Genomic DNA, 56,636 nt, shown 5'->3' with positions numbered 1-56,636 from the left:
TCTCGGACCCGGTCTTCCAGCAGGAGTGCTGGCTGACGGGGCGCGAGGGGTACGGAGACGTGACCGACGCCGTCTACCGCCTGGTCGAGGACACCTGGCTGGACAACTGGTCGGCCGAGAAGTACGTCGGCACGGTCTTCAGGGACTCCGGTGAGGCCGCGCTCGTCGACGTCGCGGTCCTGCGCGTGCTGCGGATCATGCACCAGGTCGGTGCGGACGCCCCGGTCTCGGCCTACCTCGAGCACCACGGCTGGCCGGAGGCGGTCCGGGCCGCGCGCGAGGCGCACGTGCACCTGGCGGCGGGCGACGGGGACGACCCGGACGCGCCGCCGCGCTCCCTGGCCGTGCTGGAGCTGGCCACCAGGGTCTGAGGCGAGCGCGGAGCAGGGCCGGTCCGGAGGGGGCCGCGGATATGCGACGCTATTGGGCTATGACCACCGAACAGCCTCAGCAGTACGTCCTCACCCTCTCCTGCCCGGACAAGCAGGGCATCGTGCACGCGGTGTCCAGCTATCTCTTCATGACCGGCTGCAACATCGAGGACAGCCAGCAGTTCGGTGACCGCGACACGGGTCTGTTCTTCATGCGCGTGCACTTCAGCGCCGAGGCGCCGGTGACGGTGGACAAGCTGCGGGCCAGCTTCGCGGCGATCGGCGACTCCTTCCACATGGACTGGCAGATCCACCGGTCCGACGAGAAGATGCGCATCGTCCTGATGGTGTCCAAGTTCGGGCACTGCCTCAACGACCTGCTCTTCCGCTCCCGCATCGGCGCCCTCCCGGTGGAGATCGCGGCGGTCGTCTCCAACCACACGGACTTCGCCGAGCTCGTCGGCTCCTACGGCGTGCCCTTCCACCACATCCCGGTGACGAAGGAGAACAAGCCGGAGGCCGAGGCGCGGCTGCTGGAGCTCGTCCAGGCCGAGAACGTCGAGCTGGTCGTGCTCGCCCGCTACATGCAGGTCCTCTCCGACGACCTGTGCAAGGCGCTCTCCGGGCGGATCATCAACATCCACCACTCCTTCCTGCCGAGCTTCAAGGGCGCGAAGCCGTACCACCAGGCGCACGCGCGCGGTGTGAAGCTGATCGGTGCCACCGCGCACTATGTGACGGCCGACCTCGACGAGGGCCCGATCATCGAGCAGGAGGTCGAGCGCGTCGGTCACGACGTCACGCCCGAGCAGCTCGTGGCCGTGGGCCGCGACGTGGAGTGCCAGGCGCTGGCGCGGGCCGTGAAGTGGCACAGCGAGCACCGCGTGCTGCTCAACGGCTCCCGCACGGTCGTCTTCGCCTAGCGGCCCGCTCCCGCCCGCGAGCCCGGCCCCGGCGGCGCCCGCCGCCTCAGGGGGCCGGGCCTTCGCCCTGCCCGGGCACGCGGCGGCTCAGGGGTGCCTCACAGCCGTGACAGCGACGCCGTCGCGTACAGCACGTCCCGCACGGCTTCCGCGTCGCCGAGCGACCCGGCGGCCGCCTCCTCCGGGGAGACGTGACCCGCGGCCAGCCGGCAGAACTCCACGCCATCCAGCGCCACATGCGCCACCTCGCCCTCCGGGGTGCCGAGCGCGCCGGGGGAGTCCAGGGCGATGTACCAGTGGCCGCCGCCCCTGCCCTCGATCTCCAGGTGCAGCGCGCGGCCGGGCGTGCCCGCCGCGACCAGGGTGCGGGCCGGCGGTGCCAGGCCCGCGCGGCGGCGCCCGGCGATGGAGGCCGGCAGCATCCGGGCGGCCAGGTCGATCATGCGGTTCAGGTGCGGCGAGGACGGCGGCTCGTACGGATAGTCGACCGCGTCGGCGATGTCCTCCGCGTGCACCCAGCACTCGAAGGCCCGGTCCAGGAAGGCGTCGCGCAGCGGCAGGCTGAACGGCCCGTACGGCACGGTCAGGTCGGCCACGTCGCCGTCGGCGAACGAGGCGGTCCTTATCAGCGAGCGCCCCTGGTCGCGCCAGGCGGCCCGCACCTGCCTGGGGGCCCGGTCGGCGACCCCGGATGCCCAGCATGCCTCCGTGCGCTCGTCCGGCGAGCCGGGGCCGACCGGGTCGGGGAGGCCGAGGGTGCCCGCCACCAGGCCGTCCACGGCCGTGAGGTGGCCGATGACGCCGGCCACGGTCGCGTCCCGCCCGGCGGCGCGCCGCCCGTCGAACCAGGTGAGCCGGACCGGGGTGCGCCAGTCCGCCTCCCCGATGTCGCGCAGCAGCGCGTCCAGCCGGGCGGCCTCCGCCTCGTAGGGCGCGGCCCAGTCGGGGACGGGGATGCGGGCGGGCCGGCGGGTCAGCGCCCCGGCCAGGACGCGCGAGCGCAGCGTGGGGTCGAGGTCGAGGCTGTCCTCGGGGTGCAGCAGCGCGACCGCGTCGCGCAGCCGGACGGCCTCGTCCGCGCAGCCGGCGCAGTCGGTCAGGTGCTCCTCGACGGCGGCGGTCTCCTCGGCCGAGCAGGCGGCCAGCGCCCACGCGCCGAGCAGCGACTTGAGCACGGGGTGGGACCACGTACGGGGCGGGGCCGCGGCACCGGGGGCGGGCGGCCGTGCGGGCTCCCCGGCGCCCGCCCGCTGCCGCGGCACGTGCGTCGGCGGGCCCGCGGCGCGGTCCGTGCCGGGCCTGGGTTCCGTGCTCATCGCAGCGCCGCCCCGCCGCCGGGAGGCGAGACGGCCCGGGGCCCCTCATGGGCCGTGGACAGCAGCTGTAAGCCCAGGCGCAGCCGTCGCCGGGCCTCGTCCTCGGTGACCCCCAGCCGGGCGGCCGCCTGGCGGTAGTCGAGCCGCCGGAAGTAGGCGAGGTCCAGGGCGGCGCGCAGGGGTGCGGGCATGGAGGTGACGATGTAGTCCGCGCGGGCGGCGGCGCTCGCCGCGCGCACCTTCGCGTCGATCTCGGCCGCGGGCCGCTCCCCGTCGTCCTCCGTGCGCCGCAGCCGGCTGACGGCGTGGCGGTGCGCGAGGGAGGCGATCCACGAGCGCAGGGAGCCGTCCTTGGGGTCGTAGGCCTCGGGGTGCTCCCAGACGTAGCCGAAGACGTCGCGCGTGACGCGGTCGGCGCCCCGCTCGTCGCCGAGGACCCGGTGGGCGAGGCCGTGGACGAGGGAGGCGAAGCGGTCGTAGAGCTCGCCGAGGGCGGCGGCCTCGCCGTGCGCGAGCCGCTGCTGCATCTTGCGGTCCCACCGGGGTGGTGCGTCGTTCGTCATCCCGCTGCCCCCTCCGTACCGTACTGCTGTACGCCCTGGTGCCGAATGTATCGGCCCGGTACGACAGCGCACGAGCGTTTGACCCCAAACCCGGAAAGGGTGACTTCCGGTTGTACTGCGCATGGTATGGGGACCGTGACTGTGGGTTGATGCCCCGTCAAAGGTAGCGACCGGTCCCGACCGTACCTGCCCGAATGTGCCGATGTGTTATGCGGGTGTGACCGGATCTATGGGGATTAGGGGCTCGGGCTGGGCATAGGCTCAACAGCGGTCGGCTTATGCCAGGCGGTGATTCACACGGTGATTCATACGGTGTTTCACATGGCGTCCCACGGGGGAAGCGCCAGGCAGCCATACCGCGGAAGGGTCCATTCCAAAGGAAACGACAGACCGAGTGAAGGGGCTCGAGCGCGTGACGTTGAAGGTGTTGGAGCGCGAGCAGGGGGACTGGGCCGTGCTCCAGGTCTGCGGCGAACTTGATCTGGTGACCTCCCCATCGGTCCGGCAGCATGTGCACGACGCTGTGGCGGACGGGCGGCGGAGTCTGGTGCTCGACCTCGGGGAAGTGCGGTTCTGCGACTCCAGCGGGGTGGGGGTGCTGATCGCCGCCCGCCGGCTGATGCGCTCCTGTCAGGGCAGACTGAGGCTGATCCTCCCCGCCCAGGGCGCCGTGGAGGACTCGCACGTCAACAGGGTGCTGGCGGCGCTGGGGGTCCGCCGGCTGTTCGAGGTCTACCCGGACCTGGACAGCGCGACCGCGGAGCCGACCACGAACCCGCTCTCGGCCTGAAGCCCGGCCGGGTCCCGGGCCGCCGCTAGCGCTCCTCGCGGGGGAAGCGGGCCCGTACGACGAACCCGCCCTCCCCGGTGGCCGTCGCCTCCAGCGTCCCACCGAGGCTCTGCGCCCGCTCGCGCAGCCCGACCAGACCGTGGCCCCCGCCGGGCAGTTCCGGCGCCGGCACGGCCGCGTCCGCCGGACCGTTGCGGATCTCCACCAGCAGCCCCGAGCGCTCGTCCTCGGCGACCCGCACCACCACCTTCGACCCCGGCGCGTGCTTGCGGACGTTGGTCAGCGCCTCCTGCACCGTGCGGAACGCGGCCCGCTCGACGGCCTCCGAGCGCTCGGCCCGGGGGTCGGAGCCGTCCTCGAAGGTGACGTCCAGGGCGCTCAGGTCGATCAGCCGGGGCAGGTCCGACAGCCGCGGCTGGGGGGTGAGTTCCTCGGTGTCGGCACCGGCCGCCCGCAGGATGCCGACCATGTGCCGCAGCTCGTCCAGGGTCCGCACGGACAGCTCGCGGATCGTACGGGCCCCGTCGCGCGCCTGGACGTCGTCGGTGCTGATCTGCACGGCGCCCGCCTGCAGGCTGATGAGGCTGACCTGGTGGGCGACGACGTCGTGCATCTCGCGGGCGAGCCGGGCGCGTTCGGTGGCCAGGACGCGGTCGGCCAGCAGCCGGTCCTCGCGGGCCCGGGTGCGGGTCAGCTCGTCGAGGCGGGCGGCGAGCTCGCGGCGGGTGCGGGTCAGCAGGCCCAGCGCGATGGGCGTGGCCGCCACGACGAAGGCGTCGACCAGATTGACGGCCGTCTCGCGCCGGTCGGCGAGCATCAGGTCCGAGGCGGGGTACGGCACGAACTGCGCGGCGGCCATCAGCAGCCCGGTGACGGCGAGCAGCCAGCGGGCCGGGCGCCGGGCGGCCACCGTGTACAGGGCGATCATGGGCGCGAGCCAGATGTAGGTCAGATACATGCCCGGCAGGGTGAGCAGAAAGACCGTCGCGGGCAGCCGCTGCCGCCACAGCAGCACCACCGCCGCCAGCAGGGACCACCCGAGGTCGGCGCCGAGGTGGGCGCCGTTGATCAGCAGGGCGTCCCCGGCGGCGAGCAGCGCGGGCCCGGCGATCGGTGTCCAGGTGGGCAGCCAGGGGGGCAGGGAGGCACGCCACAGGCTCATCGGCCGGCGCCTTCCCGGCCCGAGGCCACCAGGCCCGCCCGGTCGGCGACGATCGCGGCCTGGACCCGGTTGACGCCGCCCAGCTTGCCCAGGACGGCGCGCACATGGTCCTTGACGGTGCTGGGCGCCAGCCCCATCCGCTCGGCGATCTGCGGGTTGGCCAGGCCCGCGCCCAGGTGGGCCAGCACCTCGCGCTCGCGCGGGGTGAGCGTCCGTACGGCCGCGGCGGCCGTCGACTCGGCCTCGGCGGCGAGGTAGCCGCCGATCACGGCGCGGGTCACGCCCGGGTCGAGGACGGAGCCGCCGCCGGCGAGGGTGCGCACGGAGCGCACCAGCTGGTCGGGGTCGGTGTCCTTGAGGAGGAACCCCGCGGCCCCGGCGCGCAGGGCCGCGGCCAGGTACTCGTCGGCGTCGAAGGTGGTGAGCATGGCGACGGCGGGCGGCCGCGGGTGGGCGCGCAGGGCGCGCAGCACGGTCAGGCCGTCGACGTCCGGCATCCGGATGTCCAGGAGCACGACGTCGGGGGCGTGCCGCAGCACGGTGGCCACGGCCTCGCCACCCCCGCAGTCGGCGACCACGTCGATGTCCGGGGCCGTGCCCAGGATCATGCGCAGCCCGGACCGGACGAGCTGTTCGTCGTCCACCACCGCAACACGGATCACCGCCCGCTACCTCTTCTTCCCTTGTCCATGGGGCTCCCGACGGATCCCACCGGCCGGTGCTCCGGCCCCCTCCAGCCTGCCGCACGGGAGGGGAAAAGCGGAGCCCGGCACTCCCCCCGGGGCCGGGGACACCCCCGCCGACCGGCGGGGGTGGGCCGGGACCCACGGCGGATTCCGTCCGGGCGCGCGGACGGGCAGAGTGCTGTCCATGCTGCACCATGCGGGGGCCGGCCCCCGGATTCCGGCCACCGTGTGGCGCGCCCGCGCGCTCGTCGTGGCCGGTGTCTGTACCGCCGCCCTCGCCACCGCGTGCGGACCACGGTCGCAGGCCGCCGCGCCCCCCACAGGCGGCGGCCTGTCCGTGTCCTACCAGGCGGGCGGCGCGGACGAGCGGGCCTTCCTGCGTGAGCGCCGGCTGCCGGAGAAGGTCGCCGAGGACCTGAACAAGTTCGTCCGCCTGCCGGCGCGGGTCGAGATCGTCGGCCGCGTCTGCAAAAAGGACGACACCTCCGAGTACGACCCGGAGACCAGCCGAATAGCGCTCTGCTACGGCTTCGTCCGCGAGGTCCGCTCGATGTTCGAGGCGGACCGGGGATCCGGTCCCGACCGCGACCCCGCGGAGCGGACGGCCGGCGTCATCACCGAGACGCTCTACCACGAGGCCGCCCACGCGCTCATCGACAAGCTGAACCTGCCGTTCACCGGCCACGAGGAGGACGTCGCCGACCAGTTCGCGGCGTACCGCCTGCTGGACCAGGGCAAGGCGGGCCGCGCCGCGCTGCTGGCCGCCGCCGACAACTACGCGCAGTACGCGAGCGGGGCCGACCCCTCCGACGTCGACCCCTCGGACGAACACCCTCCGGACGCGGCCCGCAGCGCCGGCTACCGCTGCTACCTGTACGGCTCGGCGCCGCAGCGCGAACGGGAGGCGCAGTACCGCGCCCTGGTCGACGGCAAGCGCCTGAGCACGCAGCGGGCCGCGCTGTGCGAGGAGGAGTACGACGACTTGCGGCGTGGCTGGAGGCGACTCCTCGCGCCGCACACGACCGACCGCTGACCGGCCCGGGTGAGGGGAGGGCCGGTCGGCGGCGCGGTACCCGGCGGCGTCAGGGGCGCGGCCAGTGGGGCGGGGAAGTGGGCGCCGGGCCCAGCGTCGTCGTGCCGGGCGCGGCCCGGTGCCCCAGACCGGTGCGGTAGGCGTCCAGGGCGGCCTCCGTACGGCCCGTACGCCGCAGTAGATCGCCCAGCAGGCGGCACAGGTCGGCGAGGTCGCCGGCGGCGCCCGTGCGCTCCAGCAGGGACAGCGCGGCGCAGTAGTGTTCCTCGGCGGCCTCGGTATCGGCGCGCTCCTCGGCGATGAGCCCCAGCAGCCGGTGCGCGCCGCCCGCGTGGACGGCGCCGCGCTCGGCCCCCAGCGCCGTGGGCGACAGCAGCGGGCGCAGCAGCTCCTCGGCCTCGGCGGCCTTGCCCCTGCGCCGCAGCACGTCGGCCAGCTCCACCTCGACCTGCACGGTGAACAGGGCGGCGCGCTTGGACGCCAGCATGTCGCGGGCGGTGCGCAGCTCGCTCTCGGCCTTGCGCAGATTGCCGTCCTGGGCGTGGACGTAGCCGCGCATCCAGTGGCAGTGGGCGAGCTCGGTGCGTATGTGCAGCTGCTGGTAGAGCTCCTGGGCCTTGGCGAGGGAGGCGTCGGCGTCGGCGATCCGGCCCTCGGCGATGAGGGTGCGGGCCACGCCCCGGTGCATGCCCGCCACCAGCGCGGGGTTGTCCACCTGGGGCGCGAGGGCCAGTGCGAGCTCCGCGGCGTGCGCGGCACGTGCGTGCGCCCCCATGTCCATGTAGGGCGCGATGGACGCGGTGTACAGGAGCAGCAGGGCGTCGGGGTCGTGCATCCCGGAGGCGTTGAGCTCGTCGACGGCCGTCTCCAGCAGATAGCAGGAGTAGCGCAGTTCGCCCGCCAGCAGGTGGGCGGTGGCCCGCCCGCGCAGGGCGGGCACGCGGCGCGGCAGCGGCTGGCCGGCGAGCAGGGCCTCGGCCTCGGCGAAGTGGTCGCGGGCGTCGGTGAGATCGCCGGTCTCCAGCGCGCAGTCGCCGAGCCCGAGCAGGGCGGTGAAGTGCTCCTGCACGAGCTCCAGGCCCGCGGCCTCGTCGCGCAGGGCGCGGAAGAGCGCGGCGGCGTCCTCGGCGTCGCCCGTGGCCAGTGCGCGCCGGGCGTCGGTCAGCCGCATGCGCAGCTCGGTCGCCAGGTGCGGGGGGCGCCCGGTGGCGAGCTCCTCGACGGTGGTGCCCAGCCGCCGCGCGAGGTGGCGCAGGGCGGTCTCGGAGGGGCGGACCTTGCCGGCCTCCAGGGTGGAGACGTACGCGGCGGTGTAGGCGGGTTCGGCCAGTTGCTTCTGGGTGAGTCCCTTTTCGGTGCGCATCCGCAGGACGCGCCGCCCGATGTCGGAGGGTTCGTCCGCCCGTATGCCGTGGGTGCTGTTCTCGGCCACTTCCGCCCCTCGGTACATTGCGCCGTGATCCAAGCCGTGCGTTAAATCTGCTTACGTGAGGATGTAACCGTGCCGAAGACCACCGGGACACGGGGTGCCGGAAATATCACCGTCCGGCAGCCCGGACTGGCCCTCACCGACCACTTCTTCGACGTGCCGCTCGACCATACGTCCCCCGGCGGAGAACACATCCGCCTCTACGCCCGCGAGGTCGTCGCCGCGGGCCGCGCGCACGAGGACCTGCCGTGGCTGGTCTACCTGCAGGGCGGCCCCGGCTTTCCCGCGGGACGGCCCGTGGGCCGCGAGAACTGGCTCGACCGCGCGCTGGAGGACTACCGCGTCCTGCTGCTCGACCAGCGCGGCACCGGTCGCTCCACCCCGGCCGGCCGGCAGACCCTCCCGCTGCGCGGCACCCCGCAGCAGCAGGCCGACTACCTCGCCCACTTCCGGGCCGACGCGATCGTGCGCGACTGCGAGTACATCCGCCCGCGGCTGACCGGCGGCCGGCCGTGGACCGTGCTGGGGCAGAGCTTCGGCGGCTTCTGCGCCGTCACCTACCTCTCGCTCGCCCCGGAGGGGCTCGCGCAGGTGATCGTCACCGGTGGCCTGCCGTCCCTCGACGCCGACGCGGACGCCGTCTACCGCGCCGCCTATCCGCGCATGGAGCGCAAGGTCCTCGCGCACTACGCCCGCTACCCGCGGGACGAGGAGGCGGCACTGCGCATAGCCGAGCACCTCGCCGGCACCGAAGAGGTGCTGCCGGACGGCACGCTGCTGACCGTCCAGGCGTTCCAGCAGCTCGGCATCATGCTCGGCACCGGCGACGGCTCGCACCGGCTGCACTACCTGCTGGAGGACGCGTTCGTGCCGACCGTCGACGGGCCGCGCCTGTCCGACGCGTTCACGGAACAGGTCGCGGCGGTGCTCTCGCGCGCCGGGAGCCCTCTGTACACGCTCCTCCATGAGGCCATTTATGCCCAGGACGAGCGCGCGACGCACTGGTCCGCCGAGCGGATACGCGGGGAATTCCCGCAGTTCGAACAGCACTTCGAGCCCGGCGGCCGTTTCCTCTTCACCGGCGAGACCGTCCACCCCTGGATGCTGCACACCCACGCCGCCCTCCGCCCGCTGCAGCAGACTGCCGAACTGCTCGCGGAGCGCAAGGGATGGGCCCCGCTGTACGACGCCGGCCGGCTCGCGCGCAATACGGTCCCGGTCGCCGCCGCGATCTACCACGACGACCTCTACGTCGACACCGCCCACTCGCTGCGCACGGCCCGGGCCATCGCCGGGCTGCGCACCTGGGTCACCGACGAGTACGAGCACGACGGCCTGCGGGCGAGCGGGCGCGTGGTCCTGGACCGGCTGCTCAGGCTCGTAAGGGATGAGATCTGAGCGTCCGATCCATTGTCATGAACCTCCCGAACCCCTACGTTGAGCCGCACCTTAACGCGACTTAACTCGCCGCTTAATCGGCGGGTTTCGGTTCGGGAGGAACCCCCCATGCACAGACGAATATCCATCGCGGCCACTGCCGCCGCCCTGGCCGTCCTCGCCGCCGGGACGAACGCGGCCGCAGTTGGCGACACTCCCCGCCCCAAACCCAACCAACGAGTGGAGTACTTCACTGAACCGGGCGGCCACCCGCACCACACCACCGTCCCCGCGCCCCGTACCCCGCCGCGCCCGCTGCTCCCCTCCGTCAAGGGCGACGGCGACGTGACGCCGGTCGTCGAGAACGGCCCGGTCGGCAGCAAGCTCGACATCGTCTTCGTCGGCGACGGCTACACCGCCTCCGAGCAGGACGCCTTCCACGCGGCTGTGCGGGCCAAGTGGGAGCGGATGTCCGCCGTGGAGCCCTACGCCTCCTACCGCAAGCTCTTCAACGTCTGGGCGGTGGACGCCGTCTCGCGCGACTCGGGCGTCTCCGGGGACCCGGCGCAGGGCGTGGTGAAGAACACCGCCCTCGGTTCGGGCTTCTACTGCGACGGCATCGAGCGGCTGTTGTGCGTGGACACCGCCAAGGTCGAGTCGTACGCCGCCAAAGCGCCCGCCGCCGACCTGGTGGTGGTGCTCTCCCACTCCACCAAGTACGGCGGCGCCGGCTACAACGACGTCGTCTCCAAGGTCGGCTACGACGGCATCGCCACCGCCTCGTCCGACAACGACCGCTCCGACCAGATCCTCGTCCACGAGAGCGGCCATTCCCTCGGCAAGCTCGCCGACGAGTACCAGTACGACGAGTACGGCACCTACACCGGGCCCGAGCCGGCGGACGTCAACACCTCCACGCTCACCGCGGAGCGCATGACCGCCCAGCGCGCGAAGTGGTACCGCTGGATCGGCCGCACCTCACCCGACGGCGGCACCGTGGGAGCGTACGAGGGTGGCGGCTACTACCCCAAGGGCCTGTTCCGTCCCACCGCGGACTCGCTCATGCGGTCGCTGGGCCGCGAGTTCAACCTCCCCGGCCGCGAGGCGATGATCGCGGGCTTCTACCGGCACGCCACCCCCCTGAGCGCGGTGCCCGGCCAGGGCACGAGCGTCGGGCGCGGGGAGCGGGTGGGCGTCCGGCCGGGATCGGCGACGACCGAGGTGCGCTGGTACGTGGACGGCCGCGAGGCCGTCGCGGCCCGGGGCAGGACGAGCGTCGTCCCGCGCTCGCTGGGCGTCCCCGCCGACGGCCGGCAGCACGTGCTGTCGGCGCGGGGGACCGACCGCACGGACGCGGTGCGCGATCCGGAGCTCGCCCGGCGGCTGATCGCCGAGGTGGCGTGGAGGGTCGTGCGCTGACGCCCCCGCGCGGCGCTTACGAGGGCTCGGCGTCCAGCGGGGCCGAGCCCTCGTAGGCCAGGGCGAGCCGGGCGAACCCCCGGTCGACGGCCTCGGCGGCGGCCGCCCGTACCCGCTCGGTCGGCTCGTCCGCCGCCAAGGTGGTGCGCACCGCCGCATAGGCGGTCTCCCCGACGGCGATGGCCAGCGCCGCGAACAGCCGGACTTCGGCGTCCGCCAGCCGCGGGGCCCGCGCGGCGAGGAGCCCGGCGAGCAGCCGCTGCCGTTCCGCGACGATCGCGTGGTAGCTCTTCCTGAGCGCCGGGCTCTCCAGCAGGACGCGGGAGAAGACCCGGCTGTGGGCGAAGTGCTCCTCGGAGAAGACCAGTTCGCACCGCCCGGCGTAGAAGGCGCGCAGGCCGTCGAGGAGTTCCCCCCAGGTCCGGGACGACTCGACGGTCTGCGGCATGCCCGCCCAGAACTCCTCGCGCCGGCTGAAGAAGATGTCCTCCTTCGACGCGAAGTGCGTGAAGACCGTCGCCGGCGCCACATCCGCCTCCGCGGCGATGCGGGCGAGCGTGACGGCGTCGAACCCCTGCTCGGCGAAGAGGCGGAAGGCCGCGTCGGAGATCGCCGCGCGGGTGCGCTCCCGCTTGCGTCCGCGCATGCCGGAGGCCGGGGCGGGCTCGGAGGACGAAGTGGCGGCCGGTAGCGGAGTCATGGGCTCAGGATAACGGCCTTGGGGCACGGAAATAGAGATGCTATATTTTTAGAGCCGATCTAATTCGATCTTCATGCTCCACGGCCTTCGCACGTGAGGACGCCCGCATGTCCACCGCCACATCACCCCTGCGGCCCGCGGCCGAGGACGGCCCCGCCGCCTTACCCCGCAACGCCGCCGCGATCCTGGCCATCGCCTGCGCGGCACAGTTCATGGTCATCCTCGATGTGTCGATCGTGAACGTGGCGCTCCCGTCCGTGCGCTCCGAGCTCCACCTCAGCGCCGCCGGCCAGCAGTGGATCGTCAACGCCTACACCCTCGGCTTCGCCGGCCTGCTGCTGCTCGGCGGCCGCGCGGCCGACCTCGTCGGCACCAAGCGGGCCTTCCTCACCGGACTCGTGGCCTTCACCCTCGCCTCGCTCGTCGGCGGCTTCGCCACCGACGGCGCCCTGCTGATCGCCGCCCGCGCGGTGCAGGGCGTAGGCGGCGCGGTCCTCGCGCCGGCCACCCTGACGCTGATCATGACGACGTTCACCGAACCCGCCGCCCGCACCCGCGCCATGGGCGCCTGGAGTGCCGTCATGGCGGCCGGCGGCGCGGCGGGCGCGGTCGTCGGCGGCGTGCTCACCCAGTACGCGGGCTGGCGCTGGGTCTTCTTCGTCAACGTCCCCCTGGGCGCCGTCCTGCTGGCCGCCGCGCTGGCGTACGTACCGGCCGCCGCGGGCGCCCGGGGCGGGCTGCGCCGGCTGGACCTGCCGGGCGCGGCGACCGTGACCGCGGGCCTGACCGCGCTCGTCTACGGAATCATCTCCAGCGAGACCCACGGGTGGGACTCGGCCGTGGTGTGGGGGCCGGTCGCGGCCGCCGTGGTGCTGCTGGCGGCGTTCGTGGTCATCGAGTCCCGGGTCGCCCACCCCCTCGTCCCCCTCGCGGTCCTGCGCCGCCGCACGCTCGCCACCGCGAACCTGGTCGTGATGCTGATCGGCGCGTCGATGTTCTCGATGTGGTTCCTGGTCTCCCTCCACCTGCAGCAGGTCCTCGGCTACGACGCGCTCCGGGCGGGCCTGTGCTTCGTGCCCGGCTCGCTCGCGATCATCACCGGCGCCCGCATCGCCACCCGCGTCGTGGACCGCACCGGCGCCCGCCCGCTGCTGGTGACCGGCATGGCGCTGAGCACCGTCGGCTTCGCCTGGCTCTCCCAGATCCGGGCCGGCGGCAGTTACCCGGCCGACGTCCTCGCGCCCTTCGTCCTCGTCACCCTCGGCATGGGCCTGGCCTCCATGCCCGTCACGATGGCCGCGACCGGCGACACCCCCCGCGAGCAGGCGGGACTGGCCTCGGGACTGGTCAACACCTCGCGCCAGGTCGGCGGCGCCCTCGGCCTCGCCGTCCTGGGGACCGTCGCCTCCCACACCACGGCCGCCCACCTGGCCGGCCACACCCATGACGTACCGGCCGCCCTGGCGGCCGGCTACGGCCGCGGCCTGCTGATCGCCGCGGTCTGCACCGCCTGTGCCGCGCTGGGCGGGCTGGCCCTGCCCGGCCGCGGCCGTACCGCCAAGCCCTGAGAGAACCGAACCGGACCGAAGGAGCACCATGGCAGCCGAGCTGAACCACGTCATCGTCCACTGCAAGGACCGGCACGCCTCCGCCGCGTTCGTCGCCGAGCTGCTCGGCACGAAGCCGCCGGCCGACGTCGCGATCTTCACCCAGATCACCACGTCCAACGGCGTCGACATCGACTTCGCCGACTCCGTGGTCGCGCCGGAGAACCTCAACAACTCCCACCTCGCCTTCCTCGTCACCGAGGAGGAGTTCGACACGACCTTCGCGAAGATCACTGAGCGGTCGCTGCCGCACTGGGCGGACCCGTACCGGACCACCGAGGGCATCAACCACAACGACGGCGGGCGCGGCGTCTACGTCCTGGACCCGGGCGGCACGATCGCCGTCGAGTTCCTCACCGTCCCCTACGGCGGCCGGCCCAAGTCCGCCTGAGCGGCTAGCGCACCAGTTCCCGCTCCAGCGGCGTACGGAACCGGGGCGTGACGCGGACCTCCCCGATCCAGGCGGACAGCCGTGCGGCCTCCGCCCCGATCGCGGCCACCGCGTCGCGTCCCGCGTCCGTCAGGAGCCGCCACACGATCTCGCCGTCGGCGCGCTGCGCCCACCCGCCGACGACGCGGCCGTTCCACCACACGGTGGGCCCGACGTTGCCGGCCCGGTCGAAGAGGAAGGGGACGTGGTCGGGCGAGAGGTACCAGTCGCGCCCGCGCCAGCCCATGGCCGTCGGGTCGAGCCCGGGAAGCAGGGCGGCCCAGTCGCCGCACGGCCCGGCGTCCTCGAGGTCGTCCGGCAGCGCGAATCCGGGCCCCGCCTCCATCCGCACCTCGAGGGCTCCGACGTCGGCCAGCGCCGCCCGTGTGTCCCGCAGGGTCCAGCCGGTCCACCACTTCAGGTCGGCCTCCGTCGACGGCCCGTACGAGCCGAGCCAGCGCCGCACCACCTCCGCCTTCGCCTCGCGCACCGGAACGTCCGGCAGCTGCGGCACCGGCGCCCACGCGTACAGGCTGCTCGTCCATGAGCCGCGCGGCCGGGCCCGGCGCACATGCCCGTCCGAGGCCAGCAGCCGCAGTACCCGGCTGCCCACGCTCTGCCGCCCCTCGTACGGCTTGCCGGGCGAGACGACCATCGTCTCCCGCAGCGCGGGCACGTCCCGGGCCAGCTCGGCCGTCGTCGCCTCGCCGTGCCCGGCGAGCGCGGCCAGCACCTCCCGCTCGGTGCGCACCAGACGCCGCTCGTCCCAGTCCGGCAGGCTCTGCCGCAGCTGCTTGAGCAGCCCCTCCCGCTCCTTGAGCGCGATCGCGCGGGCGGTGGAGCAGTTCACGTAGGGGGCCGCGTCGGTGCTGACGGCGAAGAGCGTGCGCCGCATCGACAGCAGCTTGACCAGCGTCACGTCCTCGTACAGCCCCCGCTCCACCTCGGCCGTGGACGGCTCGGCGAGCCGTGCGCACGCCGACAGGTACACGGTCGCCGGGTCGCTGGCGTGCAGTCCGACGAGGGCGTCGGCCACCTCCTCGACGGTCGTGGCACGGCGACCGGGCGCCAGGAGATGACGGTGCGCGAGGCGGGTGCGGCGCTGGTCGTCACTGATGCGGGGGGTGCGGGAGGGGGCCATGGGGCCGACGCTAGGCGGTCAGTAGGACGGATGCCGTCCTAGACGCGAGCCGGCGAAGAACGGCCTCCGAAGAACGGACAACGAAGAACGGGAGCCGGACACTGTCCGGCTCCCGTCAGGAGTGTGCGCTCGGCAGGATTCGAACCTGCAACCTCTTGATCCGTAGTCAAGTGCTCTATCCGTTAAGCTACGAGCGCTCGGCGTCCCGGAGGCGGATTCCCATCGTCCGGTCGGCGTTGCGGGAACAACTGTACATGAACTGCGCGGGTGCTTTTGACGCCCGCGCTTCCGCCCCGCCGTTCCTACGATCTGCCGAACCGGAAGAATGTTGCCTGTCGTGGAGTGAAGCGACCGGTACGGACCCGGTCGGGCGGGGCGAGGTGGGGCAATATGAGCTCATGGGCACCTTCGCTGCACACGGCGGTCTCATCGCCGGGCGGTACCGGCTGGTCCGCAAGATCGGGCGCGGTGGCATGGGCACCGTATGGCGTGCCACGGACGAGCTGCTGGCCCGTGAGGTCGCGGTCAAAGAGCTGCACATCGACGATCAGCACTCCGCCGCGGATGCCCAGGCGCAGTACGACCGCATGCTGCGCGAGGCCCGTGCGGTCGCACTGATCAAGCACCCGAACGTGATCGTCATGCACGACATCGTCGAGCAGGACGGCCGGCCCTGGATCGTCATGGAGCTGATCGACGGCCGCTCGCTGTCCGGCCGGCTCTCCACCGAGGGCCCGGTCACCCCGCAGGAGGGGGCCCGCATCGGCGTCGCGCTGCTGGGCGCGCTGCGCGCGGCGCACGCGCGCGGCGTGCTGCACCGCGACATCAAGCCCCCGAACGTCCTGCTGGAGGCGGCGACCGGGCGGGTGGTGCTCACGGACTTCGGCATCGCCCAGGTCTCCGGCGCCACGACGATCACCGAGACGGGCGCGTTCGTGGGCTCGCCCGAGTACACCGCGCCCGAGCGGATGGCCGGCGGGCGCGCGGGCCCGGAGTCGGACCTGTGGTCGCTGGGCGTGCTGCTGTGCACGGCCATGAACGGAGAATCGCCCTTCCACCGCGATTCGTTGGGCGGCATCCTGCACGCCGTCGTCTACGCCGAGATCCGCCCGCCCGCCGCGGCCGGGCCGCTGCTGCCGGTCGTACGGGGCCTGTTGGAGCGGGACCCGGCGCAGCGGATGAGCGCGGACGAGGCGGAGCGGCTGCTGCGGGGCTATCTGGACACCGGCCGGACACCGGTCCCCGAGAGGTACACGCCGACGCAGACCGGTACGCGCGTCCCGGTGCCCGCCGCCCACGCCGAGACCGTCACGACGCCCGGCAGCAACCGTGCCCGTACCGCCCTGATGGCGGCGCTGACCGTGGTCACGCTGGCCGGGATGGGCGCCGGTGCGGCCGCGCTGCTGATGGACCGTGAGCCGGGCCGGGTGTCCTCGAACGACAAGGCGGCCCACTCCTCCGGGCCGTCCCGGGGCGCGTCCGTCCTCGAGCCGCCGCCCGCCAGCGCGTCGGTGTCCGCGCCCGCCGGCTACCACGCCGTGCAGGACCCGGCGGGTTTCGCGCTCGCCGTGCCCGACGGCTTCGTCCGCTCCTTCGAGCCGCCCCGCGTCTTCTACTACTCGCCCGGCAAGGAGTTCCGCATCGGAGTCCTCATCCAGGACGTGCAGGACGGCGGCCCGATCGCCGTCATGCGCAGCTCCGCCGCCCTGGCCCCGGACCGCTACCCCGGCTACCGCGACGGCAAGGTCGAGCGCACCACGCACAAGGGGCGGCGGGCCGCCTCCTGGGAGTTCGTCTGGGACGGCTTCGAGGTTCCGGAGAAGGCGCCCGCCGGCTCCCGCCACACCTACGACCTCGCCTGGGACGAGGGGGACAAGATGTACGACGTGTGGGTGTCCTCCCCGGTCGGCGAGTCCGCCGAGGGCCGTCGGCACTTCCATACGGCGCTGTCCACCTTTGTCAGGACGAAGCCGGTCTCATCGCCCTGACGCCGCGTTCGCCGATGTGCGGCGGCCGCTCCGCGCTTGGTAATGATGGGGTCATGACGAACGACGGGGGATGGGCGAGCGGGCCCACCAGTTACGAACTCCAGCCACCTGCGCCGGCGGGCAACCCCTACGTACCCACCCAAGCCCACCCCGCGACCGCCGACCCCGGCGTGGGCCGGGTCGTGGGAGGCCGCTACCGCCTCATATCCCGGCTCGGGCACGGCGGCATGGGCACCGTGTGGAAGGCCCGCGACGAGGTCGTCGACCGTGACGTCGCCGTCAAGGAGCCGCGCGTCCCGGACAACGTGCCGGAAGCGATGCGGCAGAACGTCCACCAGCGCATGCAGCGCGAGGCCCGGGCCGCGGCCCGCATCGACCACCCGTCCGTGGTGACCGTCCACGACGTGGTCGTCGAGGACGGCCGCCCGTGGATCGTCATGGAGCTGGTGCGCGGGCGCTCCCTGGCCGACCAGCTCGCCGAGGGCACCCTGGACCAGCGCGAGGCGGCCCGCGTCGGGCTGGCCGTGCTCGGCGCGCTGACGGCCGCGCACGAGGCGGGGGTGCTGCACCGCGACGTCAAGCCGGACAACGTGCTGCTCGGGCGCAACGACCGCGTCGTGCTGACTGACTTCGGCATCGCGACGATCGAGGGCGAGCAGGGCCTGACCGAGACCGGCGCGTTCGTCGGATCACCGGAATACGTCGCTCCGGAACGGGTGCTGGGCCAGCGGCCCGGCCCGGAGTCCGACCTGTGGTCGCTGGGCGTGGTGCTCTACACGGCGGCGGAGGGCATGTCCCCGTTCCGCCGCTCCAACACGCAGGCGACGATGCAGGCCATCCTGTCGGCGGATCCCCAGGTGCCGGCGCGGGGCGCCGGGGCGTTCTCCTCGATCGTCATGCAGCTGCTGCGCAAGGAGCCCGCCGCCCGGCCGACGGCCGCGGAGGTCCGGCAGGCGCTGGAGGCGGTGGCCCGGCCGCAGGTACCGCAGCCGTCGGCGTACACCGCCGGCGCGACGCGGCCCACCGGCAGCAAGTGGGTGCCGCCCGTGCTGCACGGCAACCGCAAGGCGCAGTGGGGCCTCGGAGGCGGTGTGGTGGCCGTGGCCGTCGCCGCGGCACTGCTCATCGTGAACCCGTTCGCGGTGGGGCCGGCGATTCCGCTGCACTGGAAGGTCCGCGACGAGCCCGAGATCGTCAAGGCGTCGATCGCCGTGCCCGAGGACTACATCAAGGAGACGAACGCCGACAAGGGCTGGGTCTCCTTCCGCGACCCCGGTGGCGTCTTCACGCTCTACCTCACCCGCGAGACGGACGAGAAGCGCAGCAAGAACACGTCGGACTCGCAGCCGAAGGACGTCGCCTCGGCCTCTGCGGAGGCCGACAGGATCGCCGAAGGGCAGAAGAGCCGCAAGGGGGACTGGTCTTCGTTCAACGAACCGGAGACGACCACGGCCGAGGTCCCTCGCCACCAGGGCATGGAAGCGGCGGAGGTCGTCACCGTCTACCGCAAGTCCGGGGACGGCGAAAAGGACCCCAAGAGCCTCTGGCGCACCCGGATCATCGTCGACGAGGCCGAGGCCACCGCTTGGTCGCTCGAGATCCGGATGCCTGCCGCAGGCCAGGCCCGCAAGGACGGCGACAAGCTCTTCGCCGACGTCCTGAAGTACCTCAAGATCCAGGCGCAGTGACCCATTTGAGGTTACCGGCAGGTACCCAATTCGTCCGGTCCGTCATACGCTCACCCGCATGACGGACACGCTGGACACTGGAACAGTCGCCGATGGCAACTCCCGCAATCCCGTAGCCCCGGCGGGCACCCGCACCGCCGACGACGTCGTCACCCCGGAGCTCGTCGCCCGCCTCACCCGCGCGGTGGTGAGCTCCGGCGGCAGCGCGGACAGCCACGCCCCCTTCACCGGGCGGAAGCTGGCCGGCCTGCCGATATCCACCCCCGAGGACGTCGCCGAGGCGTTCGAACGGGCCCGGACGGCGCAGCGCGCCTGGGCTGCCGTGCCCGCACGGCGGCGCGCCGCCGTCCTGCTGCGCTTCCACGACCTCGTACTCGCCCGCCAGTCCGAGATCCTGGACCTCATCCAGCTGGAGACCGGCAAGGCCCGGCTGCACGCCCACGAGGAGATCCAGGCGGTCGCCGTCGCCGCCCGCCACTACGGGCGCACGGCCCCGGCCTATCTGCGGTCCAAGCCGCACACCGGCGTCCTGCCCGTCCTGACCAAGGTCACCGAACTGCGCGTACCGCGCGGCGTGATCGGCCAGATCGTCCCCTGGAACTACCCCTTCGAGCTGTCCGTCGGCGATGCGCTGCCCGCCTTCGCCGCGGGCAACGCCGTCGTGATGAAGCCCGACACGGAGACCGCCCTCACCGCCCTGCTGGCCCGCGAACTCCTCATCGAGGCGGGGCTGCCCGCGGACGTGTGGCAGGTCGTGCTGGGCGAGGGGCCCGTCGTGGGCCCGGCCGTCGTCGCCCACGCCGACTACGTCGCCTTCACCGGCTCCACCCGCACCGGCCGTGAGGTCGCCCAGGCCGCCGCCGCCCGGCTCGTCGGCTGCTCGCTCGAGCTCGGCGGCAAGAACGCCATGCTGGTGCTGCGCGACGCCGACGTCGAGAAGGCCGCCGCCGGCGCGGTCCGCGGCTGCTTCTCCTCCGCCGGACAGCTGTGCATCTCCATCGAGCGGCTGTACGTCCACAGATCGGTGGCCGACGCGTTCGTGGACCGCTTCGTCGCCCGTACGAAGGCCCTGCGCCTCGGCACCGCCCTCGCCTACGGCGCCGACATGGGCTCGCTCGTGTCCGAGCGGCAGCTGGAGACCGTCACCCGGCACGTCACCGAGGCGGCGGCCAAGGGCGCCACGGTCCTCGCCGGCGGCCGCCACCGGCCCGACGTCGGGCCGCTGTTCTACGAGCCCACCATCCTCGACGGCGTCGAGGCGCCCATGGCCGTCTGCACTGAAGAAACGTTTGGCCCCGTCGTGTCCGTCCACCGCTTCGACGACGAGGACGAGGCGATCCGGCTCGCCAACGCCACCCCCTACGGGCTCAACGCCAGTGTGTGGACCGCCGACGGCCGGTGCGGGCGGGCGGTCGCCGCACGGCTGCGCGCCGGGACGGTCAACGTCAACGAGGCGTACGCGGCCGGGTACGGCAGCGCACAGGCGCCGATGGGCGGCATGAAGGACTCGGGCCTGGGCCGGCGGCACGGCGCGGAGGGCATCCTCAAGTACACCGAGGCTCAGACAGTCGCCCACCAGCGGATCGTTCCGCTGGGCCCGTCCTTCGGGCTGGACGACGCGCAGTACGCCCGGCTGATGACGGGTGGGCTCAGAGTGTTGAAGGCGATCCGTCTGCGCTGACCGGAGGCACGTGGTGACCACATTCGACTACGACGTCATCGTCATCGGCTCGGGCTTCGGCGGCTCCGTCTCCGCCCTGCGCCTGAGCGAGAAGGGCTACCGCGTGGGCGTGCTGGAGGCCGGCCGCCGCTTCACCCGCGACACCCTCCCCCGCAACTCCTGGGACCTGCGCAACTACCTGTGGGCCCCGGCCCTGGGGCTCTACGGCATCCAGCGCATCCACCTCCTCGGCAACGTCATGGTCCTCGCGGGCGCCGGCGTCGGCGGCGGTTCGCTGAACTACGCCAACACGCTCTACGTACCGCCCAAGGCGTTCTTCGACGACCCGCAGTGGGCCTCCATCACCGACTGGGAGCAGGAGCTGCGCCCGTACTACGAGCAGGCGCGGCGCATGCTGGGCGTACGGCTCAACCCCACCACGACCCCCTCCGACGTCCACCTGAAGGCGGCCGCCGAACGGATGGGCGTGGGGGAGAGCTTCCACCTCGCCCCGGTCGGCGTCTTCTTCGGCGACGGCGAGGACGGCGACGGGAGCGCCCGCGCCCGCCCCGGCGCCGAGGTCCCGGACCCGTACTTCGGGGGTGCGGGCCCCGCCCGCAAGGCCTGTGTCGAGTGCGGCGAGTGCATGACCGGCTGCCGGCACGGCGCCAAGAACACCCTGGGCGAGAACTACCTCCACCTCGCCGAGCGCGCCGGAGCCGTCATCCACCCGATGACGACGGTCGTGGCCCTCACCGAGCACGCGGACGGCGGCTACCGCGTCCTGACCGTCCCCACCGGCCGGCGCCGCACGGCCCGCCCCCGGGTGCTGCGCGCCGAACGGGTGGTGGTCGCCGCCGGAACGTACGGCACCCAGACGCTCCTGCACACCATGCGGGACAAGGGCCTGCTGCCCCGCCTCTCCGAGCGGCTCGGCGAGCTGACCCGGACGAACTCCGAGGCCCTGGTCGGCGCCCAGACCACCGCCCGCCGCTACCGCGCCGCGCACGGCCGCACGCCCGATTTCACCCGGGGCGTGGCGATCACCTCGTCCGTCCACCCCGACGCCCACACCCACATCGAACCCGTGCGGTACGGCAAGGGCTCGAACGCCATGGGCGGCCTGTCCATCCTCCAGGTGCCGGTAGGGACGCGGATGCCGCGGGCGGTGGCCTTCGCGGCGCGCTGCGCACGGCATCCGGTGCTGCTGCTGCGGTCGCTGTCCAACCGCCGCTGGTCCGAGCGCACGATCATCGGCCTCGTCATGCAGTCGCTGGACAACTCCCTGACGACGTACCGCAGGCCGGGCGGCGTGGGCAAGGCCCTGCTCACGGCCCGGCAGGGCCACGGCGCGCCCAACCCGAGGCAGATCCCCGTGGCGGCCGAGGCGGCGCGCCTCATCGCCCGGGAGATCAACGGCTTCGCCGGCAGCAACGTCGGCGAGCTCATGGGCACCCCGCTCACCGCCCACTTCATCGGCGGCTGCCCGATCGGCCCCGACCCGTCCCGGGGCGTCATCGATCCGTACCACCGGCTGTACGGGCACCCCGGCATCTCGGTGGTCGACGGCGCGGCCGTCTCCGCGAACCTCGGCGTCAACCCCTCCTTGACGATCACGGCGCAGGCGGAGCGCGCGATGGCCTTCTGGCCGAACAAGGGCGAGGCGGATCCCCGCCCGGAGCCGGGCGGTGCGTACGAGCGCGTGGCCGCCGTCGCGCCGCACGGCCCGGCGGTGCCCGAGGACGCCTTCGGGGCGCTGCGACTGCCGTTCCTGCCGGTGCCGGAGGTGCCGAAGCGGCAGGCGGGGGAGTGACGGAGCGGCCCGCCCATTCCGGCCATGTGATGTAACTCACTGACGCCGGGTGTGCCGGGTCGCCCGCGCCGGGCCGTGGCACGGCGAAGGGCCCCGGGCCGCACCGCGGGGGCGTGCGGGCGGCCTCGGGGCCCTTGACTGCCGGCACCGAGGTCAGGGCAGGGTCGGTGCCGCGGAGCGACGCCGGGGGGAGCGTCGCAGGCTGGAGATGGTTGAACCAATGGCGGTACGGGACAAGGGACTTGCCGTTCCCTTTTGCATCGTGCGGGATGAGCCGCCCCGGGCGCAACCGTTTCGACCGGATACGGTCGGTTCCAGGCGTCCCTGGAACCGACCGCCCCTTGAGTGGCGGCCGGGCTGCTGTCCCCTGCTGACCGGTCGCCTCGCCACCGGAGTGAGGTCCCACGACGCGCGTGCTCGCGCGTCACACACCCCGGTGGATCCCGCCCTGTCGTTGCCGGGCGCCCAGATGAACAGGGACGGAAGCCACGCGTGGATCTCGGAGGGCCGCTCCTGGCTGGGGCGGACACCGGTATTAACGAAGATGATCAGCCGCCGGTCACGCGCCGTACGGGTGACGGGCCCCGAACTCGGGTGCGGCGGGTGACCGGACCACGGTCAGATGCGGCCCCGGCAGAGCTCGAGCAGGGTCATGGCCAGGGCGGTGCCGGGCTTGCCGAGCTGCTCGCTGTAGTGGCCGAGGATCTCCATCTCGCGGGAGAGGTTCACCCGGCGCCCGCCGGAGGCGATCCGCTCGCGCTGGATCACGGCCGAGACGGCCATGCGCTCCTGGACGAGCCCGATGATGCGGCCGTCGAGGTCGTCGATCCGCTCCCGGGCGCCGGTGATCACGCCGGCGGCGTGGTCGGTGCGGGCGCCGGTGTCGGTGTGGCGCGGGGTGTTGGTGGTGGTCGTGGTGCTCATGTGTGTTTCTCCAAAGAGGGCGCGGCCCCCCGGAGCGGCATGACCCGGAAAAACGACAGGCGCCCCGGGCCTTGTCGGCCCGGGGCGCCTGGGAAGTCGCTTGTCAGTTGCTCAAGCAGCACGACCATGGCAGCCGGACGGGCCGGGTGCCATAGGTAAAGACGAAGGTCAGGTGCTTGCGCATGGCGGACAGTATGGCCCGTGCGGGGCGCCCGGGCCAATGCGCGTCGGGGCATCGTTCGGATGGTGAGACAAAAGCAAGCTCCCGCTCCCCGGTAGAATCGACAAATACAGCCCCCTCCTCGACCGCCGGAAGGCCGCTCCCGTGTCAGCAGCACCCCCCGCCGCCGCCCACGACAACACCGCGGAACCGGTGCTCGTTGTCGACTTCGGTGCGCAGTACGCCCAGCTCATCGCCCGCCGCGTCCGCGAGGCCCGCGTCTACAGCGAGATCGTGCCCAGCACGATGCCCGTCGCCGAGATGCTCGCCAAGAACCCCAAGGCGATCATCCTCTCCGGCGGCCCCTCGTCCGTGTACGAGGAGGGCGCCCCCCGCCTGGACGACGCCCTCGGCCTCTTCGAGTCCGGCGTCCCCGTCTTCGGCATGTGCTACGGCTTCCAGCTGATGGCCACCACCCTCGGCGGCACCGTCGACAACACCGGTGCGCGCGAGTACGGCCGTACCCCCCTGCACGTCTCCAAGACCGGCTCGACCCTCTTCGAGGGCACCCCGGCGGAGCAGTCGGTGTGGATGTCGCACGGCGACGCCTGCTCGGCCGCCCCCGAGGGCTTCACCGTCACCGCGTCCACGGACGTCGTGCCGGTCGCCGCCTTCGAGAACGACGCCAAGAAGCTCTACGGCGTGCAGTACCACCCCGAGGTGATGCACTCCACGCACGGCCAGCTGGTCATGGAGCACTTCCTCTACCGCGGCGCGGGCATCGAGCCGACCTGGACCACGGGCAACGTGATCGAGGAGCAGGTCGCCGCCATCCAGGAGATGGTCGGCACCAAGCGCGCGATCTGCGGCCTGTCGGGCGGCGTGGACTCCGCCGTCGCCGCCGCCCTCGTGCAGAAGGCCATCGGCTCCCAGCTGACCTGCGTGTACGTCGACCACGGCCTGATGCGCAAGGGCGAGACCGAGCAGGTCGAGAAGGACTTCGTCGCCGCGACCGGCGTCCAGCTGAAGGTCGTCGACGCCCAGGAGCGCTTCCTGAACGCGCTGGCCGGGGTCTCCGACCCGGAGACCAAGCGCAAGATCATCGGCCGTGAGTTCATCCGCGTCTTCGAGCAGGCGCAGGCCGAGATCGTCGCCGAGGGCGCGGCCGACGGCGAGGACGTCGCGTTCCTCGTCCAGGGCACGCTCTACCCCGACGTCGTCGAGTCCGGCGGCGGCACCGGCACCGCCAACATCAAGTCCCACCACAACGTGGGCGGCCTCCCCGAGGACCTGGAGTTCAAGCTCATCGAGCCGCTCCGCCAGCTCTTCAAGGACGAGGTCCGCATGGTCGGCCAGGAGCTCGGCCTGCCGGACGAGATCGTCCAGCGCCAGCCCTTCCCCGGCCCCGGCCTGGGCATCCGCATCGTCGGCGAGGTGACCAAGGAGCGTCTGGACCTCCTGCGCGAGGCCGACGCCATCGCCCGCGAGGAGCTCACCGCGGCCGGCCTGGACCGCGAGATCTGGCAGTGCCCGGTCGTGCTCCTGGCCGACGTCCGCTCGGTCGGCGTCCAGGGCGACGGCCGCACGTACGGCCACCCGATCGTGCTGCGCCCGGTCTCGTCCGAGGACGCGATGACGGCCGACTGGACCCGCATGCCGTACGAGGTGCTCGCCCGGATCTCGACCCGCATCACGAACGAGGTCGCCGATGTGAACCGCGTGGTGCTGGACGTCACCAGCAAGCCGCCGGGCACCATCGAGTGGGAGTAGTCCTCCCCTGATCGAACGCCGGTGCCGCCGCCCATTCGTCTGGGCGGCGGCACCGGCGTTTTTGCCATGGGGTGCGTCGGCAGAACCGGGTTCCGGCAAAGAGTGGCGCGATCACGAGACGAGACGTATCGTTTCATTCCTGAGGTGCGCCCGCACACGAACCCCAGGAAGGGACCCGTCATGACCCGAGCCGCAATCCGAACCCTTGCCGTCGACGTCGCCCCCGGCGTGCAGCTGTGGACCGAAGAGCGCGGCGCCGCCGACGCGTCCCCCCTCCTGCTCATCATGGGCGCGCAGGCCTCCGGCCTGGCCTGGCCCGAGGAGTTCGTCGACGCCCTCGCCGCCCGCCACCGCGTGATCCGTTACGACCACCGCGACGCCGGCCGCTCCACCTGGTCCTACGACGAGCAGCCCTACCGCATCACCGACCTCGCGGAGGACGCCCTCGCCGTCCTGGACGCACACGGCGTCGAGCGTGCCCACATCGTCGGTATGTCGCTCGGCGGCATGCTGGCGCAGCTGCTGCTCGCCGATCACCCGGACCGCATCCTCAGCGCCACCCTCATCGGCACCTGCGCGCTGAGCGGGCGGCCGCTCGTCGAGGCCGACGGCAGGGAAACCGCCGTCGCCGACCTGCCCGGCATCGATCCGCGCGTCCTGGAGATGTGGGCTCAGCCCGTGGAGGATCACGGCCTGGAGGCCGAGCTCGACCGGCGCGTGGCGCACTGGCGGCTCCTGAGCGGCGAGGAGCTCCCCTTCCACGCCGACGAGATGCGCGAGCGCGAGCGGCGGATCATCGAGCACGCGGGGCGTTACGACGTCTCCACCGCCCACGGCCGCGCCGATCACTCCGGCATGGACCGGACGGAGGGGCTGGCGCGCAACACCGTTCCCACGCTGGTGACCGACGGCTTTGCCGAGCCCGTCTTCCCGCGGCCCCACGCCCGCCACATCGCCCAAGTGATCGGCAACGCCCGGACGGTGGCGATGCCGGGCATGGGGCACGCGCTGCCGCGCGAGTGCCTGCGGCCGCTGGCCGAGGCCGTCCTGGAGCACGCCGTGGCCGCGTCGGCGGCGCCCGCCGCGTCGTAGGCCTGTTCCCGGCGGGTACCCGGCGGTAGCTTCCGGTTCGTAGCCACGGAGCAACCGGAGGAGCACCGCCATGTCGCAGGCAGCCGCACCGGAACCCATCCCCACCGATCAGCTCCACTTCGCCATGCCTCCCCAGCACGACACCGTCGAGGACGAGCGGCGGTACCGCAAGGAGCGGCTCGCGGCGGCGCTGCGGCTGTTCGGGCGGTTCGGGTTCGAGGAGGGGGTCGCGGGGCACATCACCGCGCGTGATCCGGAGTTCACCGATCACTTCTGGGTCAACCCGTTCGGGATGTCGTTCAAGCACATCACCGTCTCCGACCTGATCCTCGTCAATCATCAGGGGCAGGTCGTCGAGGGCCGCTACCACGTCAACCAGGCCGCCTTCGCGATCCACTCGCAGGTCCACCGGGCCCGGCCCGACGTCGTGGCCGCCGCGCACAGCCACTCCACGTACGGGCGGGCGCTGTCCGCGCTGGGGGAGCTGCTGGAGCCGATCACCCAGGACGTCTGCGCCTTCTATCAGGACCACGCGCTCTTCGACGACTACACGGGCGTCGTCGTGGACGAGGAGGAGGGGCGGCGCATCGCCACGGCCCTCGGGCCGCACAAGGCGGTGATCCTGCGCAACCACGGGCTGCTGACGGTCGGGGACTCGGTCGACGCGGCGGCGTGGTGGTTCATCACGATGGAACGCTCCTGCCAGGTGCAGCTGGCGGCCAAGGCCGCCGGGAAGCCGGTGCTCATCGACGCCGCGAGCGCCGAGCACACCCGTGACCAGCTCGGCAACGACCTGGTGGCGTGGATCAACTACCAGCCGCTCCACCAGCAGATCACGCGCAGCGAGCCGGAGCTCCTGGGCTGACGGACCGGGCGTGCGACCCCCGCCCGTCGGCGGGGGTCGCTCGTTCTTCCGGGCGCCTTTGTGGGGCATTTGCCCTGCTTACGATGGTGAGGAGCCGGGGCGTAGCCGCCTCGGCTCCGTCATGTCCGGAAGAGCGTCACGTCCGGAAGCACTGGAAGAAACGAACCGGTAGGAGAACCATGCGCCTCTCCCGTTGCATCGGGCTGTCCGCGGCCCTGGCCCTGACCGGGCTGGCCGTCACGGGGTGCGGCGGCGGTGCCGAGGCCGAGGAGCGGCCCGCGAAGTCCTCCGCCCGGGGATCGTCCGCCCCCGCGCCCTCGAGCGCCGCCCCTGTCTCCGAGAAGCCGGCCCCGCCCGCCGCGATGCTCACCGGCGCCGCCCGGACCGTACGGCCCGAGATAGCCCCCGCGAACGGCGAGAAGGTCGGCGTGGGACAGCCCATCGCGATCGTCTTCAAGCAGCAGAAGGTCTCCCAGGAGCTGCGCGCCGGCATCGAGGGGCGGCTGAAGGTCTCCACCTCGCCGAAGGTCCCCGGGGCCTGGCACTGGAACGAGTCCAAGGGCGACACCCGCGTCCACTTCCGCCCCGAGAAGTTCTGGCCCGCCGGCACCAAGGTGACCCTGGACGCCCGGCTCGCGGGCGTGAAGCTCGCCGGGGGCACGGCCGCCGCCGGCGACCGCAGCGTCTCCTTCACCATCGGCGACTCGATGGTCAACACCGTGGACCTCAAGACCCACAAGATGACCGTCGTCCGCAACGGCAGGACGCTGCGCACCATCGCGATCAGCGGCGGCGACGAGGGCAAGGGCTTCGGGACCCGCGAGGGCATCAAGACCATCCTCGGCAAGGAGGGGCGGGTCGTGATGGACTCGCTCTCCATCGGCATCCCGCGCAACCACCCGGACGGGTTCTACGGCTCGTACGACTACAGCATGCGCGAGACGATCAGCGGCGAGTACGTGCACGCGGCCCCCGACAACGCCGAGTCCTTCGGCAAGGAGAACGTCAGCCACGGCTGCACCGGCATGTCCACGGACGACGCCAAGTGGCTGTACGGGCTGAGCCTCAAGGGCGATGTCGTGCAGGTCGGCGGGGGTACGAAGCCGAAGCCGATGGACCTCTTCGGCAACGGCTACGGCGACTGGAACCTCAGCTGGGAGCAGTGGCTGCAGGGCAGCGCACTGGGCGTGCGCACCGGCGGCTGAGCACACACCACCGCCGCCCACAAGCCCTGTGGACAACCCCCGCCGCGGGCCGCGCGGGGTTGTCCACAGGGCTGAACGCTTTCCGGTCCCCGCACGTATGGTCGGAGAGCGATGAGTGATGACGGATCGCGGCGGGCCGGCACGGTCCGGTGCGGGTGAAGGCGAGGGAGGCGGCCATGGCGAGCGGCATGTCATTCACGGGGCGCGGGGACCTGGGGCGGTATGCCCTGCTGCCGCTGCGCCTCTTCCTCGGGGTGACGTTCCTTTACGCGGGGCTCGACAAGCTCACCGACTCCGCCTTCATGGCGAGCGAAGGGCCGGGGTCGGTCGGGGCCCTGATGGAGTCGGTGCGCGGGACGGCCGCGCTCCCGGGCCTGGTGGACCTGGCGCTGAAGAGTCCGGTCGGCTTCGGCTACGCGATCGCGCTGGGTGAGCTGGCGGTGGGCATAGGCACCCTGCTCGGGGTGTTCGCCCGGGTGGCGGCGGCCGGGGGCGCGCTGATCTCGCTCAGTCTGTGGCTCACCGTCAGCTGGGCGGCCACGCCGTACTACTACGGCAACGACCTGGTCTATCTGATGGCGTGGCTGCCGCTGGTCATAGCGGGCGCGCCCCTGCTGTCGGTGGACGCGGCGTGGTCCGGTCGCCGCCGTGGGCGGGGCCGGGGTCGCAGGGGCGCGCTGTTCGGCTGAGCCGGACGGTGGGCCCGGCGGGCGGTCAGCGCGGTTCGCCGGGGCGGTCGTTGCGGTCCGTGGCGCGGCCCCGGTGACGGCGGACGGCGAAGGCGAGGGAGGAGACCACGCCGGCCACGCAGAAGCCGGCGACCATCACGGGCAGCAGGAGGTAGGAGGGGAAATCCCACCGGCCGTCGGCGGCGGCGAGGTAGGCCAGGCAGCCGCCGAGCAGGACCAGCCCGACGACCAACTTGCCCGGCTCGAAGTCATGGCGTGGCACGGTCCACCTCCACCTGGCCGATGCCGGCCTTGAGCTTGATTTCCAGGATGCCGTGCGAGGGGCGCCCGGCGGCGGGTTCCAGCGTGAGGTGCTTGTGCTGCCCGGGTTCGACGTCGATGTCGTCGCGCCGCTCGCCGGGCAGTTGGATGTCGCCGATGCCGATCTCGATGTCCAGCCGTGCCGTGACGTCCGGGGGCAGCACGACCTTGAGCTGTCCGGCGCCGACCTCGGCGAACACGTCGAGCGGCGTGGCGCCGCCCTGCGACCAGGCCGGCGCGGTCAGGTCCAGCACGGCCACGCCGCTGCCCAGTTCGAAGCGCTCGCGTACGTCCGCCGGGCCCGCCGGGCGCCAGGTCGTGCGCGTCCACTCGCTGGTCACCGACTTCGGCAGGGCGGCGGCGCCGGTGAGCAACGTGCCGGTCAGCACCGCCGCGACGACCGTGCCGCCGCCCGTGCGCCCGTACAGGGAGCTGACCGCGATGCCCAGGCCGAACACGCCCAGGGCGCAGGCCAGGCCGATCTCGAGGGAGGTGCCCAGGGGCTGGTGGTGCCAGGTCAGGCCGGTGCCGAGGCCACAGGCCGCCAGGGCCAGCAGGAAGGTCCAGCCGCCCAGTTGGCGTCCGGTGGGCGCCGGGCGGACGGGCGCGCGGGCGGCGGTGGTCGCCGTCTCGTAGGGGCCGTCGTCGGGTCCCCACAGATAGCCGGTGCCGGCGGACCCGGCCAGGGCGGCCGGCGCCGCGTCCTTGACCGGGTCGCGCCACCAGGACGGCGTGCCCGGCGCCGGGGGCGCCTGTGTCTCCGGCGGGGCGTCCACAGCCTTGTGCGGCTTATGGGGTTTGTGTGCCTTGGCGGTCTTCTGCGCCGCGTGCAGCGGCGTGCCCTCGGCCGTCGGTATGCCGCCGGCCCCCGCTTCGGCGCGCTCGTCCTCCGCCTCCACGAGGCCGCGGTGGCGCGACCAGTAGGCGGCGCCGCTGAGGGCGATCGTCAGCATCAGCGCGAAGGCCATCACGCCACTGTTGTTGAGCATCGACAGGAACAGCCCGCAGCCCACCAGGGCGCACAGCACCGCCGTCAGCGCCGGCCCCTCGACGCGGCCCGAGAGCATCCGCCGGCCCTCGTTCTCCTCCTCGCCCTCCAGCGGGATGAGCAGCCAGGCGAAGCCGTAGACGATCAGGCCCAGCCCGCCCGAGACCCCCAGCACCCCCAGCGCCACGCGGAAGATGACCGGGTCCATGTCGAAGCAGCGGCCGAGCCCGCCGCAGACGCCGGCGACCATCTTGTGCTCACGGCTGCGCCGCAGCGGCGGTCGGGTCTCGTGTTCGGCGGTCGGTGCGTCGGTCATGGGGACATGGTGTCAACCGGAACGTGTGTATGACATCCGTGACGACCCTGGCCGTTCCCTGAGATCCTCCCTGAGGCCCGGCCGGTTAGGGTGTGGCGGATCGAACACACGCGGGGGAACCGGAGGGGCGCGCGATGCACAGTGCAGTGCCGGGAACGGGACGGCTCGTCGCCGGCCGGTACCGGCTCGTCGAGCGCATAGGCCGTGGCGGCATGGGCACCGTCTGGCGTGCCGAGGACCAGTTGCTGGGCCGCCAGGTCGCCGTCAAGCAGCTGCACGTCTCCCCGGGCCTGCAGGAGGACGAGCTCGCCACCCTCTACGAGCGCACCCGCCGCGAGGCGCGCAGCGCGGCCCGCATCACCCACCCCAACGTCGTGGTCGTCCACGACGTCGTCGAGGACGCCGGACTGCCGTGCATCGTGATGGAGTACGTCCCCTCGACGACCCTCGGCGACCTGCTCGGCAGCGGCACCCTGAGCCCGGACGAGGCAGCCCGCATCGGACGCGGCATGATCGCGGCGCTGCGCGCGGCCCACGCGGCCGGCGTGCTGCACCGTGACGTCAAGCCCGGCAACGTACTCCTCGGCGACGACGGGCGGGTCGTCCTCACCGACTTCGGCATCGCCCAGGCCAGCGGCACCTCCACCCTGACCAAGACCGGCGAGATGGTCGGCTCCATCGACTACATCGCCCCCGAGCGGGTCAAGGGCGCCAAGCCCGGCCCCGCCTCCGACCTGTGGGCGCTCGGCGCCACGCTCTACCAGGCCCTCGAGGGCCGGCCGCCGTTCCGCAAGGACACCGCGGTCGAGACGGCGTACTCCATCGCCGTGGACCCGCTGGTGCCGCCGCGCGGGGCGGGCCCGTTGACCAAGCTGATCGAGACCCTGCTGGCCAAGGACCCGGCGCTGCGTCCCCCCGCCGAGCTGGTGGAGCAGATCCTGCGCGAGCCGGCCGCCGAGCCCGCCACGGCTCCCCTGAGGACCGAGCGGACCGAGCGGCCCCAGCGGCCCGAGCCGCGGCCCGAACCGACGACCGTCGCCGACCCGATCGCCACCGCCCCCACCGCCCCGCAGTCCGTGCCCGCGGCCCCGGCCGCGCCCAAGCGGCGCCGGACGGCGCTGTGGAGCACCGTCGCCGTCGCCCTCGTGGCGGCCCTGGCGGCCGGGGCGTACTTCCTGCCGCAGGACGGCGGCCAGGAGGACGACGAGGCCGCGCCCCCGCAGTCGGAGAAGCCCTCGGCGAGCGCGCCGGCGAGCCCCGGAGCGAGCCCGCTGCCGGCCGTGCCGAAGGGCTACCACCTCGTCGACGAGAAGGGGGTGGGCGTCTCCTTCCCCGTGCCGGACGGCTGGAAGCGCAAGAAGCTGCCGGACAGCGACGAGATCCTCTATGTCGACCCCACCGAACTGGTCGGGCTGCGCGTCTCCGTCCTCGACCTCGCCAGCAGCGATCCCCTCCAGCGGTGGAAGGACGACGAGGCCAAGTCCGTGGCGGAGGGCAAGCTCCCGGGCTACAAGCAGCTGCGCATGCAGAGCACGGAGTTCCGCGGCCAGCCGGCCGCGATCTGGGAGTTCAGCTGGCGGGGCCGGGCGCGCGACTTCCGCGCCGCCGACCTGGGCTTCGGGCGTCCGGGCGGCAACGAGTACGCCATCTACCTCTCGGCGCCCGCGGCCGACTGGCACAAGCACAAGAAGGTGTTCGACGACGTCCGGGACGGATTCCGGCTGCCCAAGGACAGGTGACGGATAGGGGGCCCGTCAGGGACGACCCTGATGCCGCGGCGGGCCCGACCGTGTGACGATCTGTGCATGACCACCGCCGCACGTCCCGACAGCCCGCCCCTGCGCAAGCTCTACCGCAGCGCGGACGGTCGGCTGCTCGGCGGAGTGGCCCGTGGGCTCGCCGGGCACCTGGGGGTGCCGGTGTCCTGGGTGCGGCTGGTGTTCCTGGCGCTGTTCATGGCACAGGGCATGGGCGCGCTGCTGTACGCGGTGTTCTGGTTCGTGGTGCCGCTCGGCGTCGGCGGCGTGGAGGCGCCGCGCCGGGCCGTCGCCCAGGTCTCCGCCGACGGGCGCCTGCGGCTGTTCGCCCGCAAGCCCGACCGCGGCCAGGTCTTCGCGCTCATCGCGCTCCTCATCAGCGCCGCGATCTTCCTCGACCGGCTCCACCTCGGCCGCGCCAACACCTACATCTGGCCCCTGATCTTCATAGGAGCGGGCGTCGCCCTCGTCTGGCGCCAGGCCGACAACGCCCGCCGGGCCCACTGGATGGAGGTCGGCCGCCGCAAGCGCGTCCTGCCCCTCGCGCGCGGCGCGGCGGGCGTGGTCCTGGTCGGCGTCGGCGCGACCGGCATCGTCGTCCTCCAGGGCTCGGCCGAGCACCTGGGCACCGTGCTGCAGGCCTCGCTGGCCGTGCTGGTCGGCATCGCGCTCCTGGCCGGACCCTCGGTCGTCCGGATGACCCAGGACCTCACCGCCGAGCGGACGATGCGCATCCGCGCCCAGGAGCGGGCCGAGGTCGCCGCCCACGTCCACGACTCCGTCCTGCACACCCTCACCCTGATCCAGCGCAACGCCGAGGACTCCCGCGAGGTCGCCCGCCTGGCCCGGGCCCAGGAGCGGGAGCTGCGGAACTGGCTCTACAACCCCGAGGGCCGCGGCAAGGAGGAGGCCGAGGAGCCCAGCACCCTGGCCGAGGCCGTCAAGGCCACCGCCGCGGAGGTCGAGGACTACCACGGCGTGCCCATCGAGGTCGTCGTGGTCGGCGACTGCCCGCTCGACGAGCGGCTCGGCGCCCAGCTGCAGGCGGCCCGTGAGGCCATGGTCAACGCGGCCAAGTACGGTGGCCAGGGCGGGGCCGTGCAGGTCTACGCCGAGGTCGAGGCGCGTACGGTCTTCATCTCCGTCCGCGACCGGGGTCCCGGTTTCGACCTGGACGCGGTGCCGGACGACCGGATGGGCGTCCGCGAGTCGATCATCGGCCGGATGCAGCGCAACGGCGGCACGGCGAGACTGCGTTCCGCGCCCGACGGGGGGACGGAAGTGGAGCTGGAGATGGAGAGGGCGGAGAAGGCGACATGACGAGCGAAGAGACCGGCGAGAGCGTCGCGCGGCACGTCAGGGTGGTGCTCGTCGACGACCACCGCATGTTCCGTACGGGCGTGCAGGCGGAGATCGGAGCCACCGACCGCACGGGCGTCGAGGTCGTCGGCGAGGCCGCCGACGTCGACCAGGCGGTCACCGTCATCACCGCGACCCGGCCCGAGGTCGTCCTGCTGGACGTCCACCTCCCGGGCGGCGGGGGAGTGGAAGTGCTGCGCCGCTGCGCGCCCCTGATGGCCGACCAGAACGCCCCGGTCCGCTTTCTTGCGCTGTCCGTCTCCGACGCCGCCGAGGACGTCATCGGCGTCATCCGCGGCGGCGCCCGCGGCTACGTCACCAAGACCATCACCGGCACCGACCTGATCGACGCCGTCTTCCGGGTCAGGGACGGCGACGCGGTCTTCTCGCCCCGGCTGGCCGGCTTCGTGCTCGACGCGTTCGCCTCGACCGACGCACCGCCGGTCGACGAGGACCTGGACCGCCTCACCCAGCGCGAGCGCGAGGTCCTGCGCCTGATCGCCCGCGGCTACGCCTACAAGGAGATCGCCAAGCAGCTGTTCATCTCGGTGAAGACGGTCGAGTCGCACGTCTCGGCGGTGCTGCGCAAGCTCCAGCTGTCCAACCGTCACGAACTGACGCGCTGGGCGACGGCCCGACGGCTGGTCTGAGGGCCGGTCCGGCGGCCGGTCCGACAGGCGTGGCGGCCCTCCGCGCCGCCACGCCCCGTGCGCACCGGTGGGAACCTCTTCGCTCTTCCCGTCATCTACTCACAGGCGAGAGGCACAGAACCGGAAACGAGAGCCCGATGACGCGATGAGCCTGACGGGGACCCCCTTCTTCCTGACCACGATCGTCCTGGTCGTGGTGGCCCTCGCGCTGCCCCTCGCCCTGTGGGGCAGGATCCGCGGCCCCCGGTTCGTACGCCACCTCGCGCGCTTCTTCATGCTGCTGTTCGCGCAGGCCACCGCGATAGTCATGGTCTTCGTGATCGTCAACAACTCCAACGGCCTGTTCGACACCTGGGCCGACCTGCTCGGCACCGGCGACCACGTCAACGCCGCCGCCGACCTCGGCCCGGACGGCACCGGCGGCAAGTCCGTGGACGGCGAGCCGAAGGTGGTGCAGAAGTTCACGCCCGCGTCCGACAAGCGCATGGGCCCCGGCGTCCAGGAGACCAAGCTCAAGGGCCGCATATCGGGCGTGGAGGGCGAGGTGTACGTCTGGCTGCCCCCGCAGTACGACGACCCCGCCTACAAGGACAAGAAGTTCCCCGTCGTCGAGGTGCTGCCCGGCTTCCCCGGCTCGGCCAAGGCCTGGTTCGGCACCCTCAACGTCAACACCCAGCTCAAGCCCCTGATGGAGAAGGGCGAGGTGGCCCCCTTCGTCATCGTGGCGCCGCGCACCACCCTCCTCGGCGACGTCGACACCGGCTGCGCCAACACCCCCGGCAAGGTCAACGCCGACACCTGGCTGAGCGTCGACGTCCGCAAGATGGTCACCGACACCTTCCGCGTCACCGACAAGCCCGACGGCTGGGCCGTCGCAGGCTACTCGGCCGGCGCCCACTGCGCCGCCAAGCTGGCCGTCGCCCACCCCGACCGCTACCGGGCCGGAGTGAGCCTGTCCGGCTACAACGACCCCATCGGCGAGCCGGGCTCCCTCACCGCGAAGACGCCGGAGCTGCGGGACGCGAACAACCCCTGGAAGATGCTCCAGCACGCCAAGACCCCGCCCCGCGTGGCGCTGTTCCTCTCGGGCGCCGAGGGCGACGGCTACCAGGGCGGCCTGGCGATCAAACAGTCCGCGAAGCCGCCGACGACCGTCCAGGTCAGCATGGTCCCGGCCGGCGCGGGCGGCCATGGCACGGCCGTCTGGAAGCGGCAGGTGCCGGACGTCTTCCGGTGGCTGACCAAGCAGGTCACGTACTGAGCGCACGTACTGAGCGCATGTACCGAGCGGCTGACGGACGTGCGGGCCGCGCCGTGATCAGCTGAGCGTGGTGTCGCCCTGGGCCTCGAGAATCTTGCGCAGGCCCGAGGCGATGTGCCCGTACTCCTCGGGGGTCAGGACGGACAGGATCTCGTCGTAGTCCCGCAGGTGGGCGACGATGGCCTCGTCGATCAGTGACTTGCCGCGCTCGGTGAGGCGGATCTGTACCGATCGCCGGTCGGCGCGGTCGCGGATCCGCTCGACCAGACCCTTGTCCTCCAGGCGGTCCATGCGGTTCGTGATGGCGCCCGGGGACACCATGGCCGCTTTCGCGAAGGCGCCGGCGCTGAGCGTGTAGGGCGGGCCCGAGCGGCACAGTGTGGACAGCACGTCGAACTCGCCCATGTTCACGCCGAATTCGTCACTGAGCCTCTTGAAGTGCTGGTCGTACACGCGCTGCATGCGCTGCACGCGCCCCATCACCTCCACGGACTGCAGGCTGCCCGCCAGCTCGGGCCGTTCCCTGCGCCACTGCTCGATGATCAGGTCCACCGCATCGGTCACGTCATCACCCTCTCCATGATTCATTCAACCTTAAAAGGCTTGACGTTGAACAAGCAAGCGTGCTTTTATTTCAACGTCAAAAGATCTTGCCTTGAAGGACCTCAGGAGCAGCAATGACGACCGCAGACCACGGAAACCTGAAGCTCTCGTACTCCGACGGCCGACCGGCCACCACCGGCGTCGAGGCGGTCAACCGCGTCCTGCGCACGGTGGGCGTGCGGGTCAGCCAGGTCCCCATTCCCACGGAAGCCCACCCGATGCTGGAGGCGTCCAAGGGCCGGGCGCTCTCGGAAGAGGAAGGCGCGGAACTGCTCTCGCTGTTCGGCATGCACCGGGGGCAGCTGGTGGAGCAGATCGAGCTGGCCGGCCGCCGCCCGGAGGCGCATCGGGGCGGCTTCCTGAACACCTCCGAGGCCGGCGTTCCCCCGTACCCGAAGGTGTACGACATGCAGACGATGGACGCCGACGCCCTGCACGCCGTGCAGGAGCGCTTCGGCAGGCTCCACGTGAACAGCTCCGACCATGGTGTCGGCGTCGACGAGGTGATGACGGTCGTCTCCGGTGGCCCGTGGACGTGGTTCTACCTGTTGCCCGACGGCGTGGTCGCGAAGCTGTCGGTAGGCGCGGTCGGGACCGGCGATCCGGCCTGGCGCGTGAGCTACCCCGGCCTCGGCCCCCACGGCGCCTTCCTCGACGCCGGGTACGGCCTGATCGTGGCCTACGTCCACGGCCCCGAGAAGTTCGTCATGCGCTACGAGGAGCCGAGCGTGGACGGCGCACAGGCACTGGGCACGAATCCGTGGATCGACTTCAGCGGCGACGCCCCGCGGCTGCTCGACGAAGTGACCGCGCCCTGACCGGCGCCCACGGTGAACGCCTCATGTTCACCGTCTGATCCGCCCCTCACGCGAAACATCCCACCAGCACCCACCAGCAGGAAGAGACATGCCCACCACCACCGGCCCGGCCGTCACGCGCACGCCCTCCCTCTCCGCCGCCGCCGAATCCGCGGGCCGCGTCCCCATCCTGTGGCTGGCGTTGCTCGCCACACCGGTCGCCGCCGCCAACAACGCGACCGTCCTGATCCTCGGCGACATGAGCCGCGCACTCGGTATCAGCACCGCCGGCGCGTCATGGCTGGTCACCGTCTTCGCGCTGGCACTGGCGGTCGCGACACCACTGATCGCGACGCTGGTACGCCGGCGCGGTACGCGCACCGCGCTGTGGCTGAGCGCCGCCTTCGTCGCCGTCGGGACCGCGGTGGTGGCCACCTCGCCGTGGCTGCCGCTCACCCTCGCCGGACGGGCCGGCCAGGCGGCGGGCGGAGCGGGCATGATGGCCATCGCCATGAATCTGGCCGGCACGGCCCGCCGCATGGGCGTGATCAGTGCCGGGACCGGGATCCTCGGCGCCATGGGTCCGCTGCTCGGCGAGCGCCTCACCGACGCCCTCTCCTGGCGGGCCGCCCTGTCCATCCTGCTGCTCACCCTCCTGGCCGTCCCGGCGGTCAGTCGCCACACCACCAGGGTCCCGACCGCCGAGGGCCGCTTCGACGCCCGGGGCGCGGTGCTGTTGGCAGTCCTGTCCAGCAGCCTCGTTCTGCTGCCGTCGAACCCGCTGCCCGCCCTCGCCGCGGCAGCCGTCACCGGCGTCCTGCTGTCCCTGCACATACGTCGCCGCCCGGACGGCTACGTCCCTGCAGCCGCCCTGCGCTCCCGGCTCTTCCGCAGTTCGGCCCTGATGGCCCTCGCCCTGTCCGCGTCGTACTTCACGCTGCTGTTCGCGATCCCGCGGCTGATCGCCGACCGGGCCGGCTGGTCGACCGGCTCGGTGGCCACGGGCCAGATGGTCGCCATGATCATCGGATCCGCGCTCACCCTCGTCTTCGCGGCCGTCGCCGCGCGCCTGGGCCGGACCAGGGTGCGGGCGATCCTGCTCGTGGTGGGGGCACTCGCCGCAACGGCGGCGGTCTTCGCCCACAGCGCGATCATCCTGTTCGCGGCAATCGGCCTCGCCGTCTTCAGCGCCACCGGCGTCAACGCCACCCAGTCCATGACCGCGGCCTCCGCCGTCCCCGATTCCCAGCGCCCCACCGGTATCGGCCTGTTCCAGCTCGCCTACCTCATGGGCGGAGCCCTCGGCCCGGCGCTCGCCACCCTGCTGGTCCTCGGCTAGGCGGGGCGCGACGCTCCCGCGAACGGCATCTCGTCGATCGACGCGATCCGCACGGGCGCCCCGGGGTGCGGGGCGTGGATCATCCGGCCGCCGCCGACATAGAGGCCGACGTGGCTGATGCCGGAGTAGAAGAACACCAGGTCGCCGGGGGCGAGCCGGTTACGGGCGATCCGCCGCCCGGCGTTGATCTGGGTGTACGTGGTGCGCGGCAGCGACACCCCCGCCGCCTGCCACGCGGCCTGCGTCAGCCCCGAGCAGTCGAACGCGGACGGGCCGGTCGCCCCCCACACGTACGGCTTGCCGATCGCGGAGTAGGCGAAGGCCACGGCCTGGGCGGCGCGCCCCGACGCGGCCCGGTCCGCACCGGCGTGCGGGGCCACCGGCGCGAGCGCGGCGTGCGCCGCCTCCTTGACGTCCGCACCCGCCGCCGCGCCGGCGGTCGCGACGCCCTCGCCCGCCTCGACCGCTGTGCGCTCGACGGCCGGGAGCTCCTGCAGCAGCTGCCTGGCCTTCTCGAGCTTGGCCTCGATCGTGTGCTTGTGCGCGGCGAGCGCGGCCTCCTCGCGCCTGAGCTCCGAGAGCCGGGCGCCCGCGGTGGTGCGGACCCGCTGGACGTCGCGCAGCTCGTGCCGCACCCGGGCGACCGCCGTGGCCTGCCGGGTGCCCGCGCGGTCGGCGAGGGAGGCGCTCTCCAGATAACGGTCGGGGGAGGAGGAGAGCAGCAGCCGCACGCCGGCGGGCATGCCGCCGTCGCGGTACTGGGCGGTGGCGAAGGAGCCGAGGGCGTTGCGGGCGGAGTTGAGCCGCTCGGTCTTGCGGGCGGCCTCGTCCTGCAGCCTCTCGAGAGCGGACCGCGCCCGGTCGGTCCGCTCCTTGGCGCCGTTGTACTTCTCGGTGGCCACCTCGGCCTGCTGGTAGTACCCCGCCACCTGGGCCTTCGCCTGCGCGGGGGTCAGGGCGGGGGCGGCGTGGCCGGTGCCCTCCAGGGCGGTGGCGGTGGCGGCTCCCGCCAGGGCGAGGGTCGCCGCGGTCCGGGCGGTGCTGCCGGCGAGGGGGTGCTGCTTGGGCTTTCGGTGCGTCGCCACGTCGGCCGTCACTTCCTTCGGGTCCGGCAAGAGGTGCCCGGCGGCGGCCCGCACGAGGGGGGGGAGGGCAGGCCACCGCCGTCTGGAGGAGGACGCTAAACCCCGGGGTCACAGGGAAACGGCCATGACCGGTATTGGCTGCATTCGGCCGTTTCGCGACTGTGCATGGCGGGCGCTTCCCGACCGTACGGACACAAGGAGCCCTGGACTGACCGAAGCTCCGATTACCCCCACCTGGCCGCCGATGGGTGGTATGGGCCCGGCTAGGGTCGGGCCCCATGGACGTACTCATTCACGCCGTCGTCGGCCTGCACATCATCGGTATCGCCGCGCTCCTCGGCGGCTTCATGACCCAGATGAAGGCCATGGGCAGGGGCGAGGCGCGCATGGTCCCGGCGATGCTGCACGGCGCGCTGACCATGCTGGTCACCGGCGTCGCGCTGGTCGGCCTCCACCAGGCCCAGGACCACACGCTCAACACCGTCAAGCTCGGCGTGAAGATGGCCCTGCTGGTCGTCATCCTGGGCCTGGTCTACGTCAAGCGCGACGACGAGAAGGTCGGGGCGGCCGCGTTCGGCGCCGTGGGCGCGCTGACGGCCGCCAACGTCTTCATCGCCGTGCTGTGGGTCTGAGCGGGCACGAGCCGTCGCCCGTGCTGTGGGGCTGACCACTGTCCGCGGGATCCGGGACCGGCTGTCAGTGGGGCGGCCTAGACTCGGGAGGCGATGAGCAGCCTCTTTGACGACAGCTTCCTGGCGGACCTGGCCCCCTCCGACGAGGAGCACCCGCCGCCCCCGGAGGACACGGCCCCGGAGCCGCTGCCGGACGACCTGTTCGGCGGCGCCTTCGACGCGCCCGTGCCGCGCGAGGCGTACTACCGCGACGGCGCCGCCCGCCCCGTCGTGGACCCGGCGGCGCTGCTCGAGGGGATGAACGACCAGCAGCGCGCGGCCGTGGTGCACACGGGCTCGCCGCTGCTGATCGTCGCCGGCGCCGGCTCCGGCAAGACGCGCGTGCTCACCCACCGCATCGCCCACCTGCTGGGCGCGCGCCACGTCCACCCCGGCCAGATCCTCGCGATCACGTTCACCAACAAGGCCGCGGGCGAGATGAAGGAGCGCGTCGAGCAGCTCGTCGGCCCGCGCGCCCACGCGATGTGGGTCATGACCTTCCACAGCGCGTGCGTGCGGATCCTGCGCCGCGAGAGCAAGAAGCTGGGCTTCACGTCCTCCTTCTCGATCTACGACGCGGCCGACTCCAAGCGCCTCATGGCGCTCGTCTGCCGCGACCTCGATCTGGACCCGAAGAAGTTCCCGCCGAAGTCCTTCAGCGCGAAGATCTCCAACCTGAAGAACGAGCTCGTCGACGAGGAGGCCTTCGCCGCGCAGGCCGCGGACGGCTTCGAGAAGACGCTCGCCGAGGCGTACGTCATGTACCAGGCACGGCTGCGCGAGGCCAACGCCCTGGACTTCGACGACATCATCATGACCACCGTCCACCTGCTGCAGGCGTTCCCGGACGTGGCCGAGCACTACCGCCGCCGCTTCCGCCACGTCCTGGTCGACGAGTACCAGGACACCAACCACGCGCAGTACACCCTGGTGCGCGAGCTGGTGGGCACACCCGAGACGGCCGGCGAGGAGGGTGTCGCCGAGCTGTGCGTCGTGGGCGACGCCGACCAGTCGATCTACGCCTTCCGCGGCGCCACCATCCGCAACATCCTCCAGTTCGAGGAGGACTATCCGGACGCCACCACGATCCTGCTGGAGCAGAACTACCGCTCCACGCAGACGATCCTCAGCGCCGCGAACGCCGTCATCGAGCGCAACCAGAACCGCCGGCCGAAGAACCTGTGGACCGACGCCGGCGCGGGCGCGACCATCACCGGCTACGTGGCCGACACCGAGCACGACGAGGCGCAGTTCGTCGCCGACGAGATCGACCGGCTGACCGACTCCGGGGACGCCAAGGCCGGCGACGTCGCCGTCTTCTACCGGACCAACGCCCAGTCCCGTGTCTTCGAAGAGATCTTCATCCGCGTCGGGCTGCCCTACAAGGTCGTCGGCGGCGTGCGCTTCTACGAGCGCAAGGAGGTCCGTGACGTCCTGGCCTACCTGCGGGTGCTCGCCAACCCCGAGGACACCGTGCCCCTGCGGCGCATCCTCAACGTCCCCAAGCGCGGCATCGGTGAGCGCGCAGAGGCCATGATCGACGCGCTCTCGCTGCGCGAGAAGATCAGCTTCCCGCAGGCGCTGCGCCGCGTCGACGAGGCGTACGGCATGGCGGCCCGCTCGGCGAACGCCGTCAAGCGCTTCAACGTGCTGATGGAGGAGCTGCGCACCATCGTCGAGTCGGGGGCCGGGCCCGCGACCGTGCTGGAGGCGGTGCTGGAGCGCACGGGCTATCTGGCCGAGCTGCAGGCGTCGACCGACCCGCAGGACGAGACCCGCGTGGAGAACCTCCAGGAGCTCGCGGCAGTCGCCCTGGAGTTCGAGCAGGAGCGCTCCGCCGAGGGCGCCGAGAGCCCCGGCACGCTGGCCGAGTTCCTGGAGAAGGTGGCGCTGGTCGCCGACTCCGACCAGATCCCCGACGAGGACACCGAGGGCACGGGCGTCATCACGCTGATGACCCTGCACACGGCGAAGGGCCTGGAGTTCCCCTGCGTCTTCCTCACCGGCCTGGAGGACGGCGTCTTCCCGCACATGCGGGCCCTGGGCCAGACGAAGGAGCTCGAGGAGGAGCGGCGCCTGGCCTACGTCGGCATCACGCGCGCCCGCGAGCGGCTGTACCTGACCCGGGCCAGCATGCGCAGCGCATGGGGCCAGCCCTCCTACAACCCGCCGTCGCGGTTCCTGGAGGAGATCCCCGAGCAGTACCTGACCTGGCGCCGTACGGGGCCCGCGACGCCGTCCGCGTCCTCGCTGGGCGCGGGGTCCGGCATCACGTCGGGCTTCTCGTCCGGGTTCTCGTCGTCCTCGTCGTCCTCGTCGTCCTCGTCGTCCCGGAGCCGGGGCGGCGCCAAGGCCGGGCCCAGCGGTTTCGCGACGCGGCGTGCCAAGGACCGGCCCGTGGTGGCGCTGGCCACCGGCGACCGGGTCACGCACGACTCGTTCGGGCTCGGCACGGTCATCGCGGTCAAGGGCAGTGGTGACAACGCCGAGGCCACGGTCGACTTCGGCGGGGAGAAGCCGAAGAGGCTGCTGCTGCGGTACGCGCCGGTCGAGAAGCTGTAACCGCCGGGCGCGGACGGCCGGGCCCGGGCCCGGCCGTCCGGTCAGGTCACGTCGGGTCGAGGCTGTGGCTGCGCAGCCACGGCAGCGGGTCGACGGCCGAGCCGCCGGGCCTGACCTCGAAGTGCAGGTGCGGTCCGGTGGAGTTGCCGGAGTTGCCGGAGTAGGCGATGACGTCGCCGGCCTTGACGGGCCCGGACCGGATCTTGGTGCTGCTGAGGTGGCAGTACCAGGTCTCGGTGCCGTCGGGCGACGTCACTATGGCCATGTTGCCGTAGGCCACGTTGTACTGCGTACGGACGGTGCCGTCGGTGGCGGCCATGACCGGGGTGCCGTAGCTGACGGGGAAGTCGATGCCGGTGTGCACCGACATCCAGTTGATGCCCGCCTGGCCGTACATCGCGCTCAGCCCGTGCTGGGAGACGGGCAGGGAGAACTTGGGCCGCTCGCGCTCCTTGCGCGCGGCCTCCTCCGCCTTGCGCTTGCGCTCCTCGTCCTGGCGCGCCTTGAGGTCGATGCGCTCCTGGGTGCGGTTGGCACGGGAGGCGAAGTCGTCGGCGCCGCGGCTGAGGCTCGCGAGCTGGGTGTCCAGCTTGCTGTTGGCCGCCGAGAGCTTGACGGAGGTGTCGGGCGCGGAGGCGGCGGTGGTGTGCGTGTTCTCCTTCTCGCCGCCGCCCGCCACGACGGACGCCGCCGCGATGCCGGCCACGCCCATGACGGCGACCGAGGGCACGGCGACGGTCAGCAGCGCCTTGCGGCGCGGGCGGTAGCCCGCGCGGGCGGGTGCGCCCTTGCGCCTGCTGGCGCGGGAGCGGTCCGGGGCGTCGTCCTGCCGTGCGGCGCGCGAGGGCGCGGGGGTGATGTCGTCCTCGGCGTCCGGCTCCGGCGGCTCGACGACCATCATGGTGCGCGTCTCGGCGTCGGCGACGGCCCGGGGGCCGGGCACGGCGGCCGTGGGGGCGGAGTCCTTGCCGCCGTCCTGGAGGTCGACGCCCGAGAGGTCGACCATGAGCGTGGGGGCGTGCGTGGCCTGGGGCTCCGGGGCCGGGTCGGCCCCGGTCCGGTGGTTCTCCATCGCCGCGTACGCGCTGGCGTCCCAGGTCTGTGTCTGCTGGGCGCTGAGGTCCCCCGCCCAGGACCCGTCCTGGCCCTGGCCCCCCTGGCCCTGAGCCTGGGCCCAGCCGGAGGTGTCCCAGGACTGCGAGGGGTACTGCTGGCCGGAGGTGTCCCAGGACTGGGAGTGGGCGCCGGTGTCCCACTGGTTGGCCTGGTGGTGACCCGTGTCGTACGACCCCGCCGCGGACCCGGCCGCGCTCCAGGCGCCCGTGTCCCACTGGCCGGAGGTGTCCCACTGCCCGGAGTACTCACCGGTGTGGTGCGCTCCTATGGGGTGCTGACCGGTGCCGTGCGGGGCTGCCTGCCCGCCGAGGTCGTAGCCGCTGAAGTCCCAGGTCTGGGTCTGGCCGGTGACACCCCATTGGCTGGTCGTGTCCCAATGGCCGGAACCGCCTGAAGCGCTGGAAACGTCCCACTGGCCGGAGCTGTAGCCGTCGTACGGGGCGTAGCTCTGGGGACTGCTCTGCTGCTCGTACGAGGGGTAATACCCATAGGAGGCATCGGGAGCGGGAACGGACGGAGCCGGGCCCGCCGACGGGTGACGGTCGTTCACCACCACTTCCATTTCGCCTTGGCAGCAGGAGAATTAGCGGCGACTGTACCCGGCGGTATGCGGCGACGACAATCTTCATCCCGTTTCGGCCGGTCGGGCCCTGGGCATTTAGCCGCCTTTTGGTGGATGGAGCCGTGATGAGTCGACTCGACGTTCGATATTCGTTCGACTTGTTATCGGAAGCTTGACGCGGCGGCGGGACCCTCGGTGGCCGGGCCGTATGCGGGCTATCAGGCGACGGACGCGGCTCCCGCGGCGCCGGCTTGCGCGTCCTCCGTGGTCAGCGCCTGCCGGATGCCCGCGGCCACCTCCGGGTGAACGGGCAGGGCGAGATGGCCCACGCCGCTTACGCGCACATTGCGCGAAATCAGATCAGGGTGATCGATAGCGGCCGTCCCGACGGGCACCATGATCTGATCCAGGTCGCTCCAGAAGGCGATGAAATGCGTCGCGCAATGCGGGGCGGGCTCGGCCAGCTCCGCGATGACATCCGAATCGGGGCGCATCTGCCGAACCAGTGGATGCGCGGACATCAGGGGCGCCACGCGCGTACCGCCGTGCGGCGTACCGAGCGTGACCAGAGTGCGCACGCGGGCGTCGCCGCCGAGCCGCTGGATGTAGTAGCGGGCGATGAGGCCGCCCAGGCTGTGCCCCACCATGTCGACCCGCTCGTGGCCCGTGCGGGCGCAGACCTCCTCGACATGGCGGCCGAGCATGGCGGCCGCGGTGCGGAGGTCGCAGGTCAGGGGGGAGTAGTTGAGGGACCAGACCTGCGGCCAGCCGTGCCGGCGCAGCGAGCGGCGCAGCAGCATGAAGACCGAGCGGTTGTCGATGAAGCCGTGGAGGAGGAGCACGGGCGCGTGCGCCGAGGGCGTCCCGGCGCCCGGGTCCGCCGGCTCGGCCAGCGCCTGGGACGCGGCCGGCACGGGCGGGCCGGCCGGGGCGGCGGGCACGGGCGGCGGCCTGCGCTCCTGCGCCACGCCGATGGGGTACATCAGTACGTGCGCGGCGAAGATCGTCAGCTCCAGCACCGTGGAGCGCACGAGCGCCGCCGACGGACGCACAAGAGCACAAGGGCGCAGAAGGATATGGAGAAAGGGCAGAGCCCCCATGGCCGACCGACCTCCCGAACAGCACACAGAAGGCGACCCTCTCCCCCGTGCGCCCTCCTGGGCAGCTGTGCGCTGCCTGCCGGCACCGCTGCGCCGCGCGGCTGACGGCACAGGGCGCGGCGGCCTCGTCGCGGCTCCCCTCGCGACCGCTCCCGGCCCGGTCGCCCGGGGTCCGAGCGGGCGGGTGTGGCCCGTGAGACGCGGGGTGTGAAAGCGGTGCGTAGCGAACGTGTAGTCCCACGTGTGATTTCCCCCTCGCTCTCCACCGCGAAACGGCCGCTTGCGGGATGCTGGAGATAACGTTCGTTCACCTCCCCGGCCCTGTGGGCAGGGGAACCTCGCGGCCGGTTGACGGCACGTACTTGCACGTACATGGAGGCAGTGATGGGAGTGACCGGTCCGATCCGCGTGGTGGTGGCCAAGCCGGGGCTCGACGGCCATGATCGCGGCGCCAAGGTCATCGCACGTGCGCTGCGCGACGCCGGCATGGAGGTCATCTACACCGGCCTCCACCAGACGCCCGAGCAGATCGTCGACACCGCGATCCAGGAGGACGCCGACGCGATCGGCCTCTCCATCCTCTCGGGCGCGCACAACACTCTCTTCGCCAAGGTGATAGAGCTCCTGAAGGAGCGTGACGCGGCGGACATCAAGGTCTTCGGCGGCGGCATCATCCCCGAGGCGGACATCCCCCTGCTCAAGGAGCAGGGCGTCGCGGAGATCTTCACCCCGGGCGCGACGACGACGTCGATCGTGGCCTGGGTCAACGCCAACGTCCGCCAGCCGGCAGGCGCGTAGCCGTACCACGACCGGCGGCACCGGGGCACCGGTGCCGGGCCGGTGGGTCGCGGGGCGGCGGGGCGCGCGGGCCTATGCGGTCCCCGCGAGCTCCGCTCGCATCGTGGCGCGCAGACGCAGCGTTCCTATGAGGCGTTGGAAGGCCTCCGTCCAGTAGTCGGCCGCGCCCGTGGACGGTGCCGGGACGGTCGCCGCCTCCTCGGGGGCAGCCGTGAGGGCCGCCAGGTGGTCGGCCTGGTCCGGGTCCAGGCAGCGCTCGGCCAGGCCCATCACGCCGCTGAAGCTCCATGGGTAGCCGCCCGCGTCCCGGGCGCTGTCCAGGGCGTCCACCACCGCCCTCCCCAGTGGCTCCGCCCAGGGCACCGCGCACACCCCGAGCAGCCGGAACGCCTCCGACAGCCCGTGGACGGCGATGAACTCCGCGACCCACTCGGCCCGTTCCACCGGCGGCAGCGCGGACAGCAGCTTCGCCGGGTCCAGCCAGGACGAGCCCGCCGGCGCGGGCGGCGTGGCCGCCGGGCCCAGCAGGGCGCGTGACCACTCCGCGTCCCCCTGCCGCACGGCCGCCCGGCACCATGCGGCGTGCAGGTCGGGCTGCCAGCCGTCGGCGACCGGCAGCGCCACCGCCTCGGCCGCGCTGCCCACCCCGAACCGTTCGCACCAGATCGCCAGCGGCGCCGCCTCCACCAATTGGCTCAGCCACCACGACCGCTCACCCCGCCCGGACGGCGGCTTGGCCACGACGCCGTCCCGCTCCATCCCGCTGTCGCACTCGGGCGGCGCCTCGACCACGATGCGCGGCCCGGCACCGGTGGTGCGGTCCAGGGCGACGCAGCCACGGGCGCGCTCGGCCATCCGTGCCGCGAGCGCGGAACCGGGCAGGGTGGACAGCAGCTCGGCCGCCGTGGCGCGGACGTTACGGCTCCGGTCCGACAGGGCCTGCTCGAGGAACGGCTCGTCGGTGCCGGAGAGCCCCTCCCGCAGGGAGTCCAGGAACATCAGCCGGTCCTCCGCCCGCTCCTTCCCCCAGGTCGAGGCCAGCAACTCCCGCGCGGCCGCCGGATCACGGCGCCGCAACGCCGCCAGCAGCGCGACCCGCTCGGCGAACAGCCCCTCCTGCCAGGCCCGCTCCCCGGCACCGTCACCGCTCGCGGGGGCGGTCGTCGCGGCCGGCGCCGCGTTCCCGCGCAGCGCGTACTTCCACTGCGGGTTGAGCCGGGCCAGCCACAGCGCCCGGGGCCCGCCCAGAGCCAGCGCCTCCGGGCGCAGGTCGCTGCGGGCCCGGGCCGCCTCCAGCAGCGCGGGCAACAGCGCCGCCGGGACGCGGTAGCCGTGGCCATTGGCGGCCGCCAGCCACTGGGGCAGCAGCTCGGTGAGGTCCGGGGCGCCGCCCCGGCGCCCCCCGCCGCCGGGGCCCGCGCGGTCGGCGAGCAGCAGCGCCAGCCGCCGCCGCGCCGCCTCCGGCAGCGCCGGCCGCTCGTCCTGCGGCGCCGCCCCGGGCCGCGCCCGCGCCGCGACCGGCAACAGCGCGGCCCGCCGCTGCACGGTCCGTACCGCGGCCGCGTCCAGCAGCGCGGCGGCGGCCTCCTGCCCGGGCTCCTGCCGCACGGGCACGGTGCGCCGCTCGGTGCCGAGCAGCGCGGTGGTGACGAGCTCGTCCCACGTACTGGTCATCTGCTTGCCCTTCCCTGAGTGCGGCCCGCCCCGCTGGGGGCGGATGAATCCCTGCCGGAACGGGCGGCCGTCACAGCGCCACCACGTCCGGATCCCATGTCGCCAGCGGAGTGAAGCCCCGGTGGCCGCACTCGCCGAAGACCCGTACCGGCGCACCGCCGGATATCGCCGCGAGCCGCCACAACCCCGTACTGTCGCCGTCGCACCGGGGATCGACCGGAAGCGCCGACTCGCCCTCCGCGTCCGCCACTTGCCACCCGCGCCCGTCCGCGCCCGGCACCGGGACCACGGCCGACAGCACCACCGGCCACGCCTCCAGCCAGGGATCGTCCCGCAGGGCCTCGCCGTAGGCGTGCAGAGCGGCGGTCGTGTCGCCGCCCGGCGGCGGCTCGGGGCAGGGCGCCGGAGCCGCGTGGCGGGTGCCCAGCACCGCGCGCAGGGGCCGCGCCGAAGGATGGAACACGAGATCGGCGTCCAGGGCGAGGCCCACGGGAAGGGACAGCTCGGGCACGCGGCCGGCAGCGCCATAAGAGAGGACAACGGCCATGCGGCCCGTACGGCGGCCGTGGAGCCAGATGCGGCGGGTGACCAGGCGGCCGTCGTCGCTGTCCCGCTGGGCCAGGACCAGCCAGTGGTCCCGGACGGGCGTCGCCGAGGCCAGCAGCGCCGACGCGTCGGAGGTGATGCCGACGCGCGAGCGGACCGTGGCGGCCAGCGGCTCCGGCAGCCGCTCCACCCGCAGATACCCCTGATTGAGCGTGTGCAGCAGGGCGCACTCCTCCAGGAGCCGGGACGCCCACGCGGCCCCCGCCCCGGCGCCGGTCGCCGACGCCAACTCCCGTACCCGCGAGGCGAGGCCGGGCGCCTGGGCGTCGACCATGCGGGCCGCCGTCTCGTCCCACTGCCCGTACCCCGCGCCCTCGACCGACGCGAGACCGCCCCGCAGCAGATCGGCCAGCCGCTGCTCCAACTCCGCGGCGCCCGCGGCGATCCGCTGCGCCCGCCGCTCGGCGCGCCGCCGCGCCGCCTCCGCGCCCGCCGCCGACCGCGCCGGGCCGGCCTCGGCCCCCGGCTCCGCGGCCCGCCCGGCACGCTGCCGCCGCCGGGCCAGCCACTGCCCCGCCCAGTCGGGCGGCTCCGCGGCCGAGGACGGCACGGCCCCCTCGCCCTCGGCCCAGAGCAACAGCAGGCCCAGCGCGTGCTTGCACGGGAACTTGCGGCTCGGGCAGCTGCAGTGGAAGCCCGGCCCGCCCTGCCCCGACAGGTCCACGACCGTGCGGTACGGCTTGCTTCCGCTGCCCGCGCACTCCCCCCAGACCGCGCCCGCGCCCCCGCCCCCGGGCGTCCCCCCGTCCGTGCCCGCGCCCGACCACGGGCCGGGCGCCGCGAGCTTGGCGCCCGCCTTGCGTGATGCGGCGTCAGGAGCCAGCGCGAGCACCTGTTCCGCCGTCCAGCGTTCCCCCTGCGGATTCATGCCACCGAAGGTAGGGCCCGCCACTGACAATCGCTCTGACCAGCGGTTTTATCGCGCCGAGGTCGATTGTCAGTGGCGTGGTGCAGGGTGGTCGACGTATCCCGGAAGCGCACGACGAGGGGGACTTGTGACCGTGCCCGGAATTGAGACCGAAGCCCTGCGACCGCATGCGGAGGACGCCTTCGCCGACGAGCTGAAGGCCCTCGCGGCGGCCGACGACCGCCCCAGGCCCGAGCGTTGGCGCCTGTCGCCGTGGGCCGTCGCCACCTACCTGCTCGGCGGCACGCTGCCCGACGGCACCGTGATCACGCCCAAGTACGTCGGCCCGCGCAGAGTCGTCGAGGTCGCCGTCACCACGCTCGCCACCGACCGCGCCCTGCTCCTGCTCGGCGTGCCCGGCACGGCCAAGACCTGGGTGTCCGAGCACCTGGCCGCCGCCGTCAGCGGCGACTCCACGCTGCTCGTCCAGGGCACGGCCGGCACCGCCGAGGAAGCCATCCGCTACGGCTGGAACTACGCCCGCCTCCTCGCCCACGGCCCCAGCCGCGAAGCACTCGTGCCGAGCCCCGTCATGCGGGCCATGGCCGAGGGCATGACCGCGCGCGTCGAGGAACTGACCCGTATCCCGGCCGACGTCCAGGACACCCTCATCACCGTCCTGTCCGAGAAGACCCTGCCCATTCCCGAGCTGGGGGAGGAGGTGCAGGCCGTCCGCGGGTTCAACCTGATCGCCACGGCCAACGACCGCGACCGCGGGGTCAACGAGCTCTCCAGCGCCCTGCGCCGTCGCTTCAACACGGTCGTCCTGCCCCTGCCCGCCACGGCCGACGCCGAGGTCGACATCGTCGCCCGCCGCGTCGACCAGCTCGGCCGCTCCCTCGACCTGCCCGCCGCGCCCGACGGGAGCGACGAGATCCGCCGCGTCGTCACCGTCTTCCGTGAGCTCCGCGAGGGGGTCACCACCGACGGCCGTACGAAGCTGAAGTCGCCCTCGGGCACGCTCTCCACCGCCGAGGCGATCTCCGTCGTCACCGGAGGCCTGGCGCTGGCCGCCCACTTCGGCGACGGCGTGCTGCGCGCCGGGGACGTGGCCGCCGGCATCCTCGGCGCCGTGGTCCGCGACCCGGCGGCCGACCGGCTCGTCTGGCAGGAGTACCTCGAGACCGTCGTCCGCGAGCGCGACGGCTGGAAGGACTTCTACCGGGCATGCCGAGAGGTCTCGGCATGAGCACCGCCGCCGCCCCGGTGCTGCTGGGGGTGCGCCACCACGGCCCGGGCTCGGCGCGGGCCGTCCGGGCGGCGCTCGACCAGTGCCGGCCGAGCGCCGTGCTGATCGAGGGCCCGCCCGAGGCGGACGCGCTCGTCCACCTCGCCGCCGAGGAGGACATGCGCCCGCCCGTCGCCCTCCTCGCCCACGCCGCCGACGACCCCGGGCGGGCCGCGTTCTGGCCGTTCGCCGAGTTCTCGCCGGAATGGGCGGCCATGCGCTGGGCCCTGGCCCATGACGTGCCGGTGCGCTTCATCGACCTGCCGGCGGCCCACTCGCTCGCCCTGAGCGGGCGCGGCCCGGCCGCCCCCGAGCCGTCGCCCGACACCAAGACCGACGCCGAATCCGACACCCGCGCCGAAGCCGGGGCCGACGCCACGACGGTGCCGTCGGTGTCGCGGCTGGATCCGTTGGCCGCGCTGGCCGGCGTCGCCGGGTACGACGATCCCGAGCTGTGGTGGGAGGACGCCGTCGAACACCGCCGTGGCGGTGGCCCCGGGGGCGGTGACGCGCTCGCGCCGTTCCAGGCCATCGCCGAGGCCATGGCCGAGCTGAGGGCCACCTTCGGCGAGGACGACGCCGACGGCGACGGCGGCGATGGCGGTGCGAGCGCCGAGGGCGCCGGCGCCCGGGACGCCGTGCGCGAAGCGCACATGCGGCTCAAACTCCGCCAGGCGCGGCGGGAGTTCGGGGACGCGGTCGCCGTCGTCTGCGGCGCCTGGCACGTACCCGCGCTCGCCGCCAAGCGGACCGTCACCGCAGACCGGCAGGCACTCAAGGGGCTGCCCAAGGTCAAGGCCGAGATCGGCTGGGTGCCGTGGACCCACCGCAGGCTGGCGCGGCACAGCGGCTACGGCGCCGGGATCACCTCGCCCGGCTGGTACGGGCACCTCTTCCACGCCCCCGACCGGCCCGTCGAGCGCTGGATGACCACCGTCGCGAGACTGCTGCGCGACGAGGACCACCCCGTCTCCTCCGCCCACGTCATCGAGGCCGTGCGGCTGGCCGACACCCTCGCCACGCTGCGCGGGCGGCCGCTCGCCGGGCTCACCGAGACCACCGACGCGATCCGCGCCGTGATGTGCGAGGGCTCGGACGTGCCCCTCGCGCTCGTCCGGGACCGGCTCGTGATCGGCGACGTGCTGGGCGAGGTCCCCGACTCCGCGCCCGCCTCGCCCCTGCGGCGCGACCTGACGCGCCTCCAGCGCAGCCTGCGCCTCAAGCCCGAAGCGGCCTGGCGCGACTGGGAGTTCGATCTGCGCAAGGACACGGACGCGGCGCGCAGCCGGTTGCTGCACCGGCTGGGGCTGCTCGGCGTCGGCTGGGGCGAGCCGACGCGCGCGCGGAGCGGTCTCGGTACGTTCCGTGAGACCTGGCGGCTGTGCTGGGAGCCCGAACTGGCCGTGCGGCTCGCCGAAGCCGGGGTGTGGGGCACCACCGTGGAGAGCGCGGCGACCGCCAGGTCCGAGGCCCTGGCCCGGGAGGCCACCGCCCTCGCCGACGTCACCACCCTGGCCGAACGGTGCCTGCTCGCCGGCCTGTCCGATGCCCTGCCCGTCGTCATGAACGCCCTCTCCGAGCGGGCGGCCCTCGACACGGACGTCGGACACCTGGCCCAGGCCCTGCCCGCCCTCGTCCGCTCCGTGCGCTACGGCGACGTCCGCCGCACGGACACCGCCGCACTCGGCGAGGTGGCCGCAGGGCTGGCCGAACGCGTCTTCGTCGGACTGCCCGCCGCCTGCGCGGGGCTCGACACGGACGCCGCCACGGAAATGCGGGGCCATGTGGACGCCGTCCACCAGGCCGTCGGCCTCCTGGCCGAGTCGGACCAGCCGGCCCGGCCCGCCGAGTCCACTGAGCCCGGTGAGCCCGCCGAGCCCGGCATGCGCGAGCGGTGGGCCGCCGTGCTCAAGGTGCTGGCCGGTCGGGAAGGGCTGCCCGGAGGGATACGCGGCCGGGCGGCCCGGCTGCTGCTCGACGACGGGCGGCTGCCCGAGGAGGAGGCGGCGCGGCTCATGGCGCGCGCGCTCTCGCCCGGCACGGCACCGGCCGAGGCGGCCTCCTGGATCGAAGGGTTCGTCGGCAGCGGCGGATCCGGCGGCATGCTCCTGGTCCACGACGAACGCCTCCTCGCCCTCGTCGACGCCTGGCTCACCGGCGTCCCGCCGGAGGCCTTCACGGGCGTACTGCCGCTGCTGCGCCGCACCTTCTCCGCGTTCGAGCCGGGGGTGCGCCGCACGCTCGGCGAACAGATCCGCCGGGGCCCGGCCGGCGAGGGCCCGGGCGGGACGACGGCGGGGGAGAAGGGCATACCCGGCTTCGGCCCGGCCCTCGACGAGGAGCGGGCACGGGCCGTACTGCCGACGATGCGCCTGCTGCTGGGCACGGCACCGACTGGGGGAGCGGAACGATGACCACAGGAACGATCACGAATGCGGCCGGGCACGCCGGCACCGACGCCGCCGAGCGGCTGCGGCGCTGGCGGCTCGTGCTGGGCGGCGAGGGCGACGGCGGTGACGGCACCGGGTGCGCGCTCGCCGGGAGCGACGCCGCCATGGACCGGACGCTGGAGGCGCTCTACGGCGGCCGCCCCGACGCGGGCCGCGAGCGGGCCGGCGGGCCGCGCGAGGCCGGGCTCGGCGGGTCGGCGCCGCGGGTCGCACGCTGGTTGGGGGACATCCGCACGTACTTCCCGGCTTCCGTCGTTCAGGTGATGCAGCGCGACGCCATCGACCGGCTCGGCCTGTCCGCACTGCTGCTGGAGCCGGAGATGCTGGAAGCCGTCGAGGCGGACGTCCATCTCGTCGGCACCCTGCTGTCCCTCAACAAGGCGATGCCCGAGACCACGAAGGAGACCGCCCGCGCCGTCGTCCGCAAGGTCGTCCAGGAGCTGGAGAAACGGCTGACGACCCGCACCCGCGCCACGCTCAACGGCGCCCTCGACCGTTCCGCGCGCGTCAGCCGGCCCCGGCACCGCGACATCGACTGGGACCGCACCATTCGGGCCAATCTCAAGAACTATCTGCCCGAGTACCGCACGGTCGTCCCGGAGCGCCTCGTCGGTTACGGCCGGGCTTCGCAGTCGGTGAAGAAGGAGGTCATCCTCTGCATCGACCAGTCCGGCTCGATGGCCCCCTCCGTCGTCTACGCCTCCGTCTTCGGCGCGGTCCTCGCCTCGATGCGGGCCCTCGACACCCGCCTCGTCGTCTTCGACACCGCCGTCGTGGACCTCACCGAGCAGCTCGCCGACCCCGTGGACGTGCTCTTCGGCACCCAGCTCGGCGGCGGCACGGACATCAACCGCGCGCTCGCCTACTGTCAGTCACGGATCACCCGACCGGCCGAGACCGTCGTCGTCCTCATCAGTGATCTCTACGAGGGCGGGATCCGCGACGAAATGCTCAAACGGGTGGCGGCGATGAAGGCGTCCGGTGTCCAGTTCGTCACACTTCTCGCGCTCTCCGACGAGGGCGCGCCCGCCTACGACCGGGACCACGCCGCCGCGCTCGCGGCCCTCGGCGCCCCCGCCTTCGCCTGTACGCCCGACCTCTTCCCGGACGTCATGGCGGCGGCCCTGGAGAAGCGCCCGCTGCCGATACCGGACACGGCGGCGTGAGCCCGGCGGGCGAAAGCGCTGCGGCTGCGGTGGCCCCGTTGTATACCCGAAATGCGTACGGCGTCGTCGCGATCTGTGAGCGTAATCACGGCCCGAGTGTGACCTGCGATTTAGGGAGCCCCCGCCCTCGGGGATAACCTGCGAGACGGACATGCCGCGTCAACGGTGAACGTGTGCCGCCCTCGTAAAAGATCGCGTCGTCACGCTGCCCTGCGGCACGCCCGCGCAGACAACGAACCGCGATATCCATGGAAAAGGGACGGACGCGCGTGGACCTGTTCGAGTACCAGGCGAGGGACCTCTTCGCCAAGCACGGTGTACCGGTGCTGGCCGGTGAAGTCATCGACACGCCTGAGGCGGCGCGCGCGGCGACTGAGCGCCTTGGCGGCAAGTCGGTCGTCAAGGCGCAGGTGAAGGTCGGTGGCCGCGGCAAGGCCGGCGGCGTGAAGCTGGCCGCCACGCCGGACGAGGCCGTCGCTCGCGCGACGGACATCCTCGGCATGGACATCAAGGGCCACACGGTCCACAAGGTGATGATCGCCGAGACGGCCCCCGAGATCCTCGAGGAGTACTACGTCTCGTACCTCCTCGACCGCACCAACCGCACCTTCCTGGCCATGGCCTCGGTCGCGGGCGGCATGGACATCGAGGAGGTCGCCGCGACGACCCCCGAGAAGCTCGCCAAGGTGCCGGTCGACGCCAACAACGGCGTCACGATCGAGAAGGCCCGCGAGATCGTCGCCCAGGCGAAGTTCCCGGCCGAGGTCGCCGAGAAGGTCGCCGAGGTCATGGTGACCCTGTGGAAGACCTTCGTCGCCGAGGACGCGCTCCTCGTCGAGGTCAACCCGCTGGCCAAGGTCGCGAGCGGCGACGTCATCGCCCTCGACGGCAAGGTCTCGCTCGACGAGAACGCCGACTTCCGCCAGCCGGAGCACGAGGCGCTCGAGGACAAGGCCGCGGCCAACCCCCTCGAGGCGGCCGCCAAGGCCAAGGGCCTGAACTACGTCAAGCTCGACGGCCAGGTCGGCATCATCGGCAACGGCGCGGGTCTCGTCATGAGCACCCTGGACGTCGTCGCGTACGCCGGTGAGAACCACGGCAACGTCAAGCCGGCGAACTTCCTCGACATCGGCGGCGGCGCCTCCGCCGAGGTCATGGCGAACGGTCTCGAGATCATCCTCGGCGACCCGGACGTCAAGTCCGTCTTCGTCAACGTCTTCGGTGGCATCACCGCGTGCGACGAGGTCGCCAAGGGCATCGTCCAGGCCCTGGAGCTGCTCAAGGCCAAGGGCGAGGACGTCACCAAGCCGCTGGTCGTGCGCCTCGACGGCAACAACGCGGAGCTGGGTCGCAAGATCCTGTCCGACGCCAACCACCCGCTGGTCCAGCGCGTGGACACCATGGACGGCGCGGCCGACAAGGCCGCCGAGCTGGCTGCGGCTAAGTAAGGGACGAGGACTCCACAACCATGGCTATCTTCCTCACCAAGGACAGCAAGGTCATCGTCCAGGGGATGACCGGCGCCACGGGCATGAAGCACACCAAGCTCATGCTGGCCGACGGCACCAACATCGTCGGTGGCGTGAACCCGCGCAAGGCCGGCACGAGCGTCGACTTCGACGGCACCCAGGTGCCCGTCTTCGGCTCCGTCGCCGAGGCGATGGAGAAGACCGGTGCCGACGTCACCGTCGTCTTCGTGCCGCCGGCGTTCGCCAAGGCCGCCGTGGTCGAGGCGATCGACGCCGAGATCGGCCTGGCCGTCGTGATCACCGAGGGCATCGCCGTCCACGACTCCGCCGCCTTCTGGGCGTACGCGGGCTCGAAGGGCAACAAGACCCGCATCATCGGCCCGAACTGCCCCGGTCTCATCACCCCGGGCCAGTCCAACGCCGGCATCATCCCGGGCGACATCACCAAGCCCGGCCGCATCGGTCTCGTGTCGAAGTCCGGCACGCTGACCTACCAGATGATGTACGAGCTCCGTGACATCGGCTTCTCCTCCGCCGTCGGCATCGGTGGCGACCCGGTCATCGGCACCACGCACATCGACGCGCTCGCCGCGTTCGAGGCCGACCCCGAGACCGACCTGATCGTCATGATCGGCGAGATCGGTGGCGACGCCGAGGAGCGGGCCGCGGACTTCATCAAGGCCAACGTCACCAAGCCGGTCGTCGGCTACGTGGCCGGTTTCACCGCGCCCGAGGGCAAGACGATGGGCCACGCCGGTGCGATCGTGTCCGGTTCGTCCGGCACCGCGCAGGCGAAGAAGGAGGCCCTCGAGGCCGCGGGCGTGAAGGTCGGCAAGACCCCGTCCGAGACGGCTCGCCTGGCGCGCGCCGCGCTGGCCGGCTGACGCCGAGGCCGTAGCGACATCGGAGGCCGGCCGCGGCGGACGCCGCGGCCCCGCTTCCAGGGTGTGGGCCCGTCCCCCTCGAGGGGGACGGGCCCACACCCATATGCCCCGCCAAAACGTTCAAATGCAAATTTGAGTCCCAACAACCGACAAAACCGGGAAATGAGAGCGAAACGCAAGAAAACCG

47 protein-coding genes and 1 tRNA gene (1 of these 48 running past the window's edge) are annotated in these 56,636 nt (G+C 72.8%); 31 read left to right on the top strand and 17 right to left on the bottom strand.

The genetic code is table 11. The features are described from left to right. Both AB0G59_RS16170 and purU read left to right on the top strand, forming a co-directional pair. Positions 1–371: the 3' portion of a hypothetical protein gene (locus AB0G59_RS16170; protein ID WP_360912207.1), read on the top strand. The gene continues 73 nt to the left of window position 1, outside the view; 371 of the gene's 444 nt are visible here — the last part of the coding sequence; the start codon falls outside the window, past its left edge; the stop codon is at positions 369–371. A 59-nt stretch (positions 372–430) separates the two neighbouring features. After that, positions 431–1,294 (top strand): formyltetrahydrofolate deformylase, encoded by an 864-nt coding sequence (purU, locus tag AB0G59_RS16165; protein ID WP_360911979.1) that lies wholly within the window; start codon positions 431–433, stop codon positions 1,292–1,294. A gap of 98 nt (positions 1,295–1,392) precedes the next feature. On the opposite strand, the gene AB0G59_RS16160 is transcribed toward purU, so the two are convergent. Both AB0G59_RS16160 and AB0G59_RS16155 read right to left on the bottom strand, forming a co-directional pair. Further along, complete coding sequence (locus AB0G59_RS16160; protein ID WP_360911977.1) at positions 1,393–2,610, bottom strand: maleylpyruvate isomerase family mycothiol-dependent enzyme; 1,218 nt, start codon at positions 2,608–2,610, stop codon at positions 1,393–1,395. Continuing rightward, the gene (locus tag AB0G59_RS16155; RefSeq protein WP_071962590.1) at positions 2,607–3,173 is read right to left on the bottom strand and encodes a sigma-70 family RNA polymerase sigma factor; all 567 of its coding nucleotides are present in this window, start codon (positions 3,171–3,173) and stop codon (positions 2,607–2,609) included. Before AB0G59_RS16155 ends, AB0G59_RS16160 begins: the two co-directional genes overlap by 4 nt. Positions 3,174–3,585: 412 nt before the next feature. Between AB0G59_RS16155 and AB0G59_RS16150 the strand changes: the two genes are divergently transcribed. Next, a complete protein-coding gene (locus AB0G59_RS16150; protein WP_177337688.1) occupies positions 3,586–3,963 on the top strand; it encodes an STAS domain-containing protein in 378 nt (125 codons plus the stop codon). Between the two features lie 25 nt (positions 3,964–3,988). Here the strand turns inward: AB0G59_RS16150 and AB0G59_RS16145 are convergent, their stop codons facing one another. Together AB0G59_RS16145 and AB0G59_RS16140 are read right to left on the bottom strand one after the other, a co-directional pair. After that, entirely contained in the window at positions 3,989–5,125 is a 1,137-nt protein-coding gene (locus tag AB0G59_RS16145; RefSeq protein WP_360911975.1) for a histidine kinase, read from the bottom strand. After that, the gene (locus AB0G59_RS16140; protein ID WP_360911973.1) at positions 5,122–5,787 is read right to left on the bottom strand and encodes a response regulator transcription factor; all 666 of its coding nucleotides are present in this window, start codon (positions 5,785–5,787) and stop codon (positions 5,122–5,124) included. The genes AB0G59_RS16145 and AB0G59_RS16140 overlap by 4 nt, the downstream gene beginning before the upstream one ends. Positions 5,788–5,995: 208 nt before the next feature. Here AB0G59_RS16140 and AB0G59_RS16135 point away from each other — a divergent pair, with 208 nt between their 5' ends. Beyond that, positions 5,996–6,844, top strand: coding sequence for a DUF4344 domain-containing metallopeptidase (locus AB0G59_RS16135; protein WP_360911971.1), 849 nt, complete (start codon positions 5,996–5,998; stop codon positions 6,842–6,844). Positions 6,845–6,893: 49 nt separating this feature from the next. On the opposite strand, the gene AB0G59_RS16130 is transcribed toward AB0G59_RS16135, so the two are convergent. After that, positions 6,894–8,276, bottom strand: a complete 1,383-nt coding sequence (locus tag AB0G59_RS16130) for a helix-turn-helix domain-containing protein (RefSeq protein ID WP_360911969.1) — start codon at positions 8,274–8,276, stop codon at positions 6,894–6,896. A 69-nt stretch (positions 8,277–8,345) separates the two neighbouring features. Here AB0G59_RS16130 and AB0G59_RS16125 point away from each other — a divergent pair, with 69 nt between their 5' ends. Next, complete coding sequence (locus tag AB0G59_RS16125; protein ID WP_360911967.1) at positions 8,346–9,671, top strand: alpha/beta fold hydrolase; 1,326 nt, start codon at positions 8,346–8,348, stop codon at positions 9,669–9,671. Positions 9,672–9,779: 108 nt separating this feature from the next. After that, complete coding sequence (locus AB0G59_RS16120) at positions 9,780–11,069, top strand: M64 family metallopeptidase (RefSeq protein WP_360911965.1); 1,290 nt, start codon at positions 9,780–9,782, stop codon at positions 11,067–11,069. Between the two features lie 16 nt (positions 11,070–11,085). Here AB0G59_RS16120 and AB0G59_RS16115 read toward each other — a convergent pair whose 3' ends face one another. Beyond that, positions 11,086–11,769 carry a helix-turn-helix domain-containing protein gene (locus tag AB0G59_RS16115; protein WP_360911963.1) on the bottom strand — a complete coding sequence of 228 codons (684 nt, stop codon included), beginning with the start codon at positions 11,767–11,769 and terminating at the stop codon, positions 11,086–11,088. A 107-nt stretch (positions 11,770–11,876) separates the two neighbouring features. On the opposite strand from AB0G59_RS16115, the gene AB0G59_RS16110 reads away from it, so the two are divergent. Together AB0G59_RS16110 and AB0G59_RS16105 are read left to right on the top strand one after the other, a co-directional pair. Next, positions 11,877–13,337, top strand: a complete 1,461-nt coding sequence (locus AB0G59_RS16110; RefSeq protein WP_360911961.1) for an MFS transporter — start codon at positions 11,877–11,879, stop codon at positions 13,335–13,337. 28 nt (positions 13,338–13,365) lie between these two features. After that, positions 13,366–13,767, top strand: a complete 402-nt coding sequence (locus AB0G59_RS16105) for a VOC family protein (RefSeq protein WP_360911959.1) — start codon at positions 13,366–13,368, stop codon at positions 13,765–13,767. A 4-nt stretch (positions 13,768–13,771) separates the two neighbouring features. Here AB0G59_RS16105 and AB0G59_RS16100 read toward each other — a convergent pair whose 3' ends face one another. Continuing rightward, positions 13,772–14,947 (bottom strand): winged helix DNA-binding domain-containing protein, encoded by a 1,176-nt coding sequence (locus AB0G59_RS16100; protein WP_360911957.1) that lies wholly within the window; start codon positions 14,945–14,947, stop codon positions 13,772–13,774. A gap of 124 nt (positions 14,948–15,071) precedes the next feature. Further along, positions 15,072–15,144 (bottom strand) — tRNA-Arg (locus AB0G59_RS16095). A gap of 201 nt (positions 15,145–15,345) precedes the next feature. Between AB0G59_RS16095 and AB0G59_RS16090 the strand changes: the two genes are divergently transcribed. From AB0G59_RS16090 to AB0G59_RS16075, 4 genes are read left to right on the top strand one after another with little or no spacing between them, the layout of a single operon-like run. Next, positions 15,346–16,935 carry a serine/threonine-protein kinase gene (locus AB0G59_RS16090; protein ID WP_360911955.1) on the top strand — a complete coding sequence of 530 codons (1,590 nt, stop codon included), beginning with the start codon at positions 15,346–15,348 and terminating at the stop codon, positions 16,933–16,935. Positions 16,936–16,988: 53 nt separating this feature from the next. Next, positions 16,989–18,623 carry a serine/threonine-protein kinase gene (locus tag AB0G59_RS16085; RefSeq protein WP_360911953.1) on the top strand — a complete coding sequence of 545 codons (1,635 nt, stop codon included), beginning with the start codon at positions 16,989–16,991 and terminating at the stop codon, positions 18,621–18,623. 58 nt (positions 18,624–18,681) lie between these two features. After that, positions 18,682–20,304: a succinic semialdehyde dehydrogenase gene (locus AB0G59_RS16080; RefSeq protein WP_360911951.1), complete on the top strand. Its 1,623-nt coding sequence runs from the start codon at positions 18,682–18,684 to the stop codon at positions 20,302–20,304. A gap of 13 nt (positions 20,305–20,317) precedes the next feature. After that, positions 20,318–22,096, top strand: coding sequence for a GMC family oxidoreductase (locus AB0G59_RS16075; RefSeq protein ID WP_360911949.1), 1,779 nt, complete (start codon positions 20,318–20,320; stop codon positions 22,094–22,096). Between the two features lie 618 nt (positions 22,097–22,714). On the opposite strand, the gene AB0G59_RS16070 is transcribed toward AB0G59_RS16075, so the two are convergent. Next, positions 22,715–23,020: a chorismate mutase gene (locus AB0G59_RS16070; RefSeq protein WP_360911946.1), complete on the bottom strand. Its 306-nt coding sequence runs from the start codon at positions 23,018–23,020 to the stop codon at positions 22,715–22,717. 325 nt (positions 23,021–23,345) lie between these two features. On the opposite strand from AB0G59_RS16070, the gene guaA reads away from it, so the two are divergent. The 5 genes from guaA (at position 23,346) to AB0G59_RS16045 (ending at position 28,801) form a co-directional block, all read left to right on the top strand. After that, positions 23,346–24,950, top strand: coding sequence for a glutamine-hydrolyzing GMP synthase (gene guaA, locus AB0G59_RS16065; RefSeq protein WP_071962608.1), 1,605 nt, complete (start codon positions 23,346–23,348; stop codon positions 24,948–24,950). Between the two features lie 180 nt (positions 24,951–25,130). Next, positions 25,131–26,042, top strand: coding sequence for an alpha/beta hydrolase (locus AB0G59_RS16060; RefSeq protein WP_360911944.1), 912 nt, complete (start codon positions 25,131–25,133; stop codon positions 26,040–26,042). A gap of 70 nt (positions 26,043–26,112) precedes the next feature. Continuing rightward, on the top strand, positions 26,113–26,907 hold the full coding sequence (locus AB0G59_RS16055) for a class II aldolase/adducin family protein (protein WP_360911942.1): 795 nt from the start codon (positions 26,113–26,115) through the stop codon (positions 26,905–26,907). 179 nt (positions 26,908–27,086) lie between these two features. Then, positions 27,087–28,112 carry a L,D-transpeptidase gene (locus AB0G59_RS16050; RefSeq protein WP_360911940.1) on the top strand — a complete coding sequence of 342 codons (1,026 nt, stop codon included), beginning with the start codon at positions 27,087–27,089 and terminating at the stop codon, positions 28,110–28,112. A gap of 176 nt (positions 28,113–28,288) precedes the next feature. Then, on the top strand, positions 28,289–28,801 hold the full coding sequence (locus AB0G59_RS16045) for a DoxX family protein (RefSeq protein WP_360911938.1): 513 nt from the start codon (positions 28,289–28,291) through the stop codon (positions 28,799–28,801). 25 nt (positions 28,802–28,826) lie between these two features. Here the strand turns inward: AB0G59_RS16045 and AB0G59_RS16040 are convergent, their stop codons facing one another. Together AB0G59_RS16040 and AB0G59_RS16035 are read right to left on the bottom strand one after the other, a co-directional pair. Continuing rightward, positions 28,827–29,063 (bottom strand): hypothetical protein, encoded by a 237-nt coding sequence (locus AB0G59_RS16040; protein WP_360911936.1) that lies wholly within the window; start codon positions 29,061–29,063, stop codon positions 28,827–28,829. Then, complete coding sequence (locus AB0G59_RS16035; protein ID WP_360911934.1) at positions 29,050–30,405, bottom strand: PspC domain-containing protein; 1,356 nt, start codon at positions 30,403–30,405, stop codon at positions 29,050–29,052. The genes AB0G59_RS16040 and AB0G59_RS16035 overlap by 14 nt, the downstream gene beginning before the upstream one ends. Before the next feature lie 134 nt (positions 30,406–30,539). On the opposite strand from AB0G59_RS16035, the gene AB0G59_RS16030 reads away from it, so the two are divergent. The 4 genes from AB0G59_RS16030 to AB0G59_RS16015 all read left to right on the top strand — a co-directional run bounded on the left by AB0G59_RS16030 (position 30,540) and on the right by AB0G59_RS16015 (position 35,432). After that, the gene (locus AB0G59_RS16030) at positions 30,540–32,144 is read left to right on the top strand and encodes a protein kinase (RefSeq protein WP_360911932.1); all 1,605 of its coding nucleotides are present in this window, start codon (positions 30,540–30,542) and stop codon (positions 32,142–32,144) included. Between the two features lie 66 nt (positions 32,145–32,210). Then, positions 32,211–33,482: an ATP-binding protein gene (locus AB0G59_RS16025; protein WP_104531572.1), complete on the top strand. Its 1,272-nt coding sequence runs from the start codon at positions 32,211–32,213 to the stop codon at positions 33,480–33,482. After that, positions 33,479–34,171, top strand: coding sequence for a response regulator transcription factor (locus AB0G59_RS16020; RefSeq protein ID WP_071962617.1), 693 nt, complete (start codon positions 33,479–33,481; stop codon positions 34,169–34,171). Before AB0G59_RS16025 ends, AB0G59_RS16020 begins: the two co-directional genes overlap by 4 nt. Before the next feature lie 145 nt (positions 34,172–34,316). After that, on the top strand, positions 34,317–35,432 hold the full coding sequence (locus AB0G59_RS16015) for an alpha/beta hydrolase-fold protein (RefSeq protein WP_360911930.1): 1,116 nt from the start codon (positions 34,317–34,319) through the stop codon (positions 35,430–35,432). 57 nt (positions 35,433–35,489) lie between these two features. Here the strand turns inward: AB0G59_RS16015 and AB0G59_RS16010 are convergent, their stop codons facing one another. After that, a complete protein-coding gene (locus AB0G59_RS16010; protein ID WP_360911928.1) occupies positions 35,490–35,996 on the bottom strand; it encodes a MarR family transcriptional regulator in 507 nt (168 codons plus the stop codon). 113 nt (positions 35,997–36,109) lie between these two features. Between AB0G59_RS16010 and AB0G59_RS16005 the strand changes: the two genes are divergently transcribed. Both AB0G59_RS16005 and AB0G59_RS16000 read left to right on the top strand, forming a co-directional pair. Beyond that, on the top strand, positions 36,110–36,853 hold the full coding sequence (locus tag AB0G59_RS16005; RefSeq protein WP_360911925.1) for a hypothetical protein: 744 nt from the start codon (positions 36,110–36,112) through the stop codon (positions 36,851–36,853). A gap of 88 nt (positions 36,854–36,941) precedes the next feature. Beyond that, positions 36,942–38,171 carry an MFS transporter gene (locus tag AB0G59_RS16000; protein WP_360911923.1) on the top strand — a complete coding sequence of 410 codons (1,230 nt, stop codon included), beginning with the start codon at positions 36,942–36,944 and terminating at the stop codon, positions 38,169–38,171. Here the strand turns inward: AB0G59_RS16000 and AB0G59_RS15995 are convergent. Beyond that, positions 38,168–39,256: an NlpC/P60 family protein gene (locus tag AB0G59_RS15995; RefSeq protein WP_360911921.1), complete on the bottom strand. Its 1,089-nt coding sequence runs from the start codon at positions 39,254–39,256 to the stop codon at positions 38,168–38,170. The genes AB0G59_RS16000 and AB0G59_RS15995 overlap by 4 nt on opposite strands. A 278-nt stretch (positions 39,257–39,534) precedes the next feature. Here AB0G59_RS15995 and AB0G59_RS15990 point away from each other — a divergent pair, with 278 nt between their 5' ends. Then, positions 39,535–39,888, top strand: coding sequence for a hypothetical protein (locus tag AB0G59_RS15990; protein WP_360911919.1), 354 nt, complete (start codon positions 39,535–39,537; stop codon positions 39,886–39,888). Between the two features lie 93 nt (positions 39,889–39,981). Further along, positions 39,982–42,489 (top strand): DNA helicase PcrA, encoded by a 2,508-nt coding sequence (gene pcrA / locus AB0G59_RS15985; protein WP_360911917.1) that lies wholly within the window; start codon positions 39,982–39,984, stop codon positions 42,487–42,489. Positions 42,490–42,535: 46 nt separating this feature from the next. Here the strand turns inward: pcrA and AB0G59_RS15980 are convergent, their stop codons facing one another. After that, positions 42,536–44,155: a peptidoglycan DD-metalloendopeptidase family protein gene (locus AB0G59_RS15980; RefSeq protein ID WP_360911915.1), complete on the bottom strand. Its 1,620-nt coding sequence runs from the start codon at positions 44,153–44,155 to the stop codon at positions 42,536–42,538. A 230-nt stretch (positions 44,156–44,385) separates the two neighbouring features. Next, on the bottom strand, positions 44,386–45,267 hold the full coding sequence (locus AB0G59_RS15975) for an alpha/beta fold hydrolase (RefSeq protein ID WP_360911913.1): 882 nt from the start codon (positions 45,265–45,267) through the stop codon (positions 44,386–44,388). 384 nt (positions 45,268–45,651) lie between these two features. Here AB0G59_RS15975 and AB0G59_RS15970 point away from each other — a divergent pair, with 384 nt between their 5' ends. Then, a complete protein-coding gene (locus AB0G59_RS15970; protein WP_071962626.1) occupies positions 45,652–46,065 on the top strand; it encodes a cobalamin B12-binding domain-containing protein in 414 nt (137 codons plus the stop codon). Between the two features lie 72 nt (positions 46,066–46,137). Here the strand turns inward: AB0G59_RS15970 and AB0G59_RS15965 are convergent, their stop codons facing one another. Next, on the bottom strand, positions 46,138–47,739 hold the full coding sequence (locus AB0G59_RS15965) for a DUF5691 domain-containing protein (protein ID WP_360911911.1): 1,602 nt from the start codon (positions 47,737–47,739) through the stop codon (positions 46,138–46,140). 70 nt (positions 47,740–47,809) lie between these two features. Continuing rightward, positions 47,810–49,213 carry an SWIM zinc finger family protein gene (locus tag AB0G59_RS15960; protein ID WP_360911909.1) on the bottom strand — a complete coding sequence of 468 codons (1,404 nt, stop codon included), beginning with the start codon at positions 49,211–49,213 and terminating at the stop codon, positions 47,810–47,812. 127 nt (positions 49,214–49,340) lie between these two features. On the opposite strand from AB0G59_RS15960, the gene AB0G59_RS15955 reads away from it, so the two are divergent. From AB0G59_RS15955 to sucD, 5 genes are all read left to right on the top strand, one after another. Then, entirely contained in the window at positions 49,341–50,441 is a 1,101-nt protein-coding gene (locus AB0G59_RS15955; RefSeq protein WP_360911907.1) for an AAA family ATPase, read from the top strand. Further along, positions 50,438–52,894 (top strand): DUF5682 family protein, encoded by a 2,457-nt coding sequence (locus tag AB0G59_RS15950; protein ID WP_360911905.1) that lies wholly within the window; start codon positions 50,438–50,440, stop codon positions 52,892–52,894. Before AB0G59_RS15955 ends, AB0G59_RS15950 begins: the two co-directional genes overlap by 4 nt. Beyond that, a complete protein-coding gene (locus AB0G59_RS15945) occupies positions 52,891–54,096 on the top strand; it encodes a VWA domain-containing protein (protein ID WP_360911903.1) in 1,206 nt (401 codons plus the stop codon). Before AB0G59_RS15950 ends, AB0G59_RS15945 begins: the two co-directional genes overlap by 4 nt. Before the next feature lie 269 nt (positions 54,097–54,365). After that, on the top strand, positions 54,366–55,544 hold the full coding sequence (gene sucC / locus AB0G59_RS15940) for an ADP-forming succinate--CoA ligase subunit beta (protein WP_071965120.1): 1,179 nt from the start codon (positions 54,366–54,368) through the stop codon (positions 55,542–55,544). Positions 55,545–55,564: 20 nt separating this feature from the next. Beyond that, positions 55,565–56,449 carry a succinate--CoA ligase subunit alpha gene (sucD, locus tag AB0G59_RS15935; protein WP_360911901.1) on the top strand — a complete coding sequence of 295 codons (885 nt, stop codon included), beginning with the start codon at positions 55,565–55,567 and terminating at the stop codon, positions 56,447–56,449. Positions 56,450–56,636: the final 187 nt, after the last annotated feature.

It is taken from the genome of Streptomyces sp. NPDC021096 (genome assembly GCF_040641275.1).
Lineage (GTDB): Bacteria > Actinomycetota > Actinomycetes > Streptomycetales > Streptomycetaceae > Streptomyces.
This window is presented reverse-complemented; position numbering and strand designations above follow the sequence as displayed.

What these genes read in the sequence shown, in the direction of transcription:
- AB0G59_RS16105 (WP_360911959.1), top strand. Translation starts at nt 13,366, where the DNA reads ATGGCAGCCGAGCTGAACCACGTCATCGTCCACTGCAAGGACCGGCAC.
- sucD (WP_360911901.1), top strand. Translation starts at nt 55,565, where the DNA reads ATGGCTATCTTCCTCACCAAGGACAGCAAGGTCATCGTCCAGGGGATG.
- AB0G59_RS16015 (WP_360911930.1), top strand. Translation starts at nt 34,317, where the DNA reads ATGAGCCTGACGGGGACCCCCTTCTTCCTGACCACGATCGTCCTGGTC.
- AB0G59_RS16005 (WP_360911925.1), top strand. Translation starts at nt 36,110, where the DNA reads ATGACGACCGCAGACCACGGAAACCTGAAGCTCTCGTACTCCGACGGC.
- AB0G59_RS16115 (WP_360911963.1), bottom strand. Translation starts at nt 11,769, where the DNA reads ATGACTCCGCTACCGGCCGCCACTTCGTCCTCCGAGCCCGCCCCGGCC.
- AB0G59_RS16055 (WP_360911942.1), top strand. Translation starts at nt 26,113, where the DNA reads ATGTCGCAGGCAGCCGCACCGGAACCCATCCCCACCGATCAGCTCCAC.
- AB0G59_RS15965 (WP_360911911.1), bottom strand. Translation starts at nt 47,739, where the DNA reads ATGACCAGTACGTGGGACGAGCTCGTCACCACCGCGCTGCTCGGCACC.
- AB0G59_RS16085 (WP_360911953.1), top strand. Translation starts at nt 16,989, where the DNA reads ATGACGAACGACGGGGGATGGGCGAGCGGGCCCACCAGTTACGAACTC.
- AB0G59_RS16035 (WP_360911934.1), bottom strand. Translation starts at nt 30,405, where the DNA reads ATGACCGACGCACCGACCGCCGAACACGAGACCCGACCGCCGCTGCGG.
- AB0G59_RS16090 (WP_360911955.1), top strand. Translation starts at nt 15,346, where the DNA reads ATGGGCACCTTCGCTGCACACGGCGGTCTCATCGCCGGGCGGTACCGG.
- AB0G59_RS16145 (WP_360911975.1), bottom strand. Translation starts at nt 5,125, where the DNA reads ATGAGCCTGTGGCGTGCCTCCCTGCCCCCCTGGCTGCCCACCTGGACA.
- AB0G59_RS15990 (WP_360911919.1), top strand. Translation starts at nt 39,535, where the DNA reads ATGGACGTACTCATTCACGCCGTCGTCGGCCTGCACATCATCGGTATC.
- AB0G59_RS16120 (WP_360911965.1), top strand. Translation starts at nt 9,780, where the DNA reads ATGCACAGACGAATATCCATCGCGGCCACTGCCGCCGCCCTGGCCGTC.
- AB0G59_RS16155 (WP_071962590.1), bottom strand. Translation starts at nt 3,173, where the DNA reads ATGACGAACGACGCACCACCCCGGTGGGACCGCAAGATGCAGCAGCGG.
- AB0G59_RS16000 (WP_360911923.1), top strand. Translation starts at nt 36,942, where the DNA reads ATGCCCACCACCACCGGCCCGGCCGTCACGCGCACGCCCTCCCTCTCC.
- AB0G59_RS16100 (WP_360911957.1), bottom strand. Translation starts at nt 14,947, where the DNA reads ATGGCCCCCTCCCGCACCCCCCGCATCAGTGACGACCAGCGCCGCACC.
- AB0G59_RS15950 (WP_360911905.1), top strand. Translation starts at nt 50,438, where the DNA reads ATGAGCACCGCCGCCGCCCCGGTGCTGCTGGGGGTGCGCCACCACGGC.
- AB0G59_RS16020 (WP_071962617.1), top strand. Translation starts at nt 33,479, where the DNA reads ATGACGAGCGAAGAGACCGGCGAGAGCGTCGCGCGGCACGTCAGGGTG.
- AB0G59_RS16045 (WP_360911938.1), top strand. Translation starts at nt 28,289, where the DNA reads ATGGCGAGCGGCATGTCATTCACGGGGCGCGGGGACCTGGGGCGGTAT.
- AB0G59_RS16030 (WP_360911932.1), top strand. Translation starts at nt 30,540, where the DNA reads ATGCACAGTGCAGTGCCGGGAACGGGACGGCTCGTCGCCGGCCGGTAC.
- AB0G59_RS16025 (WP_104531572.1), top strand. Translation starts at nt 32,211, where the DNA reads ATGACCACCGCCGCACGTCCCGACAGCCCGCCCCTGCGCAAGCTCTAC.
- AB0G59_RS15975 (WP_360911913.1), bottom strand. Translation starts at nt 45,267, where the DNA reads ATGGGGGCTCTGCCCTTTCTCCATATCCTTCTGCGCCCTTGTGCTCTT.
- AB0G59_RS15970 (WP_071962626.1), top strand. Translation starts at nt 45,652, where the DNA reads ATGGGAGTGACCGGTCCGATCCGCGTGGTGGTGGCCAAGCCGGGGCTC.
- AB0G59_RS15945 (WP_360911903.1), top strand. Translation starts at nt 52,891, where the DNA reads ATGACCACAGGAACGATCACGAATGCGGCCGGGCACGCCGGCACCGAC.
- AB0G59_RS16050 (WP_360911940.1), top strand. Translation starts at nt 27,087, where the DNA reads ATGCGCCTCTCCCGTTGCATCGGGCTGTCCGCGGCCCTGGCCCTGACC.
- AB0G59_RS16080 (WP_360911951.1), top strand. Translation starts at nt 18,682, where the DNA reads ATGACGGACACGCTGGACACTGGAACAGTCGCCGATGGCAACTCCCGC.
- AB0G59_RS16110 (WP_360911961.1), top strand. Translation starts at nt 11,877, where the DNA reads ATGTCCACCGCCACATCACCCCTGCGGCCCGCGGCCGAGGACGGCCCC.
- AB0G59_RS15960 (WP_360911909.1), bottom strand. Translation starts at nt 49,213, where the DNA reads ATGAATCCGCAGGGGGAACGCTGGACGGCGGAACAGGTGCTCGCGCTG.
- pcrA (WP_360911917.1), top strand. Translation starts at nt 39,982, where the DNA reads ATGAGCAGCCTCTTTGACGACAGCTTCCTGGCGGACCTGGCCCCCTCC.
- AB0G59_RS16160 (WP_360911977.1), bottom strand. Translation starts at nt 2,610, where the DNA reads ATGAGCACGGAACCCAGGCCCGGCACGGACCGCGCCGCGGGCCCGCCG.
- AB0G59_RS16135 (WP_360911971.1), top strand. Translation starts at nt 5,996, where the DNA reads ATGCTGCACCATGCGGGGGCCGGCCCCCGGATTCCGGCCACCGTGTGG.
- AB0G59_RS16060 (WP_360911944.1), top strand. Translation starts at nt 25,131, where the DNA reads ATGACCCGAGCCGCAATCCGAACCCTTGCCGTCGACGTCGCCCCCGGC.
- AB0G59_RS16070 (WP_360911946.1), bottom strand. Translation starts at nt 23,020, where the DNA reads ATGAGCACCACGACCACCACCAACACCCCGCGCCACACCGACACCGGC.
- purU (WP_360911979.1), top strand. Translation starts at nt 431, where the DNA reads ATGACCACCGAACAGCCTCAGCAGTACGTCCTCACCCTCTCCTGCCCG.